The 57360-nt window shown below is 70.5% G+C and carries 53 protein-coding genes and 1 pseudogene (1 of these 54 only partly in view); 36 read left to right on the top strand and 18 right to left on the bottom strand.

The features are described 5' to 3' along the window. From uvrA to T398_RS21595, 4 genes are all read left to right on the top strand, one after another. On the top strand, positions 1-1806 hold the 3' portion of the coding sequence (uvrA, locus tag T398_RS21610; RefSeq protein ID WP_496449498.1) for an excinuclease ABC subunit UvrA. The gene continues 1158 nt to the left of window position 1, outside the view; only the last 1806 of its 2964 coding nucleotides appear in the window; its start codon lies beyond the left edge, outside the window; the stop codon is at positions 1804-1806. Positions 1807-2023: 217 nt separating this feature from the next. Next, on the top strand, positions 2024-2518 hold the full coding sequence (locus tag T398_RS21605; protein WP_496449497.1) for a Rieske (2Fe-2S) protein: 495 nt from the start codon (positions 2024-2026) through the stop codon (positions 2516-2518). 93 nt (positions 2519-2611) lie between these two features. Beyond that, positions 2612-4669 (top strand): excinuclease ABC subunit UvrC, encoded by a 2058-nt coding sequence (gene uvrC / locus T398_RS21600; RefSeq protein ID WP_496449495.1) that lies wholly within the window; start codon positions 2612-2614, stop codon positions 4667-4669. A 39-nt stretch (positions 4670-4708) separates the two neighbouring features. Beyond that, complete coding sequence (locus T398_RS21595) at positions 4709-5509, top strand: alpha/beta fold hydrolase (protein WP_496449494.1); 801 nt, start codon at positions 4709-4711, stop codon at positions 5507-5509. Between the two features lie 122 nt (positions 5510-5631). On the opposite strand, the gene recQ is transcribed toward T398_RS21595, so the two are convergent. The 3 genes from recQ to T398_RS21580 all read right to left on the bottom strand — a co-directional run bounded on the left by recQ (position 5632) and on the right by T398_RS21580 (position 8278). Further along, positions 5632-7473, bottom strand: a complete 1842-nt coding sequence (recQ, locus tag T398_RS21590) for a DNA helicase RecQ (protein ID WP_496449492.1) — start codon at positions 7471-7473, stop codon at positions 5632-5634. Between the two features lie 68 nt (positions 7474-7541). Beyond that, the gene (locus tag T398_RS21585) at positions 7542-7748 is read right to left on the bottom strand and encodes a hypothetical protein (protein WP_496449490.1); all 207 of its coding nucleotides are present in this window, start codon (positions 7746-7748) and stop codon (positions 7542-7544) included. Next, complete coding sequence (locus T398_RS21580; RefSeq protein ID WP_496449488.1) at positions 7745-8278, bottom strand: hypothetical protein; 534 nt, start codon at positions 8276-8278, stop codon at positions 7745-7747. Before T398_RS21580 ends, T398_RS21585 begins: the two co-directional genes overlap by 4 nt. Positions 8279-8429: 151 nt before the next feature. On the opposite strand from T398_RS21580, the gene T398_RS21575 reads away from it, so the two are divergent. From T398_RS21575 to secG, 10 genes are all read left to right on the top strand, one after another. Then, a complete protein-coding gene (locus T398_RS21575; protein WP_496449486.1) occupies positions 8430-9284 on the top strand; it encodes a DUF5753 domain-containing protein in 855 nt (284 codons plus the stop codon). A 24-nt stretch (positions 9285-9308) separates the two neighbouring features. Continuing rightward, positions 9309-9545 (top strand): DUF397 domain-containing protein, encoded by a 237-nt coding sequence (locus tag T398_RS21570; protein ID WP_496449484.1) that lies wholly within the window; start codon positions 9309-9311, stop codon positions 9543-9545. Positions 9546-9602: 57 nt separating this feature from the next. Further along, positions 9603-10502 (top strand): hypothetical protein, encoded by a 900-nt coding sequence (locus T398_RS21565; RefSeq protein WP_496449483.1) that lies wholly within the window; start codon positions 9603-9605, stop codon positions 10500-10502. A 162-nt stretch (positions 10503-10664) separates the two neighbouring features. Next, positions 10665-11573 (top strand): RNase adapter RapZ, encoded by a 909-nt coding sequence (gene rapZ, locus T398_RS21560; protein WP_496449481.1) that lies wholly within the window; start codon positions 10665-10667, stop codon positions 11571-11573. Further along, positions 11570-12562 (top strand): gluconeogenesis factor YvcK family protein, encoded by a 993-nt coding sequence (locus T398_RS21555; RefSeq protein ID WP_496449479.1) that lies wholly within the window; start codon positions 11570-11572, stop codon positions 12560-12562. The genes rapZ and T398_RS21555 overlap by 4 nt, the downstream gene beginning before the upstream one ends. A gap of 54 nt (positions 12563-12616) precedes the next feature. Continuing rightward, positions 12617-13597 carry a DNA-binding protein WhiA gene (gene whiA / locus T398_RS21550; RefSeq protein WP_018223368.1) on the top strand — a complete coding sequence of 327 codons (981 nt, stop codon included), beginning with the start codon at positions 12617-12619 and terminating at the stop codon, positions 13595-13597. Between the two features lie 252 nt (positions 13598-13849). After that, positions 13850-14854, top strand: coding sequence for a type I glyceraldehyde-3-phosphate dehydrogenase (gene gap, locus T398_RS21545; protein ID WP_496449477.1), 1005 nt, complete (start codon positions 13850-13852; stop codon positions 14852-14854). 52 nt (positions 14855-14906) lie between these two features. Next, entirely contained in the window at positions 14907-16106 is a 1200-nt protein-coding gene (locus tag T398_RS21540; protein WP_496449475.1) for a phosphoglycerate kinase, read from the top strand. Next, complete coding sequence (gene tpiA, locus T398_RS21535) at positions 16107-16898, top strand: triose-phosphate isomerase (RefSeq protein ID WP_496449474.1); 792 nt, start codon at positions 16107-16109, stop codon at positions 16896-16898. It begins immediately after the preceding gene. A gap of 96 nt (positions 16899-16994) precedes the next feature. Beyond that, a complete protein-coding gene (gene secG / locus T398_RS21530; RefSeq protein ID WP_018216261.1) occupies positions 16995-17255 on the top strand; it encodes a preprotein translocase subunit SecG in 261 nt (86 codons plus the stop codon). 137 nt (positions 17256-17392) lie between these two features. On the opposite strand, the gene pgl is transcribed toward secG, so the two are convergent. The 6 genes from pgl to tkt are packed head-to-tail and all read right to left on the bottom strand — an operon-like array spanning position 17393 to position 25750. Then, entirely contained in the window at positions 17393-18163 is a 771-nt protein-coding gene (pgl, locus tag T398_RS21525) for a 6-phosphogluconolactonase (RefSeq protein ID WP_496449472.1), read from the bottom strand. Then, a complete protein-coding gene (locus tag T398_RS21520; protein ID WP_496449470.1) occupies positions 18160-19173 on the bottom strand; it encodes a glucose-6-phosphate dehydrogenase assembly protein OpcA in 1014 nt (337 codons plus the stop codon). Before T398_RS21520 ends, pgl begins: the two co-directional genes overlap by 4 nt. Positions 19174-19207: 34 nt before the next feature. Next, on the bottom strand, positions 19208-20725 hold the full coding sequence (gene zwf, locus T398_RS21515; protein ID WP_496449468.1) for a glucose-6-phosphate dehydrogenase: 1518 nt from the start codon (positions 20723-20725) through the stop codon (positions 19208-19210). Positions 20726-20756: 31 nt separating this feature from the next. Next, the gene (locus T398_RS21510) at positions 20757-22421 is read right to left on the bottom strand and encodes a phosphoglucose isomerase-related protein (protein ID WP_496449466.1); all 1665 of its coding nucleotides are present in this window, start codon (positions 22419-22421) and stop codon (positions 20757-20759) included. Then, positions 22418-23596, bottom strand: coding sequence for a transaldolase (gene tal / locus T398_RS21505; RefSeq protein ID WP_496449464.1), 1179 nt, complete (start codon positions 23594-23596; stop codon positions 22418-22420). The genes T398_RS21510 and tal overlap by 4 nt, the downstream gene beginning before the upstream one ends. Before the next feature lie 15 nt (positions 23597-23611). After that, a complete protein-coding gene (tkt, locus tag T398_RS21500; RefSeq protein WP_496449463.1) occupies positions 23612-25750 on the bottom strand; it encodes a transketolase in 2139 nt (712 codons plus the stop codon). Positions 25751-26007: 257 nt separating this feature from the next. On the opposite strand from tkt, the gene T398_RS21495 reads away from it, so the two are divergent. From T398_RS21495 to T398_RS21485, 3 genes are all read left to right on the top strand, one after another. Beyond that, positions 26008-26970, top strand: a complete 963-nt coding sequence (locus tag T398_RS21495; RefSeq protein ID WP_496449461.1) for a heme o synthase — start codon at positions 26008-26010, stop codon at positions 26968-26970. A 252-nt stretch (positions 26971-27222) separates the two neighbouring features. Continuing rightward, on the top strand, positions 27223-27558 hold the full coding sequence (locus T398_RS21490) for a hypothetical protein (RefSeq protein WP_496449460.1): 336 nt from the start codon (positions 27223-27225) through the stop codon (positions 27556-27558). Positions 27559-27568: 10 nt separating this feature from the next. Continuing rightward, complete coding sequence (locus tag T398_RS21485) at positions 27569-28492, top strand: ATP-grasp domain-containing protein (RefSeq protein WP_496449459.1); 924 nt, start codon at positions 27569-27571, stop codon at positions 28490-28492. Between the two features lie 117 nt (positions 28493-28609). On the opposite strand, the gene T398_RS21480 is transcribed toward T398_RS21485, so the two are convergent. After that, positions 28610-29590, bottom strand: a complete 981-nt coding sequence (locus T398_RS21480) for a COX15/CtaA family protein (RefSeq protein ID WP_496449457.1) — start codon at positions 29588-29590, stop codon at positions 28610-28612. Positions 29591-29688: 98 nt separating this feature from the next. Here T398_RS21480 and T398_RS21475 point away from each other — a divergent pair, with 98 nt between their 5' ends. The 14 genes from T398_RS21475 (at position 29689) to T398_RS21410 (ending at position 43158) form a co-directional block, all read left to right on the top strand. Further along, positions 29689-30444, top strand: a complete 756-nt coding sequence (locus T398_RS21475) for a helix-turn-helix transcriptional regulator (RefSeq protein ID WP_496449455.1) — start codon at positions 29689-29691, stop codon at positions 30442-30444. Beyond that, entirely contained in the window at positions 30441-31871 is a 1431-nt protein-coding gene (gene sufB / locus T398_RS21470) for a Fe-S cluster assembly protein SufB (protein WP_496449453.1), read from the top strand. The genes T398_RS21475 and sufB overlap by 4 nt, the downstream gene beginning before the upstream one ends. Before the next feature lie 67 nt (positions 31872-31938). Next, entirely contained in the window at positions 31939-33135 is a 1197-nt protein-coding gene (sufD, locus tag T398_RS21465) for a Fe-S cluster assembly protein SufD (RefSeq protein WP_496449452.1), read from the top strand. Next, on the top strand, positions 33135-33479 hold the full coding sequence (locus T398_RS21460; RefSeq protein ID WP_496449521.1) for a non-heme iron oxygenase ferredoxin subunit: 345 nt from the start codon (positions 33135-33137) through the stop codon (positions 33477-33479). Before sufD ends, T398_RS21460 begins: the two co-directional genes overlap by 1 nt. After that, positions 33479-34252: a Fe-S cluster assembly ATPase SufC gene (gene sufC, locus T398_RS21455; RefSeq protein WP_496449451.1), complete on the top strand. Its 774-nt coding sequence runs from the start codon at positions 33479-33481 to the stop codon at positions 34250-34252. Before T398_RS21460 ends, sufC begins: the two co-directional genes overlap by 1 nt. 25 nt (positions 34253-34277) lie before the next feature. Continuing rightward, positions 34278-35582, top strand: coding sequence for a cysteine desulfurase (locus T398_RS21450; RefSeq protein WP_496449449.1), 1305 nt, complete (start codon positions 34278-34280; stop codon positions 35580-35582). Next, complete coding sequence (sufU, locus tag T398_RS21445) at positions 35582-36058, top strand: Fe-S cluster assembly sulfur transfer protein SufU (protein WP_496449447.1); 477 nt, start codon at positions 35582-35584, stop codon at positions 36056-36058. The genes T398_RS21450 and sufU overlap by 1 nt, the downstream gene beginning before the upstream one ends. Next, positions 36055-36465: a metal-sulfur cluster assembly factor gene (locus tag T398_RS21440; protein ID WP_496449445.1), complete on the top strand. Its 411-nt coding sequence runs from the start codon at positions 36055-36057 to the stop codon at positions 36463-36465. Before sufU ends, T398_RS21440 begins: the two co-directional genes overlap by 4 nt. A 167-nt stretch (positions 36466-36632) precedes the next feature. Next, positions 36633-37331 carry a LysE family transporter gene (locus T398_RS21435; RefSeq protein WP_496449519.1) on the top strand — a complete coding sequence of 233 codons (699 nt, stop codon included), beginning with the start codon at positions 36633-36635 and terminating at the stop codon, positions 37329-37331. 41 nt (positions 37332-37372) lie between these two features. Continuing rightward, positions 37373-38053, top strand: coding sequence for an acVLRF1 family peptidyl-tRNA hydrolase (locus tag T398_RS21430; RefSeq protein WP_496449443.1), 681 nt, complete (start codon positions 37373-37375; stop codon positions 38051-38053). A gap of 214 nt (positions 38054-38267) precedes the next feature. Then, on the top strand, positions 38268-39872 hold the full coding sequence (locus T398_RS21425; RefSeq protein ID WP_496449441.1) for an ABC-F family ATP-binding cassette domain-containing protein: 1605 nt from the start codon (positions 38268-38270) through the stop codon (positions 39870-39872). 153 nt (positions 39873-40025) lie between these two features. Continuing rightward, on the top strand, positions 40026-40253 hold the full coding sequence (locus tag T398_RS21420; RefSeq protein ID WP_007462679.1) for a helix-turn-helix domain-containing protein: 228 nt from the start codon (positions 40026-40028) through the stop codon (positions 40251-40253). A gap of 46 nt (positions 40254-40299) precedes the next feature. Next, the gene (locus T398_RS21415; RefSeq protein ID WP_496449439.1) at positions 40300-41067 is read left to right on the top strand and encodes an enoyl-CoA hydratase/isomerase family protein; all 768 of its coding nucleotides are present in this window, start codon (positions 40300-40302) and stop codon (positions 41065-41067) included. 114 nt (positions 41068-41181) lie between these two features. Then, positions 41182-43158 (top strand): ABC transporter ATP-binding protein, encoded by a 1977-nt coding sequence (locus T398_RS21410; protein ID WP_496449518.1) that lies wholly within the window; start codon positions 41182-41184, stop codon positions 43156-43158. Between the two features lie 42 nt (positions 43159-43200). Here T398_RS21410 and T398_RS21405 read toward each other — a convergent pair whose 3' ends face one another. The 5 genes from T398_RS21405 to T398_RS21385 all read right to left on the bottom strand — a co-directional run bounded on the left by T398_RS21405 (position 43201) and on the right by T398_RS21385 (position 46879). After that, positions 43201-43962, bottom strand: a complete 762-nt coding sequence (locus T398_RS21405; RefSeq protein WP_496449437.1) for an SDR family oxidoreductase — start codon at positions 43960-43962, stop codon at positions 43201-43203. 41 nt (positions 43963-44003) lie between these two features. After that, the gene (locus T398_RS21400; protein ID WP_496449435.1) at positions 44004-44510 is read right to left on the bottom strand and encodes an SCO6045 C-terminal-like domain-containing protein; all 507 of its coding nucleotides are present in this window, start codon (positions 44508-44510) and stop codon (positions 44004-44006) included. Further along, positions 44507-45325 (bottom strand): MbnB/TglH/ChrH family RiPP precursor modification enzyme, encoded by an 819-nt coding sequence (locus T398_RS21395; protein WP_026185818.1) that lies wholly within the window; start codon positions 45323-45325, stop codon positions 44507-44509. The genes T398_RS21400 and T398_RS21395 overlap by 4 nt, the downstream gene beginning before the upstream one ends. After that, the gene (locus tag T398_RS21390) at positions 45322-46215 is read right to left on the bottom strand and encodes a TIGR04222 domain-containing membrane protein (RefSeq protein ID WP_496449434.1); all 894 of its coding nucleotides are present in this window, start codon (positions 46213-46215) and stop codon (positions 45322-45324) included. Before T398_RS21390 ends, T398_RS21395 begins: the two co-directional genes overlap by 4 nt. Before the next feature lie 91 nt (positions 46216-46306). Further along, complete coding sequence (locus T398_RS21385) at positions 46307-46879, bottom strand: TetR/AcrR family transcriptional regulator (RefSeq protein ID WP_496449432.1); 573 nt, start codon at positions 46877-46879, stop codon at positions 46307-46309. Positions 46880-47119: 240 nt separating this feature from the next. Between T398_RS21385 and T398_RS21380 the strand changes: the two genes are divergently transcribed. Both T398_RS21380 and T398_RS21375 read left to right on the top strand, forming a co-directional pair. Then, positions 47120-47764, top strand: a complete 645-nt coding sequence (locus T398_RS21380; protein ID WP_496449430.1) for an HAD family hydrolase — start codon at positions 47120-47122, stop codon at positions 47762-47764. A gap of 153 nt (positions 47765-47917) precedes the next feature. After that, positions 47918-48844: a serine protein kinase RIO gene (locus T398_RS21375; RefSeq protein WP_018823287.1), complete on the top strand. Its 927-nt coding sequence runs from the start codon at positions 47918-47920 to the stop codon at positions 48842-48844. A gap of 20 nt (positions 48845-48864) precedes the next feature. On the opposite strand, the gene T398_RS21370 is transcribed toward T398_RS21375, so the two are convergent. After that, positions 48865-49113 (bottom strand): DUF2630 family protein, encoded by a 249-nt coding sequence (locus T398_RS21370; protein ID WP_496449428.1) that lies wholly within the window; start codon positions 49111-49113, stop codon positions 48865-48867. 161 nt (positions 49114-49274) lie between these two features. Next, complete coding sequence (locus tag T398_RS21365) at positions 49275-52124, bottom strand: aconitate hydratase (protein ID WP_496449426.1); 2850 nt, start codon at positions 52122-52124, stop codon at positions 49275-49277. A gap of 289 nt (positions 52125-52413) precedes the next feature. On the opposite strand from T398_RS21365, the gene T398_RS21360 reads away from it, so the two are divergent. The 3 genes from T398_RS21360 (at position 52414) to pulA (ending at position 56166) form a co-directional block, all read left to right on the top strand. Then, a complete protein-coding gene (locus T398_RS21360; RefSeq protein WP_018744276.1) occupies positions 52414-52572 on the top strand; it encodes a DUF5993 family protein in 159 nt (52 codons plus the stop codon). 11 nt (positions 52573-52583) lie between these two features. Continuing rightward, positions 52584-53195: a disulfide bond formation protein B gene (locus tag T398_RS21355; protein WP_496449423.1), complete on the top strand. Its 612-nt coding sequence runs from the start codon at positions 52584-52586 to the stop codon at positions 53193-53195. 124 nt (positions 53196-53319) lie between these two features. Further along, entirely contained in the window at positions 53320-56166 is a 2847-nt protein-coding gene (gene pulA, locus T398_RS21350; RefSeq protein WP_496449422.1) for a pullulanase-type alpha-1,6-glucosidase, read from the top strand. A gap of 67 nt (positions 56167-56233) precedes the next feature. Here the strand turns inward: pulA and T398_RS21345 are convergent. Then, positions 56234-57360: pseudogene (locus T398_RS21345) on the bottom strand (hypothetical protein); the annotation flags it as partial.

The following is a 57360-nucleotide window of genomic DNA, read 5'->3' as shown; positions in this document are numbered from 1 at the left end:
ATCGAGCGCCGGCACTCGGATACCGAGTCGGAGTGGTCCCGGGAGAAGTACGAGGGCTACATGCGGGACGTGCCCTGTGCCGCCTGCGGCGGCGCCCGGCTCAAGCCGGAGGTGCTGGCGGTCACCGTCGCCGGTCGGAGTATCGCCGAGGTGTGCGGGATGTCCGTCGGGGAGTGCGCCGAGCTGCTCGCCGGTGTCGAGTTGACCGATCGGCAGCGGCTGATCGCCGAGCGGGTCCTCAAGGAGATCAACGCTCGGCTGCGGTTCCTGCTCGACGTCGGGCTGGACTACCTCTCCCTGGACCGCCCGGCCGGCACCCTCTCCGGGGGTGAGGCGCAGCGTATCCGGCTGGCCACCCAGATCGGTTCCGGCCTGGTCGGCGTCCTCTACGTGCTGGACGAGCCGTCGATCGGTCTGCACCAGCGCGACAACCACCGCCTGATCGAGACGCTGTTGCGCCTGCGCGGGCTCGGCAACACGTTGATCGTCGTCGAGCACGACGAGGACACCATCCGGACGGCGGACTGGATCGTCGATATCGGTCCGGGGGCGGGCGAACACGGCGGCCAGATCGTGCACAGCGGGTCGGTCCCGGCACTGCTGGAGAACCCGGAGTCGGTGACCGGGGCGTATCTCGCCGGCCGGAAGGAGATCCCGACGCCGGAGCGGCGCCGGCCGCAGACGCCGGGCCGGGAGCTGACGGTGCGGGGGGCCCGCGAACACAACCTCCGGAATCTGACCGTGACGTTCCCGCTCGGTCAGCTGATCGCCGTCACCGGGGTCAGCGGCTCCGGCAAGTCGACCCTGGTCAACGACATCCTGTACGCGGTGCTGGCCAACCAGATCAACGGGGCGCGGCTGGTGCCGGGCCGGCACACCCGGGTCGCCGGTCTGGAACACGTGGACAAGGTGGTCGGGGTGGACCAGTCGCCGATCGGGCGCACCCCGCGGTCCAACCCGGCCACCTACACCGGCGTCTGGGATCATGTTCGCAAGCTGTTCGCCGAGACGGTCGAGGCCAAGGTCCGGGGGTACGGGCCGGGCCGGTTCTCGTTCAATGTCAAGGGGGGCCGGTGTGAGGCATGCTCCGGCGACGGCACTCTCAAGATCGAGATGAACTTCCTGCCCGACGTCTACGTGCCGTGCGAGGTCTGCAAGGGCGCCCGGTACAACCGGGAGACCCTGGAGGTGCGTTACAAGGGCAAGACCGTCTCGGACGTGCTGGAGATGCCGATCGAGGAGGCGGCGGAGTTCTTCTCCGCCATTCCGGCCATCCACCGGCACCTTCGGACGCTGGTGGACGTGGGGCTCGGCTACGTCCGGCTGGGCCAGCCCGCGCCGACCCTCTCCGGTGGCGAGGCGCAGCGGGTCAAGCTCGCCTCGGAGCTGCAGAAGCGCTCTACCGGGCGGACGGTCTACGTGCTCGACGAGCCGACCACCGGGCTGCACTTCGAGGACATCCGGAAGCTGCTGATGGTGCTGGAGGGACTGGTCGACAAGGGCAACACGGTGATCACCATCGAGCACAACCTGGACGTGATCAAGACCGCTGACTGGATCATCGACATGGGGCCGGAGGGCGGCCACCGCGGCGGCACGGTCCTCGCCGCCGGCACCCCGGAGGAGGTCGCCGAGGTGCCCGAGAGCCACACCGGCCAGTTTGTGCGCCAGGTGCTCAAGCTCGACGGTGCGGCGAAGGGCGCGGCGCAGGCCACCTCCCGGGCGGCCAAGGCCAACGGGGCGAAGCCCCGCGCGGCCGAGGCGAAGACCCGTGCCCCTCGCAAGTCCGCCGTCAGGGCACGGTGACTGGCCGGATTCACCGGTCCGGGTCACCCGAGGGCGACCCGGACCGGTGAATGATCAGCGCGCCAAGGCGACCGGGCCGGTGACCCTCGCCGGCCGGGTAGGGTCGCACGGGTGGCCCCGGGGCGCGGACCGGGTGAACCGACGGGGCGCGTTGGTTTCGGGACCGACTGGGGCACACCACCATGGCGGCGGTTCGTTGGGCCGAGGAGATGGCGACATGAGTGACGAGCAGACGGGGACCGGTGCGGGGGTCGGCACTGGCGACGGCGTGCGGACCCGGCGGGCCGTGCTGGCCGGCGCGGGTGCGGTCGGCGCGGCGATGGCCCTGGCCGCCTGCGGCGACAGCTCCACCGGCGAAGCCGAGGCCAGCGCCGGCCCGGCGTTGAGCGAGAGCGGCGACCCGGGTGGCGGCGATCGGGAGGGAGCCCAGTCGCTGGCCCGGACCAGTGACATCCCGGTCGGGGGCGGTGTCGTCTACGCCGCGCAGGGGGTTGTCATCACCCAACCGTCAGCGGGGGAGTTCAAGGGCTTCGACCCGATCTGCCCGCACCAGAACTGTCCGGTGGGGAACGTGGACGGTGGCACGATCAACTGCACCTGTCACGGGAGTAAGTTCTCGATCGAGGACGGCTCGGTGCTGACCGGCCCGTCCACCAAGTCCCTCGCCCCGCGGGATGTCACGGTCAACGGCGACCAGATCTCGCTCGCCTGACTGGCGGCGGTCGACGTGGCCGGCCCGGTCGGGCCGACCCCGCCGGGGTTGGCGCGGCCGGAGGCTGTCGGAGTCGGCGACTAGGCTCGGAACGTGGCTGATCCCTCGTCCTACCGTCCCGTGTCCGGCACGATCCCGGAGTCACCTGGGGTCTACCGGTTCCGCGACGGGACCGGCCGGGTCATCTATGTTGGCAAGGCGCGCAACCTGCGCAACCGGCTCAACTCCTACTTCGCCGACCCGGTCAATCTGCACCAGCGCACCCGGCAGATGGTCTTCACCGCCGAATCGGTGGACTGGATCTCCGTCGCCACCGAGGTCGAGGCGCTCCAGCAGGAGTTCACCGAGATCAAGCAGTACGATCCGCGGTTCAATGTCCGCTACCGGGACGACAAGTCGTACCCGTACCTGGCGGTCACCGTTGCCGAGGAGTTCCCCCGACTCCAGGTCATGCGGGGGGCGAAGCGCAAGGGGGTGCGCTACTTCGGGCCGTACTCGCACGCCTGGGCGATCCGCGAGACGCTCGACCTGCTGCTCCGGGTCTTTCCGGCGCGCACCTGCTCGTCCGGGGTGTTCAAGCGGGCCGGTCAGGTCGGCCGTCCCTGCCTGCTGGGCTACATCGACAAGTGTTCCGCGCCCTGCGTCGGCAGCGTATCGGCCGATGAGCACCGGGCGATCGTGGACGGCTTCTGCGACTTCATGGGCGGCCGGACCGACCTCATGGTCCGCCGGTTGGAGCGGGAGATGGCCGACGCCAGCGCGGCGCTGGAGTTCGAGCGGGCCGCCCGGCTCCGCGACGACCTGGCCGCCCTGCGCCGGGCGATGGAGAAGCAGACCGTGGTCTTCGGCGACGGCACCGACGCCGACGTGGTCGCCTTCGCCGATGACCCGCTGGAGGCGGCCGTGCAGGTGTTTCACGTGCGGGACGGGCGCATCCGCGGGCAGCGCGGCTGGGTGGTCGAGAAGACCGAGGAGCTGACCATCGGTGATCTCGTCCACCACTTCTGCACCCAGGTGTACGGCGGGGAACACGGCGAGGCCGATGTCCCCCGGGAACTGCTCGTGCCCGAGCTGCCCGCCGACGTCGAGGCGCTCGCCGACTGGCTCTCCGACCACCGCGGCAGCCGGGTGACGCTGCGGGTGCCGCAGCGCGGCGACAAGCGGGCCCTGCTGGAGACGGTCGCGCGTAACGCCACCGACGCCCTGGCCCGGCACAAGCTCAAACGCGCCGGTGATCTGACCACCCGGAGCAAGGCCCTCGACGAGATCGCCGAGACGCTGGGCCTGCAGACGGCGCCGCTGCGCATCGAGTGTTACGACATCTCCCAGATCCAGGGCACCGACGTGGTGGCCAGCATGGTGGTCTTCGAGGACGGGTTGCCGCGTAAGAGCGAGTACCGGCGGTTCATCATCCGGGGCGCCACCGACGACCTCTCGGCGATGTCGGAGGTGCTGCGACGGCGGTTCGCCCGCTACCTGGACGCCCGGGCCGAGACGGGGGAGGCCGGTGTCGAGTCGGCCGGTGAGCCAGTCGCCCCGACCACGCCGGCCTCGACCGGGATGGCTTCGACCACGCCGGCCTCGACCGGGATGGCTTCGACCACGCCGGCCTCGACCGGGCCGGGCGCGCCCGACGAGCCCCGGGTCGGCACCCTGGTCGATCCGACCACCGGCCGGCCGCGCCGGTTCGCCTACCCACCACAGCTGGTGGTGGTGGACGGGGGTGCGCCGCAGGTGGCGGCGGCGGCGCAGGCCCTCGCCGAGTTGGGCGTCGATGATGTGGCGCTGTGCGGGCTGGCGAAGCGGCTGGAGGAGGTGTGGCTGCCCGACGACGACTTCCCGGCCATCCTGCCGCGCACCTCGGAGGGCCTCTACCTGCTGCAGCGGGTGCGGGACGAGGCGCACCGGTTCGCCATCACGTTCCACCGGCAGCGGCGTTCCCGGCGGATGACCGAGTCGGCGCTGGACCGGGTGTCCGGGCTGGGCGAGGTGCGGCGCAAGGCGCTGCTGCGGCACTTCGGCTCGCTGAAGCGGCTCTCCGCCGCCTCGGTGGAGGAGATCACCGAGGTCCCCGGGGTCGGCAAGCGGACCGCCGAGGCGATCCTCGCCGCGCTCGGCGATTCGACGCCGCCAGATGAACCTCGCACGTAGTACGTGTCTATCGGAGTGTTGCTGACGGAAGGGTTGGGCATGCTGAAGGTGACGTCCGCGGACGGCACGGCGATCGCGTACGAACGCCACGGAGAGCACGGCGCGGATTCGCTGATCGTGGTCGGCGGCGCCACCTGCGACCGGGCGAAGACCCGCCAGCTGGCCGAGGGGCTCGGCGCCCACCTACCGGTCGTCAACTACGACCGTCGTGGTCGCGGCGACAGCGGCGACGTCAGCCCGTACGCCGTCGAGCGGGAGGTCGAGGACATCGCCGCCCTCGTCAACGACCTCGGTACCGACGTCATCCTGTACGGGCACTCGTCCGGTGCCGCACTGGTGCTGCACGCCGCGGCCGCCGGGGTGCCGGCCCGGGCGATCGTGCTCCACGAACCGCCCTTCGGCGCGGACACCGCCGAGGACCGTCAGGAGGCCCGCGACTACGCCGAGGCCCTGACCACGCTGCTGTCGGAGGATCGACGCGACGACGCGGTGGCGCTGTTCTTCCAGACCACCGGTGTGCCGGCGGAGGCGGTGGCCGAGCTACGCCACGAGCCGTGGTGGGCCGACGTGGTGGCGCTCGCGCCGACGCTCGCCTACGACTCGGCGGTCATGGGTGACCGCAGCCGCGGTGGCACCCTGCCGGTGGAGGTCGCCGCCTGGGTTTCCGTGCCCGCGCTGGTGCTCAGCGGCGGCGAGAGCCCGGACCCGATGATCGAGGTGGCCCGCGCCGCCGCCGTGGCGCTGCCGCGGGGCACGCACCGGGTGCTGCCCGGCGAGGGACACGTACCGTCGGCGCAGACCCTCGCCCCGGTGCTGACGGAGTTCATCGTCCGGCGCTGAACCGTCGTCGACGCCGGCACGGACCTGCACACACCCGGCTACCAGGCAACCCGGTTCAGGTTGCTCTACGGGTGAATTGGTCAAAGTAGCACATGTGCTACCTGCCAGGCAACTCCGGTTGGTCAAGCCGGGTGCGGGTCGTCGGCGAGTACGGTCAGCACCTGCTCGCCGTACTTCGCCAGCTTCGCCTCGCCGACGCCACCGACCTGGGACAGGTCGGCCAGGTCGGCCGGGGCGTCGGTGGCGATCTGCCGCAGCGTGGCGTCGTGGAAGATCACGTACGCCGGCACGCCCTGCTCCTTGGCGGTGGTGGCCCGCCAGGCGCGCAGCCGCTCGAAGGCATCGGCGGCGGCCGGCGCCAGCTCGGCGACCACGGTGGCCGCGCCGCGGGGCTTCGCCGGTCGGGCCTTCCGGGCCGGTTCGCGGCGGAGCATGACGGTGCGGCGCCGGCCCAGCACCTCCGCGCTGGTGTCGGTGAGGGCGAGGGTGCCGTAGTCTCCCTCGACCGCCAGCAGCCCTTCGGCGAGCAGTTGCCGGACCACCCCCCGCCACTCCGCCTCGCTCAGCTCGGTGCCGATCCCGAAGACTGTCAGGGAGTCGTGCCGGTGCTGCTGGATTTTGTCGGTGGCGCGGCCGAGCAGGATGTCGATGCAGTGCCCGGAGCCGAAGCGTTGGTTACGTTCCCGGTCGAGCCGGTAGACCGTGGAGAGCAGCTTCTGCGCGGCGACCGTGCCGTCCCACGACTCGGGCGGCTGCAGGCAGGTGTCGCAGTTGCCGCAGGCGGTGGCGGTCTCGCCGAAGTAGTCCAGCAGCTGCACCCGGCGGCAGCGGACCGTCTCGCAGAGCGCGAGCATCGCCTCCAGATGGGCGGCGAGGTTACGCCGGTGCGCCAGGTCCCCCTCCGAGGTGTCGATCAGCCGGCGCTGCTGCACCACATCCGTCAGGCCGTAGGCGAGCCAGGCTGTCGCCGGCAGGCCGTCCCGTCCGGCGCGGCCGGTCTCCTGGTAGTAGCCCTCCACCGATTTCGGTAGGTCAAGGTGGGCGACGAACCGTACGTCCGGTTTGTCGATGCCCATCCCGAACGCGATCGTCGCGACCATGACCAGGCCGTCCTCCCGCAGGAAACGCTGCTGGTGCCGGGCGCGGGTGACCGCGTCCAGGCCGGCGTGGTAGGGCAGCGCGGCGATGCCGTTGTCGACCAGGAACTCCGCGGTCTTCTCCACGCTGGCCCGGGAGAGGCAGTAGATGATGCCGGCGTCGGCCGGGTGCTCGTCCCGGAGCAGGGCCAGCAGCTGCCGCTTCGGCTCCCGCTTCGCCGCGATGCGGTACTGGATGTTGGGCCGGTCGAAGCTGGCGACGAAGTGCCGGGCCGAGGTGAGCTGGAGCCGGGTGGCGATCTCGGCCCGGGTGGCGCTGGTCGCGGTGGCGGTCAACGCCACCCGGGGCACCCCCGGCCAGCGTTCGTGCAGCATTGACAGGGCGAGGTAGTCCGGGCGGAAGTCGTGCCCCCACTGCGACACGCAGTGCGCCTCGTCGATCGCGAAGAGGCTGATCCGCCCCTGGTCGAGCAGGTGCTGCACGCCCCGGGTGCCCAGGGCCTCCGGGGCGAGGTAGAGCAGATCCAGTTCCCCGGCGACGAAGGCCCGCTCGACGGCACGGCGGGCGTCGAGGTCCAGCGTCGAGTTGAGGAAGCCGGCCCGGACCCCGACCGCGGTCAGCGCGTCAACCTGGTCCTGCATCAGCGCGATCAACGGTGACACGACCACCGCGACGCCGTCGCGCAGCAGCGCCGGGATCTGGTAGCAGAGCGACTTGCCGCCGCCGGTGGGCATCAGCACCAGGGCGTCCCCGCCGGCCGTCACGTGCTCGATGACCTCCTGCTGGAAGCCCCGGAAGGCGTCGTAGCCGAAGACACGCCGCAGCGTTTCCAACGCGGCGGGCTGCTGGTCGGTGGGGGAGGGCATGGGGCGCAGTCTACGAGTGGCCCCTGACGCGGCGGCCCACGCCCGGCCGTGCGGGGCTGGTTGCTGGCTTACCTCGTCGGCTGGACCCCGAATGGTGGCCGCAGCTGCGTTGTGGCCGGTGGCTCGGGATTGGCGTAGGAGCCCCGCAGTGCGCCGTACCGGTCCCGGCAGACATAGCTGAGCGTGGAGTGGATCCAGACGCCGTCGTTGTCGCGGAGCACCGCCAGGCCGCAGTGTTGGCACGGCGACACCCGGGGGTAGGTCGACGCGGTCACCGGCCGTACCCGTCGTCGCCGTCGCCCCAGCGGAACCCGCCCAGGCCGGCGGCCTGGTGGAAGCCGGCATGTCCGAGGGTATCCGCGCAGACCTCCCGGTCCGGGCCGAGCTGGCCGCAGAACAGCGGCTCGACCTGATTCCAGGCGTCGGCCCGGGACAGCAGGACGGTGTTGGCCGACAGCTCCGGACGCAGCAACGTCAGCCCTTCGACGTAGGTGACCGCCCGGTCCCGGGCCGCCGGCAGATCATCGGCTTGGTAGGTAAGGTGCAGCGTCCACCGGCGGTGCGCGTCAGCGACACAGGCGGGTGGCACCACCGACCCCGAGCGCCGCTCGCGCTCGGTCGCATAGCGGGCGACCAGGGCATCGACGTACGCGGTCGAGGTGGTTGAGTCCGTCAATGCCTGCGTGACGGCGGCGCGGACCCGTTCGGAGACATCCGCCTGGTCGAGAAGCTCGGCGAGGTCCGTACGGTGCCCGGCCGCGATCCGGTCCTGCCGCGTCCACTTCGACGCCTGGTCGTGTGTCATCCGGCAACCTCCTTCGCTGGGTAAGCGGTTGGTTACCCTCAGCCTGAGCTATGCGAGCTAGAAATGCAACGTCGTAAAAATTGACGATAGACCTTGAATTCCTGCAGCGTTATGAAGAGAATCAGGAGCTCTAGGCGAAGGGGGTTTCGGCGTGGTTCAGGTGCCGAGTCCGACGATCAGGGCCCGCCGGCTGCGCCGTGAGTTGCGCCGCCTGCGGGACCGGACAGGTCGTACCGCCGACGGGGTCGCCAAGACGTTGGGGTGGCACCGGAGCAAGGTCATTCGTTTCGAGCTTGGGCATACCCGGGTGATGCCCAAGGACATGCAGGCGTTGCTTGACCTCTACGAAGCCACCGCCGAGGAGCGGGCGTCGCTCACCGCGTTGCTTCGGCAGTCCCGGCAGAAGGGATGGTGGAGCGCCTACGATGACGTGTTGCCTGATGCCTACGTTGGATTCGAGGCCGAGGCTGCCTCGATCTGCACCTTCGAAAGTCTTTACGTGCCGGGGCTGTTGCAGACGGAGGAGTACGTCCGGGCGATTGTCAAAGCCGGACGCTGCCTCGGGAGCCAGGATGAGGTAGATCGCGTCGTGGCGGCGAGGCTGGCGCGCAAGGCGTTGCTGTCGCGGGACGTGCCACCGTCGTTGTGGATCGTGCTGGACGAGGCGGTCCTCCATCGTGTCGTTGGTGGCCCGAAGGTGATGCGTGCACAGCTCCAACGCCTGGTCGAAGCCTGTGAGCTGCCGACGATCGAGATCCAGATCCTGCCGTTTGGCGCTGGAGCGCACGCCGCGATGGGCGGTGCCTTTACGCTGCTGGAATACGCCGATCCGCGGCTTGATCCGACAGTGGTCTATCTGAGTAACGACACCAGCACCCTGCTGTTGGAGGAAGACCGCCAGGTGGCGCGATATAGACTCATGTTCGATCATGTGCGGGCGAAGGCACTCGACCCTGACCGATCGGCGGACTTCCTCGCCCAGGTCGTTGCCGAGGCCCCGGACTGAGTCCGACCCCTTGGAGCGATACCGATGAAGTCCTCGGAGCTTGCAGCAGTCCGATGGAGGAAGAGCAGTCGCAGCGGTGCGAATGACTCGAACTGCGTCGAGGTGGCGGGGCTGGATGACGGGCTGGCGGTCCGGGACTCGAAGGATCCGGTTGGTCCGGTGCTCGTCTTCGGATCGGTCGCCTGGGCGTCCTTCGTCGCCGGGCTTCCAGGACGTCGACGCGTTGGCCGGCCCGGAGGACGGTCCGCCTCCCGGAGCTGACCTGACCGCCGCTGCCCGGCTCGGGGCGACGGTTCGCTGATCCGGTTGAATGGTCGGATGGCGGTACGAATTGACATCGACGCCCTTCGGGGTGAGGCCGGGGCGCTGGCCCGTGACGCGGCGGACACGCTTCGGAAAGCCCGGCAGCCGGTGCGGGTCGACCCTGCCGGCGGGGGTGCCAGCGGGGTGTTCCGGCTGGCCGGGGAGCCGCCGTGCGAGACCTGGGTCGGGGTTACCGCGGCGGGCTTCACCGTCGAGTGCGACTGCGCGGCCGGCGCGGACGAGTTGTGCGCGCACGCGGCGGCGTTGACCGCCGCCGCGGTCGAGGACGGGTTCGACTGGTCGTCGGCGGCCACCCCGCCGTCGGCGGTGCAGATTGATCCCCGGGTGGCCGAACTGGTCGACCTCGCCCGCACCGTACCCGCCGGGCGACTGGCCTGGCTGGTGGGTGAGTGGGCAGCCGGGGACCGGGTGTTGGCGAGCCGGCTGCGGGGCTACGCCGGCCGGCTGGCCGCGCCGAGCGCCGCGGAACTGGCCGATGTGGGCCGGACCATCGACTCGATCGCCGGCGACGCGACCAACGGGTACCACTGGGACCTGTACGACGTGGTCAAGGCCGGCCAGGCGATTGTGGAGGAGCTGCGGGTGCTGGCGCAGCGGCCGGCCGCCGAACCGACCCTGCTGGTGGTCGAGCGGGCAGCTCGTGTCTGGGACGGGCTCGCCGGCTATCTCTACGATGCCTGGGAGACCTATGAGGTGGAGCCGGGGGAGATCGGCGGCGCGATCCGGGCGGTGCACCTGTCGCTCTGCGAGCAACTGGGACCGGATCCGGACGAGCTGGTGGCCCGGCTGACCGACATCGTCGCGGCGGCCGAGGTCGACTCCTGCCTGGATGAGCCCTGGGAATACGTCAATGTGCTCGGCCCGGACCGGGTCAAGGCGCTGCGGCGGCGATAACAGAGTGGCGCGGTGCCGGGAAGGTTTGGTGGCCGGTGGTAAGGCGAGCTGTCCCGGTGTCGGGAATGTGACGCGGGAGATCTGGGTGGTTCGGCGGGTTAGAGTCGCTGTTCGAACCCGTGACCCAGTTCGGGGCGCGGTGTCACAGGTTGGGGGTACCAGGTGATCGAGGGGCAGCCGAGCGTGCCGGACGGGCTCGACCCGTCGGGCACCGACACCACGCTCGTGGTGGTGACCGGGGTCTCCGGCGGTGGGCGCAGCACCGTTGCCCGCGCCCTGGAGAATGTCGGCTACTACGTGGTCGACAACCTGCCCCAGGCGCTGATGCTGGACATGGCCGAGCTGGCGATGAAGGCCGGTGGCGCCGCCCGGCGTACGGCGATGGTGCTGGACGTGCGCTCCCGGGCGTTCTCCACCGACCTGGCGGGTGCGATCCGGGAGCTCAAGGAGCGGGGTTTCGCCCCGCGGGTGGTCTTCGTTGACGCCGACGACGAGGTGTTGATCCGGCGCTTTGAGAGCGTCCGGCGTTCGCACCCGTTGCAGGGGGAGGGGCGGCTCGCCGACGGCATCGCGGTGGAGCGCGGGCTGCTGGAGGGGGCCCGCGACCAGGCCGACGTGTTCGTCGACACCAGCCACCTCAACGTCAACCAGCTGCGTCGGCGGATCGAGGAGCTCTTCGGCGCCGAGGATGCCCGGCGGCTGCGGGTGACCGTGGTCTCCTTCGGTTTCAAGTACGGCGTGCCGCCGGATGCCGACTTCGTCTGCGACGCCCGGTTCCTGCCGAACCCGTACTGGGTGCCGGAGTTGCGCGAGCACACCGGGCAGGTGGAGGCGGTCAGTTCGTACGTGTTGGGCCAGGAGGGCGCCGAGGATTTCGTGGCGACCTTCGCCGACCTGCTAAATGCCACCACCGCTGGTTTCGAGCGGGAGGGTAAGCGGTATCTGACCGCCGCCGTCGGCTGTACCGGTGGCAAGCACCGCAGTGTCGCCATCGCCGAGGAGTTGGCCGCGCGGCTGCGGCAGACCGGCCTCGCCGTCAACGCGCAGCACCGTGACCTGGGGCGCGAGTGACGGCTATCCGGGTGGTCACCTTCGGCGGTGGGCACGGACTCTCCGCTTCGCTGCGGGCACTGCGGCGCTGTGCTCCCGAACTCGATCTTGATCTGACCGCGGTGGTGACGGTCGGCGACGACGGCGGGTCCAGCGGCCGGCTGCGGGCGGAGCGGGGCGGGCTGCCGCCGGGGGACCTGCGGCAGGCGCTCGTCGCGCTGGCCGGAGATCATCCCGCTACGCAGCGCAGCGCCGGGCTCTTCCAACACCGCTTCGCCACGGCGCCGACGCCGACGCTCGGCGACCCGGCGGCCACCGCGAGCGGACTGACCGGGCATGCCGTCGGCAATCTCGTGCTCTGCGGGCTGATGGAGCTGCTCGGCGACCCGGTGGCGGCGCTGGAGCATGCCGGCGCGATGTTGGGCACGGTCGGGCGGGTGCTGCCGATGTCCTGCGAGCCGGTCGGGATCGAGGCGCGGGTCCGAGGTGTTGACCCCGGCCGGCCGGCGGAGGTCAGCATCGTCAGCGGCCAGCATCAGGTGGCCGTCACCACCGGCCGGGTCGAGTCGCTGCGGCTGAACCCGGAGGCGCCGGCGGCCTGCCCCGAGGCGGTGGCCGCCATCGGCGCGGCCGACTGGCTCCTCTTCGGCCCGGGCAGCTGGTATACCAGCGTACTGCCGCACCTGTTGGTGCCGGAACTGGCCGTGGCCATCGCCGCGAGCCCCGCCCGCCGGCTGGTTACCCTGAACCTGGCCGCCGAGAAGGAGACGCTCGGGCTCTCGGTCGCTGATCACCTGGCCGAGCTGCGGTGGTACCTGCCGAAGCTGCGGGTCGACTGCGTACTCGGAGACGTCAAGGCGGTGGGCGATCCCGCGCCGGTCGAGCGTGCGGCAGAATCGCTGGGCGCTCGGCTGATCCTCGCCCCGGTCGCGGTCAACGACGGCACGCCCTGTCATGATTCGGCTGCTCTCGCCGCTGCTCTGGTGCCGGTCCTGGGCGCCGCTCGTTAGACACGTACGTAATCTCCGGCGACACGCCGGAACCGGTCCGTGAGAGGACGCACAATGGCGATGACGGCGGCGGTCAAGGACGAGCTGAGCCGGGTTGACGTGCCCAAGCCCTGCTGCCGGCGGGCGGAGATGGCGGCGCTGCTGCGCTTCGCCGGCGGGTTGCACATCGTCTCCGGTCGGGTGGTCGTGGAGGCCGAGCTGGACACCGGGGCGGTGGCCCGGCGGCTGCGGCGGGAGATCGCCGATGTCTATGGCTACCCCAGCGAGATCCACGTCCTCGCCTCCGGTGGCCTGCGCAAGGGCAGTCACTTCATCGTGCGGGTGGTCAAGGACGGGGAGTTCCTGGCCCGGCAGACCGGCCTGCTCGATGTCCGCGGTCGGCCGGTGCGGGGCCTGCCACCGCATGTGGTGGCCGCCAACGTCTGCTGCGCGGTCTCGGCCTGGCGCGGCGCGTTCATGGCGCACGGTTCGTTGACCGAGCCGGGTCGCTCCAGTGCGATGGAGATCACCTGCCCCGGCCCGGAGTCGGCACTCGCCCTGGTCGGCGCGGCCCGCCGGATCGGCATCGCCGCGAAGAACCGCGAGGTGCGCGGCGTGGACCGGGTGGTCGTCAAGGACGGCGACGCCATCGCCGCCCTACTCACCCGGATCGGCGCCCATGCCAGCGTGCTGGCCTGGGAGGAACGTCGGGTCCGGCGGGAGGTGCGGGCCACCGCGAACCGGTTGGCGAACTTCGACGACGCGAACCTGCGCCGGTCGGCGCGGGCGGCGGTCGCCGCCGCCGCCCGGGTCACCCGTGCCCTGGAGATCCTCGCCGACGACGCGCCGTACCACCTGACCTCGGCCGGGCGGCTGCGGCTGGAGCACCGCCAGGCATCGCTGGAGGAACTGGGCGCGCTCGCCGACCCGCCGTTGACCAAGGATGCGATCGCCGGACGGATCCGGCGGCTGCTCGCGCTCGCCGACAAGCGAGCCCGCGATCTCGGCATCCCGGATACCGAAGCGGCAGTCACGCCGGACATGCTCGTGGTCTGATAGGACGGCGGCGGGAACCACCCGCCGGAGCAGGACCCCCCATGCTCGGATAGGGTCGCTGCGTACGGCAAGGGAGCCGGCACTCGGCATTCCTCGCCGTGCGCACCGCCTCGGGCGGTCGGTCCCTCGGACCGCGGCGGGGCGGCCGAGATGAACCGTCAAACGGCCGGTTGGTTCCACCGGCTGGCGCAGACTCGTCGCCGGCCCGTGGGTCATCACGCCGGCGGACTAGAACGCGAGGAGATGGGACCTGTGACCATCCGGGTTGGCATCAACGGCTTCGGCCGGATCGGCCGTAACTTCTTCCGGGCAGTGCTGGCGTCCGGCGCTGACATCGAGATCGTGGCGGTCAACGACCTGACCGACAACGCGACGCTCGCCCACCTTGTCAAGTACGACAGCATCCTCGGCCGGCTGCCGTACGAGGTGAAGGCCAGCGCGGACGAGATCACCGTGGGCGGCAAGACCATCAAGGTGTACGCCGAGAAGGACCCGGCGAACCTGCCCTGGGGTGAGCTGGGCGTGGACGTGGTCATCGAGTCCACCGGCCTCTTCACCGACGCCACCAAGGCGAAGGCGCACGTCGGCGGCGGTGCCAAGAAGGTGATCATCTCTGCGCCGGCGAAGAACGAGGACGTCACCGTGGTGATGGGCGTCAACCACGCGGAGTACGACCCGGCCAAGCACACCGTCATCTCCAACGCCTCCTGCACCACCAACTGCCTGGCGCCGATGGTGAAGGTCCTGCAGGACACGTTCGGCATCGAGCAGGGTCTGATGACCACCATCCACGCCTACACCCAGGACCAGAACCTCCAGGACGCCCCGCACAAGGATCTGCGTCGCGCCCGTGCCGCCGCGCTGAACATCGTGCCGACCTCCACCGGTGCGGCGAAGGCGATCGGCCTGGTGCTGCCGGAGCTCAAGGGTCGGCTGGACGGCTACGCGCTGCGGGTGCCGATCCCGACCGGATCCGCCACCGACCTGACCGTCACCGTCGGCCGGGAGACCACGGTGGACGAGGTCAACGCCGCGATGAAGGCGGCCGCCAACGGCCCGCTCAACGGTGTCCTGTCCTACAACGAGGACCCGATCGTCTCGGCCGACATCGTCACCGACCCGGCGTCCTGCATCTTCGACGCCCCGCTGACCAAGGTGATCGGCAACCAGGTGAAGATCGTCGGCTGGTACGACAACGAGTGGGGCTACTCGAACCGCCTGGTGGATCTCGTGAAGCTGGTTGGTCAGTCGCTGTGAGTGCGCGTAGGCAGCTCGCGGGGGGCCTGGTGACGAAGGGAAGGTCGGTCCGGTGACTATCCGCACCCTCGACGACCTGCTCGCCGAGGAGGTAACGGGTCGGCGGGTGTTGGTCCGCGCGGACCTGAACGTCCCGCTCGACAAGCAGACTGGTCAGATCACCGACGACGGCCGGATCCGGGCCGTGCTGCCGACCCTGGGCGCGCTCGTCCAGGCCGGCGCGAAGGTGGTCGTCTGCTCCCACCTGGGGCGGCCGAAGGGCAGCCCCGACCCGGCGTTCAGCCTGCGTCCGGTCGCCGGGCGGCTCGGAGAGCTGCTCGGTGCGCCGGTGCACTTCGCCGAGGACACGGTCGGCGACTCGGCCCGGTCCACGGTGGCGGGCCTCGCCGACGGCCAGGTCGCCCTGCTGGAGAATCTTCGGTTCAACCCGGGTGAGACCAGCAAGGACGAGGCGGAGCGGGGCGCCTTCGCCGACCAGCTCGCCGCGCTCGCCGACGCGTACGTGGACGACGCGTTCGGCGCAGTGCACCGTCGACACGCCAGCGTCTACGACGTACCGGCCCGGCTGCCGCACGTGGCGGGCCGGCTGGTGCTGCGCGAGGTGGAGGTGCTCGGCACCCTCGCCGGGGAGCCGGACCGCCCGTACGTGGTGGTGCTCGGTGGGTCGAAGGTCTCCGACAAGCTGGCGGTGATCGAGGCGTTGCTGCCGAAGGTCGACCGGCTGCTGGTCGGCGGCGGCATGTGCTTCACCTTCCTGAAGGCGCAGGGCCACGAGGTGGGCTCCTCGCTGCTGGAGGAGGAGATGGTCGAGACCTGCCGGAGCCTGCTGGACCGCGCCGACGGCAAGATCATGCTGCCGGTTGACGTGGTGGCGGCGGACGCGTTCGCGCCGGACGCCGCGCACGACACGGTGCGGGCGGACGGGATCCCCAGCAAGCGGGTCGGGCTCGACATCGGCCCGGAGACGGTGGCTGGTTTCGCCGCCGCGCTGCGGGACGCTCGGACGATCTTCTGGAACGGCCCGATGGGCGTGTTCGAGATGGCGGCCTTCGCGCACGGCACCCGCGGTGTCGCCGAGGCGATCGCGAAGTCGGACGCGTTCACCGTGGTCGGTGGCGGCGACTCCGCCGCCGCGGTGCGGGCGCTCGGCCTCGACGAGCAGGCGTTCAGCCACATCTCCACCGGTGGCGGCGCCAGTCTTGAGTATCTGGAGGGCAAGGCCCTCCCCGGCATCGCGGCCTTGGAGAGCTGAATGGCCAACCCCACCCGCCGGCCGCTGATGGCCGGCAACTGGAAGATGAACCTCAACCATCTCGAGGCGAACCTGCTGGTGCAGAAGCTCGCCGCGAGCCTCACCGCGAAGCAGCTCACCGACGTCGAGACGGTGGTGCTACCGCCGTTCACCGACCTACGGACGGTGCAGACCGCCGTGGACGGGGACAAGCTGCTGGTGGGTTACGGCGCGCAGGACCTCTCGCCGCACGCGTCGGGAGCGCACACCGGTGACATCGCCGGGCCGATGCTGACGAAGCTGGGCTGCACCTACGTGGCGGTCGGCCACTCCGAGCGGCGGGCGAACCACCACGAGGATGACGCGGTCGTCAACGCGAAGGTGCAGGCGGCGCTCACCCATGGCCTCGCCCCGATCCTCTGCGTGGGGGAGGGGCTGGACGTTCGGGAGCAGGGCGGCCAGGTGGCGCACTGCAACGACCAGCTCGACGCCGCCCTCAAGGGGCTCTCCGCCGAGCAGGTGACCCAGGTTGTCGTCGCGTACGAGCCGGTCTGGGCGATCGGCACCGGCAAGACGGCCACCCCGGAGGACGCCCAGGAGGTCTGCGGGGCGCTCCGTCAGCGCCTTGCCGGGCAGCTTGGTCAGGAGACGGCCGACCAGGTGCGGATCCTGTACGGCGGGTCGGTCAAGTCGTCGAACGTGGCGGCCATCATGGCTCAGCCAGACGTGGATGGCGCCCTTGTCGGCGGCGCCAGCCTGGACGCTGAGGAGTTCGCGAAGATCTGCCGGTTCCCGGAGCACACCACCGGCTGACCGCTTCGCTATCCTTGACTCCGCCCGTCCGCCGGTCGGTGCCACCGTGCCCGTTCTGCTCGGGCGAGGATCGCAACGAGAGGACTGTCCCCCGCCATGCCGATCTGGTTCGCGTACACGTTGATCGTGTTGCTGGTCATTACGAGCGTCATGCTCACCCTGCTGATCCTGCTACACCGGGGTAAGGGCGGTGGGATGTCCAGCATGTTCGGCGGCGGGGTCAGCTCCAGCCTGGCGGGGTCGTCGGTCGCCGAGAAGAACCTGGACCGCTACACCGTTCTGGTGGGCATTGTCTGGTTCGCCTGCATCGTCGGTCTTGGGCTCTGGCTGCGGCTTCAGCAGGCCAGCGTCGGCTGAGCCCAGCACGTCGAGTCACCACCGCGCGCGGTTCGTCTTCGGACGAGCCGCGCGCGGTTTCGTTTCACCCATCCCGCTGTCGGTGTTGCCGCGTGCGCGGCGCCGCAGCGGACGCTACGGCGCCGCTGGGCGGCAGCTCAGCGGACGCTGCGGAAACGGGCGGGTAGGTCGGCGGCGGCGCTGCGATCCAGCAGCCAGAGGGTGCGGTCGATGCCCCGCACACCGGCGGCCGGTAGCTGCACCGGCCCCGCACCAGCCAGCGCCAGGCCGACCGCGCGGGCTTTGTCCGCCCCGCTGGCGACCAGCCACACCTCCTCCGCGGTGTTGATCGTCGGCAGGGTCAGGGTGGTCCGGATCGGCGGCGGCTTCGGGCTACCCCGGACGGCACTGACCGGCCGGCTCTCGTGGTGCACCGGATGCTCCGGGAAGACCGAGGCCACGTGCCCGTCCTCGCCCACCCCCAGCAGGAGCACGTCGAAGTGGGGGAGGACGGCGGTGCCGGGGCGGGCCGCCTGGGCCAGCTCCGCCGCGTACCGAGCCGCGGCCTCCTCCGGGTCACTGCCGGCCGGGTCGTCCGAAGCCGGCATCGGGTGCACCCGGGCCGGGTCTAGCGGCACCGCGTCCAGGAGCGCCGTCCGGGCCTGCGTCGCGTTGCGCTGCGGGTCACCCTCGGGCAGGAACCGCTCGTCGCCCCACCAGACGTCCACCCGGGACCAGTCGACCGCGTCGCGGGCGGGCAGCGCCGCCAAGGCTCGGTAGACGGCGGCGGCGATCCGCCCGCCGGTCAACACCACCGACGCCTGACCGCGCCCGGTCTGCGCATCGAGGATCCGGACCAGTAACCGGGCGGCCACCGCCTGCGCCAACAGTTCGGCGTCGGCGTGGACCGCGATACTCGCCTCGCTCATGCCCGTGCGACCCCCGCGTGCGCGGTGATCCCCGCCTCGGCCTGCCGGGCCTGGGCCGGGTCCTTCCAGACATGTACCCGTTGGGCGGGGCGGCGTTCCAGCCCGGAGAGCCCCGCGGCGGCACCGAGCGCCTCCGCGTACACCTGGTCGGCGTCGAGTCGGCGTAGCTCCTCGGCCAGCTCGTCGCCGAGGGGCCGGCGCACCAGCGGCAGGAGACGGTCGTCCTGGCCGGTGCGGCGGAACACCGCCATGCTGTCGTTGCGGGTCAGTGTCAGCTCGTCGCCGTTGGCGCAGCGCAATTGCACCTCATACATCCGGGCGTGCTGGTCGGTGTGCCGCCACTCGGGATCGATCCCCAGCCGGGCAGCGAGCCAGCCACGCATCAGCGCGGCCGTCGGGTCGGTCGGTGGTGCCACCACGGTCGCCGCGGTGACCCGCGCCTCGGTGGTGTCGAAGGCGCCCGCCACCAGGGTGCGCCACAACGTGACCCGGGTCCAGGCCAGGTCGGTGTCTCCGGGCGCGTAGTCGTGCGCCCGCTGCCGCAGCGCCTCGATCGGGTTGTCGGCCTGCGCGGCGTCGGTGATGCGTCGGTCGGCCACCACGCCCAGGAAGTCGGTGGCGATCTCGGCCGGCGGGTCCGCGTGCCACCAGGTCACCACCGGTACGTCCGGCACCAGCAGCGGCATCACCACCGACTCGGCGTGCAGGGCCAGCCGGCCGTGCATCCGGGCCACCACCGCCTCACCGGGGCCGAGCCGGCCCCCCACGACGATCTCCGCGTCCAGCCGGTTTCGATCCCGATCCACATCGGAACGAACCACGATCAGCAGCCGGCACGGGTGGGCGGCGGAGGCGATCGTCGCCGCCGCCTCCGCCTCGCGGACCCGCTTCTCGTCCACCACCACGATCAGGGTGAGTGCCATGCCACTGGCCACCCCGCCGGCGCTGCGCCGCTCGGCGGCGAGCGCCTTGACCACCTCGTTGCCGGTGGTGTCCCACAGGCCGATCATCGCTGCCTCCCAGTCCGCTCGCGTCGCCCGGTCGTCACGCCCGCCGCCAGGCGCGGCCCGCCTGGGCCAGCATCTCGTCGGTGCGGCGGGGACCCCACTCACCGGATCGGTAGGGCTCCGGTTTCGTGCCCGCCCAGGCATGTTCCAGCGGGTCCACCACCCGCCAGCTCTGCTCGACCTCGGCGGCGTCCGGGAAGAGGGTGCGGTCGCCGATCAGGACGTCCAGCACCAACCGCTCGTACGCCTTCGGGCTGGCCTCGGTGAACGCCTCGCCGTACTGGAAGTCCATCGCGATGTCGCGGACCTCCATCGCGGTCCCGGGCACCTTGGAGCCGAACTTGAGGACCACGCCCTCGTCCGGCTGGACCCGGATGACGAGTTGGTTGTTGCCCAGCGACTTCACATCGGCGTCGTTGAACGGCAGGTGTGGGGCCTTCTTGAACATGACCGCGACCTCGGTCACCTGGCGGGGCATCCGCTTGCCGGCGCGGATGTAGAAGGGCACCCCCGCCCACCGGCGGTTCTGGATGCCGAGCTGCACCGCGACGTAGGTCTCGGTGGTCGAGTCCGCCGGGACCCCCTCCTCGTCCAGGTAGCCGAGGGCACGTTCGCCGCCGACCCAGCCGGGCAGGTACTGGCCGCGTACGGTCCCCTGGCTCACATCTGATGGCAGGGTGATGGCCTTGAGTACCTTGAGTTTCTCGGCGCGGATCTCGTCGGCGGCGAAGCTGGTGGGCTCCTCCATCGCCACCAGTGCGAGCAGCTGCAGGAGATGGTTCTGGAGCACGTCCCGGGCGGCGCCAGCGGTGTCGTAGAATTCGGCTCGGGTGCCGATCCCCACCTCCTCGGCCATGGTGATCTGCACCGAGTCGACGTATCTCGAGTTCCACAACGGCTCGAACAGGTTGTTGGCGAACCGCAGGGCGAGGATGTTCTGGACTGTCTCCTTGCCCAGGTAGTGGTCGATGCGGAAGACGTCCCGACGGGTGAAGACATCGTCCACCAGGTCGTTGAGTTCCTTCGCCGAGGGCAGATCGTGCCCGAACGGCTTCTCGACCACGACTCGGCGCCACCCGCCGGAGCTGGCGTTATCCGACATTCCGGTGCGGGCGAGCTGCTTGAGCACCACCGGGAAGGCCGCCGGGGGGATGGCGAAGTAGAAGGCGGCGTTGCCGGGAATGCCATGCGACTGGCGTAGCCCGTCCAACGTGTCCGCCAACTGGTCAAAGGCGGCGTCCTCGTCGAATGACCCGCCGACGAACTTGATGTTGCCGGCCAGCCGCGCCCACACCTCCTCTCGCCAGGGAGTGCGGGCGTGTGCCTTCGCCGCGGTCTGGGCGAAGGACTCGAAGTCGCCGTCACCCCAGTCCCGGCGGGCGACGCCGAGCACGACGAAGCTCGGGGGCAGCAGCCCTCGGTTCGCAAGGTCGTACACCGCGGGTAGTAACTTTTTGCGGGCCAGGTCCCCGGTAACGCCGAAAATGACCAGAGCGCAGGGTTCCGGGATGCGGGGCAGCCGTCGGTCCTGCAGGTCGCGTAACGGGTTGGTCACGCCGTCTCCTCGCTCCGCCTTGTTTCATCCGTCATCGTCGCCTGGGTAGCGCGGCAGCCGCCTCCAACAGCTGCGTCACCCCCGCCGACCGGTCGGTCAGGTGTAGCCGCAGCACCGGACGCTTCCGGTCAGCCAGGGCCTGCCGGTCGCCCGCGGCCTGCGCCGCCTGCAACTCTCCGAAGCTGTACGGCTTCCCGGGCACCGGCAGATCAACGTCGACCGTACCGGTTAGCTGGAGGAAGCTACCCACCTGTGGGCCGCCCTTGTGATATTGCCCGGTGGAATGCAGGAACCGGGGGCCCCAGCCGAAGGTCACCGGCGGGCTGAGGGCCTCGGCCAACGCGGGGCGGAGCCGGGCCGCGTCGGCATCGGCTCCGCGGTCGAGGTACGCCATGACCGCGAGGTAGCCGTCGTCATCCACGCCGTCGATCAGCCAGCGCACTGCGCCGGCCAGGTCGTTCGGTACACCCGCCGGGGCGTACACCTCGATCGCGCCCTCAGTGAAGGACGGCTGCTCCGTCGGCGCGCCCGAGGCCAGGATCCGGTTGGTGTTCTCCTTGCTCTCGGTGACGTTCGGTTGGTTGAACGTGTCGATGCCGAGCACCATGCCGGCGACCGCGACCGCGTACTCCCAAGCGAGGAACTGGGCCCCCAACGGCCCGTTGACCGCCACGTCCGGCGTGCCGCCGGGCCCTTCCCCGCCGCTGAGTTCCCCGGCGGTCAGCGCCCCGCCGTAGCTGATGGTGAGGATGCCCTCGCCGGTGGCGCCCGGGCTGGTCGGCGACTCGACGACGACCGGCAGGATGCCGCTCCCGGACTTGCCGGTCGACTCGGCGATCAACTGCTCGGCCCAGTCACCGAGCCCGTCGATTCCGCTGCCGTCCGAGACCAGCGCCACCTTGTCCCGACCGGCGGTGGCCGCGGCGCCCAGCGCGGCGCCCAGCGCCAGCGCCGGGTTGTCCCGCTCGCCGGCCAACGACCCGGCGAAAGCCCCGGCCTGGTCCAGCAGCTCGGCCACCTCGACGCCGGCCAGCGCCGTCGGAACGAGGCCGAACGCGGTCAGCGCGGCGAAGCGCCCGCCGACATTCGGATCGGCCAGCACGGTGAACGCGCCCATCTCGGCAGCGGTCGCCGCCAGCGGCGAACCCGGGTCGGTGACGATCACGAAGTGTCGCCCGGCCTCCGCCTCGGACATCCCCGTGTCGAGGAACGCCTGCCAGTACGCGCGTCGCTGGCTGTCGGTCTCCACCGTCGAACCGGACTTGCTGGCCACCACGACGACGGTCCGCTCCAGGCGGTCGGCGAGCGCCGCCCGGAGCTGGCCCGGATCGGTGGTGTCCAGGATGGTCAGCGGCCGGCCGAGCGTCCGGGAGATCACCTCGGGAGCCAGCGACGAGCCGCCCATCCCGCAGAGCACCACGTGATCCAGGTCGGCCAGCTCCGAGGTCAGCTCGGCGAGTTGCGGAAGCAGATCCCGGCTGCGGGTGTGGGTGTCGACCCAACCCAGCCGGATCCGCGCCTCGTCCTGGGCCTCCGGCCCCCAGAGCGTGGGGTCCTTCGCCGCCAGTTTGCCGGGAACACCGGCCGCGGTTACCGCGGTCCGGGTGGAGGCGGCCGCGGCCTGGTCAACCGCGGCTGCCCCGCGTACCGAGAGGCCGGCAGCGGCCTCGACGGGCGGTCCGAGAAGCTCGCTCACGCGTTGCCTCCCGCCTGCTCGGGGGCCCGCGCGTTCTTCGTGGCGGCGTCGCCGGGGTGCTCGACGCCCCGGTTCGCGGCGGCGAGGGAACGGCGGACACCTTCGAGCAGCTCGTTCCAGCTCGCCGCGAACTTCTCCACCCCTTCGCGCTCCAGGGTGTCGATCACGTCGGTTAGGTCAACCCCCGCCGCCGCCAGGCCCGCGAAGACCTCCCGTGCCTCGTCGTAGCCGCCGGTGACGGTGTCGCCGCTGGTCTCGCCGTGCTCGGCATAGGCTTTGATCACCGGTTCCGGCATCGTGTTGACGGTGCCGGGGGCGATCAGCTCCTCGACGTAGAGCACGTCCCGGTAGTCCGGGTTCTTGGTCGAGGTGGAGGCCCAGAGCGGTCGCTGCGGATGCGCCCCGGCGTCGGCGAGGGCCTGCCACCGGTCGGAGGCGAAGACCTGGCTGTAGCGCTCGTAGGCCAGCCGGGCGTTGGCGATCGCGGCCCGACCGCGCAGCGCCCTGGCCTGCTCCGAGCCGATCTTCTCCAGCCGCTGGTCGACCTCGGTGTCGACCCGGGAGACGAAGAACGACGCCACCGAGCCGATCTTGGACAGGTCGTGGCCGTTCGCCTTCGCCTGCTCCAGGCCGGTCAGGAACGCCTCCATGACCGCCGAGTAGCGGTCCAGCCCGAAGATCAGGGTGACGTTCACGCTGATCCCCTCGGCCAGGGCGGCGGTGATCGCCGGCAGCCCGGCCTCGGTGGCCGGGACCTTGATGAACAGGTTCGGCCGGTCCACCAGCCACCAGAGCGCCCGCGCCTCGGCGACGGTCTGCACGGTCTCGTACGCCAGCCGCGGGTCCACCTCCAGCGAGACCCGTCCGTCCACTCCCGCCGACGCCTCGTACGCCGGTCGCATCACGTCACAGGCCCAGCGCACGTCGTACGCGGTGAGGGTGCGGACCGCCTCCTCGACGTTCACTCCGCGCATCGCGAGGTCGTGTAGCTGCCAGTCGTACTCCTTGGCGTCGCCCAGGGCCTTGGCGAAGATCGTCGGGTTGGTGGTCACCCCGACCAGGTGCTTCTCCCGGCGCAGCCGGTCCAGCTCGCCGCAGCTGAGTCGCGTCCGCGAAAGGTCATCGAGCCAGACCGCCACACCCGCGGCGGTGAGCTCACCCAGCCTGTCCGTCATGCCGTCGCGCTCCCCTCAGTTGCCGGTCGGATTACCGGTGATGTCGCCGACCCGGGTCAGTGCGGCGTGCGCCGCACCCACGATCCGGTCCGGGGTGAAACCGAACTCCTCGAAGAGCACGGTGTGCGGGGCGCTCGCCCCGAAGTGCTCCAGGCTGATGGTCTCGCCGCAGTCACCGACGAAGGCCCGCCAGGACATCGCGACACCCGCCTCCACGCTCACCCGTGCCCGCACCCCACGGGGTAGGACCGACTCCCGGTACGCCTCGTCCTGGGCCCGGAACCACTCCTGGCAGGGCATCGAGACGACTCGGGTGGGGGTGCCGTCGGCCTCCAGCCGCTCCCGGGCGGTGAGGCAGAGCTGCACCTCCGAGCCGGTGCCGATGAGGATCACCTGCGGCTTGCCGCCGCCGGCCTCGGCCAGCACGTATCCGCCGCGGGCCACCCCTTCCGCGCCGTTGAGCACGGTTCGATCCAGGGTCGGCAACGGCTGGCGGCTCAGTGCCAACGCGGCCGGTCGGTCGGTGTGCGTCAGGACCTGCCGCCACGCCCAGGCGGTCTCGTTCGCGTCGGCGGGGCGTACCACGTCCAGTCCGGGTACCGCCCGCAGCGCGGTGAGGTGCTCCACCGGCTGGTGGGTCGGACCGTCCTCACCGAGGCCGATCGAGTCGTGCGTCCAGACGTAGGTCACCGGCAGTTTCATCATCGCCGCGAGCCGCACCGACGGGCGCATGTAGTCGCTGAAGACGAGGAAGGTGCCGCCGTACGGGCGGGTGCCACCGTGCAGCGCGATCCCGTTGAGGATGGCGGCCATCGCGTGCTCACGGATGCCGAAGTGCAGCGTGCGGCCGTACTCGTTGCCCGGGAAGTCCTTGGTGGCGTGCTCGGCCGGGATGAAGGACGGCTCGCCCTTCATGGTGGTGTTGTTGCTGTCCGCCAGGTCGGCCGAGCCGCCCCACAGCTCCGGTAGCACCGGTGCGAGCGCGGCGAGGACCTTGCCGGAGGCCGCGCGGGTGGCGAGGCCCTTGGCGTCGGCGGGGAACGTGGGTAGGGCGTCCGTCCAGTCCGCCGGCAGGGTCCGGGTGGCCAGCCGGTCCCAGAGCGCCCGCCGTTCCGGGTTCGCCTGCCCCCAGGCCGAGAAGGTCTCGGTCCACTCGCGTTGGGCGGCGACGCCGCGTTCCAGGGCCTGGCGGGCGTGCTTGAGGACGTCCTCGTCGACCTCGAAGGTGCGCTCCGGGTCGAAGCCGAGGAGTTCCTTGGTGGCCGCGACCTCGTCGGCGCCGAGCGCCGCACCGTGGATCTTGCCGGTGTTCCGCTTGTTCGGTGCCGGCCAACCGATGATGGTGCGCAGCGCGATGAACGATGGCCGGCCGGTCTCCGCCCTGGCCGCCAGGAGCGCCCGGTACAGGGTGGCCACATCCTCGTGGTAGTCGTCGGCGTCGGCGTCGCCGCGCCGCCAGTCGACGGTCTGTACGTGCCACCCGTACGCCTTGTAACGGGCTGTGACGTCCTCGCTCTTGGCGATCCGGGTGTCGTCCTCGATCGAGATCTCGTTGTCGTCGTAGATCACGCAGAGGTTGCCCAGTTGCTGGTGCGCCGCGAGGGCGCTGACCTCGTGGCTGATCCCTTCCTCGATGTCGCCGTCGGAGGCGATGCACCAGATGTCGTGGTCGAAGAGCGAGGTGCCGCGCGCCGGCTCGGGGTCGAACAATCCGCGTTCCCGGCGGGCGGCCATCGCCATTCCGACCGCGTTGCCCAGGCCCTGCCCGAGCGGGCCGGTGGTCGTCTCCACTCCCGGGGTGTGCCCGTACTCGGGGTGGCCGGGGGTGAGGGAGCCCCACTGCCGCAGCCCTTCGAGGTCGGCGAGGCTCATCGGGTAGCCGGAGAAGTAGAGCTGGATGTAGAGGCTGAGGCTGGAGTGCCCGGCGGAGAGGACGAAGCGGTCTCGGCCGGGCCAGGTCGGGTCGGCGGGGTTGTGGCGCATGACCCGGTTGAAGAGTAGGTAGGCCGCGGGCGCCAGGCTCATCGCGGTGCCGGGATGGCCGTTGCCGGATTTCTCGACGGCATCCATGGCCAGCACGCGGACCGTGTCGACCGCCCGACGGTCGAGGTCGGACCAGTTGAGTGTAGGAAGCTCGGGTCGGTTGTCAGCCACGTTCGGTGTGCTCCTCGGCAGATGGGCGGAACCCTCACCGGTGACCCTATCGAGCGGTCCTAAACGTCCGCCCAGGGATCCGCGCATGCTGTTCTCCCGGTTCCGGCCGCTTAATCGCGTACGGGGTGTGACGGCCCGCACCGTTGCTGGGTCAGCAGGGCGGTCATTATGGCGGCGCGTAGGGTGGGGGCGGTGATGGTCCCGGATTGGGGCCCGATCATTCCGACCTCCCCCGCCCATGCCGGAAGGTGGCATCCGTGAGCATGATCACCGAGCGCCCCGTCAGCGACACCGCCGGGCAGTCGGTCAGCACGACGGGGGAGGGGACGGTCGGCTCGCGGCGGGACCTGCGGGCGGTGGTCGCGGCGTACGTGGCGTTGACCAAGCCGCGGATCGTGGAGCTGCTGCTGGTTACCACCGTGCCGGCGATGATGCTCGCGCACGGCGGTCTGCCGTCGCTCTGGCTGATGGCGGTGGTGTTGGTCGGCGGGTCGCTGGCGGCCGGCGCGGCCAGCGTCCTGAACTGTTACATCGACCGGGACATCGATCAGGTGATGCGGCGCACCAAGCGTCGCCCGCTGCCGGCGCACACCGTCGCGCCGCGGAACGCATTGGTCTTCGGCCTGGTGCTGGCAGCGGTCTCGGTCACCCTGCTGGCTGTCTTCACCAACGCGTTGGCCGCCGGGCTGACGCTGGCCGCGATCCTCTATTACGACCTGGTTTACACCGCCTGGCTCAAGCGCACCACCACGGCGAACACCTTCTGGGGCGGGGCCTGTGGGGCGGCGCCGGTGTTGATCGGCTGGGCCGCGGTGACCGGTTCCCTCGCGCCGGCCGCCTGGGCGCTCTTCGGGGTCGTCTTCTTCTGGCAGATGCCGCACTTCTACCCGCTGGCGATGAAGTACAAGGAAGACTATGCCCGGGCGGGCATCCCGATGCTGCCGGTGGTGGCGTCCACCCGGCGGGTCAACGCCGAGATTCTCATCTTCGCCTGGCTGACGGTGCTGGTGTCGCTGGTGGCCTGGCCGCTCGGGGCTGGGATCGGGCCGGTCTACGGGCTGCCGACCCTCGTCGTGGGGGTCATCTTCCTCGTCGAGGCGCACCGGCTGTGCCGTCGGGCGGCGCGGGGGCAGGCGGTCAAGCCGATGCGGCTGTTCCACTGGTCCACCACCTACCTGACCGTCGTCTTCGCGGCGGTTGCGCTGGATGCGGTGATCTGACCGTCCTGCTCCGGTCGGGGCGAAGGCATTGGGTTTTGTCGGGTTCCGTCATTGACCTGCGGGAATCCCTGGTTGGTCGGAAATCCGTCACCCTGGTTCTTGTTTTGGAAATCCCCGGGCCGCTAATGCGAAAATTATGCAGGTAAATCGGGCTAAAAGGGGCATTTCTGGTCACACTTTCGGGGTAACTGGCATCACAAAAGGTTCACCGAACTCGCCCGCATGGGGGGAACTCTGCTTAGGCTTCGCGTCATGGCAGATCGTTCCGATACGACGCTGACGGCCGAGCAGGCCGCCAACGGTCCGGCCCCCAGCGGCCTGGTGGCCGGCATCAAGTCGTTCGCCGCCGGGCATGGTGGGGCGAAGGCGGTCATCGAGTATGTCGGCAAGCGTGGTGCGCGCATCGTCCTCGTCGGCTCCGACGGGGTCTGGGGCGACCAGTTCGCCGACGACACCGTCGTCGCGCGGCAGGCGTGCGCCACGGCGGGCGTCACCGTCGAGAACGCCTGGGAGCGTGAACTGATGGACCAGATGCGTCCGAGTAACGATCTCTGGCGCTCGATGGCCCGGCGCACGATGGCGCGCTAGGCTCCCGGCTATGGTGATCACTTCGCCCGACTCGGCCCGGCGGCAGCCCCGAGTCGCCATCGTGACCTGTGCGGCCTTTCCTGACCTTGAGAGTGACGACCGCCTCGTCCGCGCGCCGCTCGCGGCTCGTGGCGTCACCGCCGAGGCGGTGATCTGGGATGATCCCGCCGTTGACTGGGCGGGCTATGACCTCGTGGTCCTCCGCTCGCCGTGGGACTACACCGCCCGCCGGGACGACTTCGTCGCCTGGGCGCAGACGGTGCCGGCGCTGGCCAACCCGGCGGACATCGTCCGCTGGAACACCGACAAGCGCTACCTCGAGCAGCTCTCCGCCGCGGGAGTGGCCGTCGTCCCCACCTCCTGGATCGAACCGGGGCAGCAGTGGTCGCTCCCCGCGGAGCGTGGGCAGTTCGTCATCAAGCCCTCGGTCAGCGCGGACAGCTGGGACACCGGCCGATACAACCTGGCCGACCCCGAGCACCGGGAACTCGCCCAGGCGCATGTGCGGCGCATCGGCGCGGCCGGACGAGTGACCATGGTGCAGCCGTACCTCTCCGCCGTTGACACCGACGGGGAGACCGCGTTGCTCTTCCTCGCTGGCCCCGACGGCCTGCGTTTCAGTCACGCGATCCGTAAGGGCGCGATGCTGACCGGCCCGGACCTGGGGCCGGCGGAGCCCCGTAAGACCGAGCGGGTCACCCCGCGCGCCGCGACCCCGGAGCAGGTGGCGGTGGCGGAGAAGATCCTCGCCGAGGTTCCGGGCGGACCGGAGCGGCTGCTCTACGCCCGGGTCGACCTGATCCCGGGCGAGGGCGACATGCCGCTCCTGGTCGAGCTGGAACTGACCGAGCCGTCACTCTTCCTCGGGTACGCCGACGGCGCCCCGGATCGCCTCGCGGATGCCATCCTGACCCACCTGCAGAACCAATCCTGAAGCATTCTCGCCCAACGTCGTCGGACGCGGGTTCGCGTCCGACGACGTTGGCGTTTGGCGACCACGTTGGCGTTTGGCGACCATGCCAAGGCGGTCCGAATGGCCGGGGTCGACGGCTCAGGCGGGAATGGGGACCGAGGGCTCGGTCGTGGTGTCGCCGGCGGTGGTGGCGCTCGGGGTGGGGTCGGGTTCCGGCCGGCGCTCCCGGGTTGACCGAAGCACCGCGAGGGTGGCCAGCAGCACCAGGCAGGAGCCGAGCATGTGGGCGCCGACGAGCAGCGCCGGCAGGTTGGTGAAGTACTGCACGTAGCCGATCACGCCCTGCCCGGCCTCCACCCCGACCAACACCAGCGCGGCCCGGGCGGGGCCGGCGGCGCCGACCGCCCGGAACGCGAAGACCAGGGCCACCGAGAGGCCGATCAGCAGGAACACGCCGTCGGCGTGGACCTGGGAGAGCTGTTCGGGGTCGAGGCCGTTGCGGGCCGCCCCACCGTCACCGGCGTGTGGGCCGCTGCCGGTGACCCAGGTGCCGACCACGAGGACAGCCACACAGACCACGGTGGTGATCACAGCGAGGGCGCGCAGCGGCCCGGGCACCACCGGCACGGTCGGGCCGTCCGGTTCCGCGATCCGCCGCCAGAGGGCGTACGCGAGGGCGATCACGACCATCGAGGCGAGGAAGTGCAGCCCGACCACCCACGGGTTGAGCTTGGTGAGGACGGTGATCCCACCGATCACGACCTGCGCCGGGATGCCGAGCAGGACCGCGACCGCGAGCGGCAGCAGGCCGCGTCGCCGCGGTCGGTGCAGCAGGAGGGCCACCACCACGGCGATGGCGACGATGCCGACCGCGAAGGTGAGTAGCCGGTTGCCATACTCGATCGCCCCGTGCAGGCCCATCTCCGGCGTTGCGGTGTACGACGTGTCGGTACATCGGGGCCAGGTGGGGCAGCCCAGGCCGGAGGCGGTCAGCCGGACGGCCCCGCCGGTGACGACGATCAGCACGTTCGCGAGAATGTTGGCGAACGCCAGCCGGCGAAGCATGGTGGTGGAGACCGGGAACCGGGCGGCGACAGTCACGGCGCAAATCCTACGCATCGTAGTGGTGCCCCCTCGGGCGGCTTCGCCACAACGGTGTTTTGGATCACCGGACCCCGAGTTTGCAGGCTTCCGGCGAATTACGTAACGTTGGCGTTGTGAAAAAGGTGGCGGGGCTCTCGGGGCACCAGCCGGCGCCGGTCGGGCTCGCCGGTGGGTCGGCCGTCGCCGACCCGTCAACCCGCGACCGGGTTACCCAGCTGCTGCTGGAGCGGGGTGCCACCACCGCCGCGCAGCTCGGGCGCGAGCTCGGGCTCAGCCCCGCCGCGATTCGACGGCACCTGGACGCGATGCTCGCCGAGGGAGATGTCCTCGCCCGCGATCCGGCGGTCCGAGGTCACCGCGGGCGTGGCCGTCCGGCCAGGGTCTTCCTGCTGACCGAGGCGGCCCGCGGTCGCTGCGGCACCCACCACTACGACAACATGGCCACCGCCGCGCTGCGCTGGATCGCCCGGGGCGGGGGATCGGCGGCGGTGGCGGCCTTCGCCGCCGAGCAGGTCTCCGCCCTGGAGACCCGCTGCCTGGCGGCCATGGAAGACGCCGGCGACGACCCGCTCGCCCGCGCGGAGGCACTCGCCGCCGCCCTGACCGCGGAGGGCTACGCTGCCAACGCCTCCACCATCGCCTCGGGGGGACAGCTGTGCCAACATCACTGCCCGGTCGCGCATGTGGCGGCCGAGTTCCCCCAGCTGTGCGAGGCCGAGACCGCGGTGATCTCCCGTCTGGTCGGCACCCACGTGCAGCGCCTGGCGACCATCGCGCACGGCGATGGGGTGTGCACGACGCACATTCCGGCCCAACCGGGGCATGTTCAGTCCAGTAAGACCGTCACCACTGTGAGGACAGATAGATGACCGAGCAGACCGTTCAGCCCCTGACCCAGGAGGAGCAGCTCGCCGCCCTCGGTCGCTACGAGTACGGCTGGGCCGACCCCGACGCGGCCGGCGCCGTCGCACAGCGTGGCCTCAACGAGGCGGTCGTGCGGGACATCTCGGCCAAGAAGGCGGAGCCGGCCTGGATGCTCGACCTGCGGCGCAAGGGGCTGCGGTTGTTCGATCGCAAGCCCATGCCGGCCTGGGGCGCCGACCTCACCGGGATCGACTTCGACAACATCAAGTACTTCGTGCGCTCCACCGAGAAGCAGGCGACCAGCTGGGAGGAGCTGCCGGAGGACATCAAGAACACCTACGACAAGCTGGGCATCCCCGAGGCGGAGAAGCAGCGGCTGGTCGCGGGGGTGGCGGCGCAGTACGAGTCCGAGGTCGTCTACCACAAGATCCGGGATGACCTGGAGGAGCAGGGCGTCGTCTTCCTCGACACGGACACCGCGCTCAAGGAGCACGAGGACCTCTTCAAGGAGTACTTCGGCACGGTGATCCCGGTCGGCGACAACAAGTTCGCCGCCCTGAACACCGCGGTCTGGTCCGGTGGTTCCTTCATCTACGTGCCGAAGGGCGTGCACGTGGAGATCCCGCTCCAGGCCTACTTCCGGATCAACACGGAGAACATGGGCCAGTTCGAGCGGACCCTGATCATTGTTGACGAGGGTGCGTACGTGCACTACGTCGAGGGCTGCACCGCCCCCATCTACTCCTCGGACTCGCTGCACAGCGCCGTCGTGGAGATCATCGTCAAGAAGAACGCCCGCTGCCGCTACACCACCATCCAGAACTGGTCGAACAACGTCTACAACCTGGTCACCAAGCGCGCGGTGTGCCACGAGGGCGCGACCATGGAGTGGATCGACGGCAACATCGGTTCCAAGGTCACGATGAAGTACCCGGCGGTCTTCATGACCGGTGAGCACGCCAAGGGCGAGGTGCTCTCGGTGGCCATGGCCGGCGAAGGCCAGCACCAGGACGCCGGTGCCAAGATGGTGCACGCCGCACCGCGCACCAGCAGCACCATCGTCTCGAAGTCGATCGCCCGCGCCGGCGGCCGCACCTCGTACCGCGGCCTGGTGCAGGTGTTGGAGGGTTCGCACAGCAGCAAGAGCACCGTGAAGTGCGACGCGTTGCTGGTCGACACCATCTCCCGCTCGGACACCTACCCGTACGTCGACATCCGCGAGGACGACGTGTCGATGGGGCACGAGGCGACCGTCTCGAAGGTCAGCGAGGACCAGCTCTTCTACCTGATGAGCCGAGGGCTGAGCGAGGACGAGGCGATGGCGATGATCGTCCGTGGCTTCATCGAGCCGATCGCCAAGGAGCTCCCGATGGAGTACGCGCTGGAGCTCAACCGCCTGATCGAGCTGCAGATGGAGGGCGCGGTCGGCTGAGGCCGTGGCGGATCCGACCCGTCCCCTGTTACTGACACCGTCGTCGCAGAACAGAACCAAGGAAGAGATGACTACCCAGGCTTCCGCGCCGCCCAGCACCAAGTCGCAGGCGCAGCGCTCATACGATGTCACCGACTTCTCGGCCCTCACCGGCCTGGAGGAGGAGTGGCGCTTCACCCCACTCAACCGACTGCGGGGCCTGACCGGCGAGGTGCCGGCCAGCGCGGGCGCGGTCCGGCACGAGTACGGCGACCTGCCCGCGGCCGTCACCGTCGAGTCGGTCGCGAAGGACGACCCGCGGATCGGCAGCGTACTCGTCCCGGTGGACCGGATCAGTGCGCTGGCGTACCGCGGTGCGGCGCAGGCGCAGCTGGTGCGGGTCGCCGATGAGGCCGTGCTGGCCGAGCCGGTGACCCTGCGGGTGGTCGGCGAGGGCGCCGACGAGCTCGCCTTCGGGCACACCTTCGTCGAGGTGGGCCGGTTCGCCGAGGCGACGCTGGTGCTTGAGCACGTCGGTTCGGCGACGCTCGCCGACAACGTCGAGGTCTCGGTCGCCGACGGCGCGAAGTTGACCCTGGTCACCGTCGCCGACTGGGCCGACGACGCGGTGCAGGCGCAGCACCTGAAGGTGCGGCTGGGGCGGGCCGCCCGGGTACTGCACGTCCAGGTCAGCCTCGGCGGCGACCTGGTCCGGCAGTACACCACCGTGGAGTACACCGAGCGGGGCGGCGAGGCCGAGCTGTACGGTGTCTACTTCGCCGACGAGGGGCAGCACCTGGAGCACCGGCAACTGGTGGACCATTCGGTCCCGGACTGCCGCAGCTACGTGGGTTACCGTGGCGCCCTACAGGGCGAGAGCGCCCGTACCGTCTGGGTCGGCGACGTGCTGATCCGGGCCGAGGCGACCGGCACCGACACCTACGAGATCAACCGGAACCTGCTGCTCACCGAGGGCGCGCGGGCGGACTCCGTACCCAATCTGGAGATCGAGACCGGGGAGATCGCCGGTGCCGGCCACGCGAGCGCGACCGGCCGGTTCGACGATGAGCAGCTGTTCTACCTGATGGCCCGGGGCATCCCGGAGGCCGAGGCGCGGCGGCTCGTGGTCCGTGGTTTCTTCGCCGAGCTGCTGAACAAGATCCCGGTCGAGTCCCTGCGGGAGCGTCTCGGCGCGGCGATCGAGGCCCGGCTGGCCGGTGGGGGGAGCGAGTTCGCCGACCCCACGCACGCGAGCGGGGACATCGCCGCGAAGGCCGGTGCGTGATGATCCGCATCTGCTCCGCCGAGGACGTGCCGAAGGGCAGCGTGGTCAGTGCGGACGTGGACGGTGTGAAGGTCGCGATCGTGCACGGCGGGGACGGCGCCTTCTACGCCGTCTACGACGAGTGCTCGCACGCCGCGGTGGCCCTCTCCGAGGGGGAGGTCGAGGGCTGCACCCTGGAGTGCTGGCTGCACGGTTCCCGGTTCGATCTGCGCACCGGTGAGCCGACCGGGCTACCCGCCACCGAACCCGTTCCCGTCTACCCCGTCGAGATCCGCGACGGCGACATCTACATCCCAGTGGGCGCCGACGGCCGCCCGATGCCAAGCAATGGAGTGACCCGATAATGAGCACCCTTGAGATCCGTGACCTGCAGGTGTCGGTCAAGCTGCCCGAGGGTGAGCTCAAGCCGATCCTGCACGGTGTCGACCTGACCGTCCGGTCGGGGGAGACGCACGCCATCATGGGCCCGAACGGCTCCGGCAAGTCCACCCTGGCCTACTCGGTCGCCGGGCACCCGAAGTACGAGATCACCGGCGGTTCGGTGACCCTCGACGGCGTGGACGTCCTGGCGATGTCCGTGGACGAGCGGGCCCGCGCCGGCCTCTTCCTGGCCATGCAGTACCCGGTCGAGGTGCCCGGGGTGTCGGTGGCGAACTTCCTGCGCACCGCCAAGACCGCGATCGACGGTACGGCGCCGAAGCTGCGCACCTGGGCGGGTGAGCTGCGGGGCTCCATGGAGCGCCTGCAGATGGACCCGGCGTTCGCCCAGCGTAACGTCAACGAGGGCTTCTCCGGCGGCGAGAAGAAGCGGCACGAGATCGTGCAGCTGGAGCTGCTCAAGCCGAAGGTGGCGATCCTCGACGAGACCGACTCCGGCCTCGACGTGGACGCGCTCCGCGTGGTCAGCCAGGGCGTCAACCGGGTCCGCGAGACCGGCGACACCGGCCTGCTGCTGATCACCCACTACACCCGGATCCTGCGGTACATCAAGCCGGACCACGTGCACGTCTTCGTCGCCGGCCGGATCGTCGAGGAGGGCGGCCCGGAGCTGGCCGACAAGCTCGAGGACGAGGGTTACGAGCGGTACGTCGCCGGGGCCGGCTCGGCGCGGGCCTGACGACCTCAAGGAAAGGCCGGTCACGATGACCACCATCGCGATACCACCGGGGATGCCGCAGTACGGCGACGTGCCAAGCTACGACGTGGCGGCGGTGCGCGCTGACTTCCCGATCCTGGACCGGAAGGTCAACGGGCACCCGCTGGTCTACCTGGACAGCGCGAACACGTCACACAAGCCGCGGCAGGTGCTCGACGTGCTGCGGGAGCACTACGAGTGGCGGAACGCGAACGTGTCGCGCTCGGTGCACACGCTGGGCACCGAGGCGACCGAGGCGTACGAGGGCGCGCGAGCCAAGGTCGCCGCCTTCATCAACGCCCCGAGCCCGGACGAGGTGGTGTTCACCAAGAACTCCACCGAGGCGATCAACATCGTGGCGTACGCCTTCTCGAACGCGTCGCTGCGTCCCGACGCCGACCCGCGGTTCCGGTTGGGCCCGGGAGACGAGGTGGTGATCTCCGAGATGGAGCACCACTCGAACATCGTGCCCTGGCAGTTGCTCTGCGAGCGCACCGGCGCCACCCTGCGCTGGTTCCCGGTCACCGACCACGGTCGGCTGGACGAGTCGGGTTTGACGGACCTGGTCAACGAGCGGACGAAGATCGTCTCGCTGGTGCACATGTCCAACATTCTCGGCACCGTCAACGCCACGTCCCGGATCACGCAGCGGGTCCGGGAGGTCGGCGCGCTGCTGCTGCTCGACTGCTCGCAGTCGGTGCCGCACATGCCGATGGACGTGGTCGCCTACGACCCGGACTTCATCGTCTTCACCGGGCACAAGATGTGTGCCCCGAGCGGCATCGGGGTGCTCTGGGGCCGCACCGAGCTGCTCGCGGCGATGCCGCCGGTGCTCGGCGGTGGATCAATGATCGAAACGGTGGCGATGTCGGGGTCGACCTTCGCCCCGCCGCCGACCCGGTTCGAGGCGGGCACCCCGCCGATCGCCGAGGCGGTCGCGCTGGGCGCGGCGGTGGATTACCTCTCCGGGGTCGGCATGCGGGCCATCCAGTGGCACGAGAAGCAACTCACCGCGTACGCCCTGGACGCCTTGGCGACGGTGCCCGAGCTGCGGATTTTCGGGCCGAACGTTCCGGTGGGCCGGGGCGGGACGATCTCGTTCGCGCTGGGTGACATTCACCCGCACGACGTCGGGCAGGTGCTCGACTCGCTGGGCGTGCAGGTGCGAGTCGGTCACCACTGTGCCCGCCCGGTCTGCACCCGGTTCGGGGTGCCGGCCATGACCCGGGCCTCGTTCTACCTCTACACCACCACGGAGGAGATCGACGCCCTGGTGGCGGGGCTGGAACAGGTGCGGAAGGTGTTCGCCTGATGCAGGTTGACCAGCTCTACCAGGAGATCATCCTGGACCACTACAAGCACCCGCACGGCCGAGGGCTGCGGGACGCGGACGACCCGGCGGCTTCCGTCGCCGAGGCGCACCACGTCAACCCGACCTGCGGGGACGAGGTCACCGTCCGGGTCGCCACCGACGGTGCGGTGCTGCACGACGTCTCGTACGACGGGTACGGCTGCTCTATCAGCCAGGCCTCGGCGAGTGTGCTGCACGAGCTACTCGCCGGTCGTCCGGTCGCCGAGGTGTTCGCGGTGCACGCGGCGTTTGTGGAGTTGATGTCCGGCCGGGGCGAGGTCACGCCGGACGAGGAGGTACTCGGGGACGGGGTGGCGTTCGCGGGCGTCGCCCGCTACCCCGCCCGGGTGAAGTGCGCGCTGTTGCCGTGGATGGCGTTCAAGGACGCCGCGGCACGCGCCGGTGTGGACACGAGTCCGACGGAGGTTCAGGGATGAGCGAGGACACTGCCACCGAGGCCACGCCGGCCGCCGGCGACGGCGCGACCGGTGCGGCGGGCGTGCCGGCCGCGAAGGCCGGCAAGGCCGCCGTCGCCGACGTCGAGGAGGCGATGAAGGATGTCGTCGACCCCGAGCTGGGCATCAACGTGGTCGACCTGGGCCTGCTGTACGGCGTCCACGTTGACGACGACAATGTCGCCACGCTGGACATGACGCTCACCTCGGCGGCCTGCCCGCTGACCGACGTCATCGAGGACCAGGCGCGGTCGGCCCTGACCACCGGTCCGGGGGGCGGCTTGGTCAACGAGATGCGGATTAACTGGGTGTGGCTTCCGCCGTGGGGCCCGGACAAGATCACCGACGAGGGGCGCGAGCAGCTTCGGGCGCTGGGCTTCAACGTCTGACGCCACGGCGTCCATCGGATAAAACCGGTAGCCGCGGGCGCGGGGACGGCGCAGGATGACGGCATGATCGAGCCGTACCTGTTGCCGTTTCTGGTCCGCGTAGCCGAGGCCGGGTGCCGACAGCGAACTCAGCTGCCCGGCGCCGGCTCGGCCTGTTGCCCGCGACCATGACCGGGGTGTTTCTGGCTGGGCTGGTCGCGGGATTCGGGGTGGCCATCCCCGTCGGCGCCATCGCGGTACTCGTCATGGGGCTGGCCGCGCGGACCTCGTTCCGGGTGGGAGCCGCCGCGGCCCTCGGGGTTGCCACGGCCGACGGACTGTACGCTGCCGTCGCCGCCCTCGGCGGGGCGGCCCTGGTCACGGTGCTCACCCCGGTCGCCGGTCCGCTGCGGGTGGTCGCCGCGGTGATCCTGCTCGCCTTGGCGACCCACACCGCGGTGCGGGCCCTGCGCTCCGTCCGGTCGGGTTCGGTCGCTGGCCCCGGCTCCGGCCCCGACACCGACACCACATCCGGATCTGGCGGACCGGACGCCGGCAGCCGACCGTTCGCGGGCCGCTGGGGCCTGGAGACGCCGCCACGGGCGTTCACCGGGGTGCTGGCGTTGACCCTGTTGAACCCCGCCACCGTCGTCTATTTCGCGGCGCTCGTGCTCGGCCGTCAGGACGCCGCCGCCCCGGCTCTGCCGGCCGCCGGGGCGTTCGTGCTGGGGGCGTTCGTCGCCTCGGCGAGCTGGCAGCTACTGGTCGCCGGGGGCGGCACCATGGTCGGCCGGGTCCTCGCCGGTCCCCGTGGCCGGCTCGGCACGGCTCTGGTATCCAGCGCCATCATCGCTGCGCTCGCCGTCGTCATGCTCGTGGCGGCCTGACCGGACGACGGGTAGCCGGACCGCCGGGGTAGGTTCGGGGTGTGCGTAGTAGGCCCGCAGCGGGAGGCGGCCGGTGGGTTGAGGTGGACCCAGGCCGGGTCGCGCGCTGGGTTGCCGGCTTCGCCGACCGGCATGGTCCGTCGGTCTCCACCCCGCAGGATTACGGGCTGCTGTTGACCGCCCGGGACGGTGCGACCGCCGAGGCGCACGCCCCGCCCGGCGTACCCGGCGCGGCCGACCTGGACGGTTTCCTGGCGGCCGTGTCCCGGCCCCGGCGGATCGGGCTACTCCTCGTCCGTAAGGGTGCGGTGGCCCTCGGCGTCGCCGAGGGAGCGGAGCTGGTCGTGTCGAAGGTCGAAACGCACTACGTGCAGGGCCGGACGGCTGCCGGCGGTTGGTCGCAGCAGCGGTTCGCCCGGCGGCGGGAGAATCAGGCGAAGGCGGCGGTGGCGGACGCGGTCGAGTTGGCCGTGCGCCTGCTGCTGCCGGCGGCTCCGACGCTTACCGCCCTGGTCTGTGGTGGGGACCGGCGGACGGTTGACGCGGTGCTCGCGGATCGTCGGTTGGCTCCGCTGGTCGGGCTGCGGGCCGAGCGCCTCCTTACGGTGCCGGAGCCCCGCCGCGCCGTGCTGCTCGACGCCATTCCCGCCGCCCGAGCCGTCCACATCCTCGTTCGTGATCCCGAGGTGGGGGCCGCGGGCAATGCCGGATCCGCCACCTGACCGGTTGACCGGACCCGGCCCACGGCGGGCGGTCGGCCGGGTCCGGTCAGTGATCTTGGCGGGTAATCCGCAGGACCGGGTGAGGGTTGTCCCGGTACAATTGGCGCGTGCTGCTCTGCGAAGGCTGAACCGCCCCGCACCGACGGTCCTCCGGCCCGCCGGTGCTTTCGCGTGCCCTGAGTCAGCCCTCCACCCCGAGAGCGAGTCTTCCGACATGATCACTGCCACCGGCCTGGAGCTCCGCGCCGGCTCCCGAATCCTGCTCTCCGACACCACGCTGCGGGTGCAGCCCGGGGACCGGATCGGCCTGGTCGGCCGCAACGGCGCCGGCAAGACCACGACGCTGAAGGTGCTGGCCGGAGAGGGGCAGCCGTACGCCGGTCAGCTCGACCGTCGCAGCAACATCGGCTACCTGCCGCAGGACCCACGCACCGGCGATCTCGACGTGACCGGACGGGACCGGGTCCTCTCCGCGCGCGGGCTCGACCAGCTGATGGCCGGGATGGCCGAGCTGGAGGCGAAGCTCGCTGAGGCGCCGGAGGACAAGTTGGTCCGCCGCTACGGCGCGCTGGAGGACCAGTTCGCCTCACTCGGCGGATACGCGGCGGAGGCGGAGGCGGCCCGCATCTGCGCCAACCTCGGGCTCCCCGACCGCGCGCTGGCCCAGACCATCGGCACTCTCTCCGGTGGCCAGCGCCGCCGGATCGAACTGGCGCGGATCCTGTTCCGCGACGCGGGCGAGAACGGTGGCGGCATTCTGCTGCTGGACGAGCCGACCAACCACCTGGACGCTGACTCGATCACCTGGCTGCGCGGGTTCCTCGCCAACCACAAGGGCGGCCTGATCGTGATCTCCCACGACGCCGCTCTGCTGGAGGCGGTGGTCAACAAGGTCTGGTTCCTCGACGCCACCCGTTCGGTGGTTGACGTCTACAACCTGGGGTGGAAGGCGTACCTGGAGGCGCGGGAGACCGACGAGCGGCGTCGCCGCCGGGAGCGGGCCAACGCGGAGAAGAAGGCCGGTGCGCTGATGGCGCAGGCGGACAAGATGCGGGCCAAGGCCACCAAGACCGTCGCCGCCCAGAACATGGCCCGGCGGGCCCAGCGGCTGCTCTCCGGTTTGGATGAGGTGCGAGTTTCCGACAAGGTGGCGAAGGTGCGCTTCCCCACGCCTGCGGCGTGCGGCCGTACCCCGCTGACCGCGAGTGAACTGTCGAAGTCGTACGGGTCGTTGGAGATCTTTACCGATGTGGATGTCGCGGTCGATCGCGGCTCCCGGGTGGCGATCCTCGGCCTCAACGGCGCCGGCAAGACCACCCTGCTGCGGATCCTCGGTGGCCTGCTGGAACCGGACACCGGCGAGGTGCGGCCCGGACACGGCCTCCGGCTGGGCTACTACGCCCAGGAGCACGAGACCCTGGACGTCCAGCGGACGATCCTGGAACACATGCGCAGCGCCGCGCCGGAGCAGAGTGACACCGATCTGCGCCGGATCCTCGGTGCGTTCCTCTTCTCCGGGGAGGACGTGGAGAAACCCGCCGGGGTGCTCTCCGGCGGGGAGAAGACTCGGCTGGCCCTGGCTACGCTGGTCTGCTCCGGTGCGAACGTGTTGCTGCTGGACGAGCCGACGAACAACCTCGACCCGGTCAGCCGGGAGCAGGTGCTGGACGCCATCGCCCGCTACCCCGGTGCGATTGTGCTGGTCACCCACGATCCGGGCGCGGTGACCGCGCTCAAGCCGGATCGGGCCATCCTGTTGCCCGACGGGGACGAGGACGCCTGGAGCGACGACCTCCTGGAGCTGGTCGAGCTGGCCTGACCGATCGTGGGCCCCGGTTCGGTCCTATCGGGAAGCCGACATTACATAGCGTGTCGGTTGGCGAATAGTTGATATCTGGCGCATGATCGTTCGAGGCGGTCTAATAGGTGGGACCGTATCCGAACCGCACAGTCTGGGACGTGAGGACACAGCATGGCAGCCACTGGCACAGCCACCAGCACTGAGAAGGGTCGCCGGATCGTCGGGGCCGAGCGTCAGACGCTCGCCAAGGACCTGGTCAAGCGGTACACCTCGGGGGAGAGCATCCGTGCGCTCGCGGCCTCGACCGGCCGTTCCTACGGATTCATCCACCGGGTGCTCACCGAGTCCGGGGTGCAGCTGCGGCAGCGCGGCGGCGCCCGGCGTCGCAAGAAGGCGTGAGCCATCGAGCGGCGTCACCCATCAGCACCGTTCCCCGGGCCGTCCGGTGACTGCCGAGGCGACCGGGGTCCGGCTGGAGTGTGACGGGGCGGTGGCCACGGTCACGCTGGCTCGGCCCGACGTGCTCAACGCGCAGACCCCGGCGATGTGGCAGGCGCTGCGCGACTTCTCCCGGAAGCTTCCCGGTGACGTGCGCGTCGTGGTCGTCCGCGGTGCGGGCCGGGCCTTCTCCGCTGGCCTTGACCTCTCTGTGGCGGGTGCCTCTGGGCCGGGTTCCTTCGCCGAGCTGTCCACCCTGCCCGAGCAGGAGTGCGCGGACCGGATCGCCGAGCTTCAGGACGCCTTCACCTGGCTGCACCGCCCTGATCTGGTGTCGATCGCGGCGGTGCAGGGGCACGCGATCGGCGCCGGCTTTCAGCTGGCGCTCGCCTGTGACCTGCGGGTTCTCGCCGAGGATGTCCGGTTCTCCATGGCCGAGGTGACGCTCGGCCTGGTCCCCGACCTGGCCGGCACCAAGCGTCTGGTCGAGCTCGTGGGCTACTCGCGCGCCCTGGAGCTCTGTGCCACCGGGCGGCGGTTGGACGCCGCCGAGGCGGACCGGATCGGGCTGGCAACCCTGGTTGTGCCGACCGGGGAACTGGCCGGCGCGGTCAGCGACCTCACGGCGGGGCTGCTCGCCAATGACCGGGACGCGGTCGTGGAGATCAAGGCGTTGCTCGCCGGCGCGTCCGGCCGCACCCCCGCCGAGCAGGAACGGGCCGAACGGGAGGCGCAGACCCGGCGGCTGCGGGAACTCGCCGGCCGGGGAGAGTAGTAAGGGCCGTACGGGAAGATTCGGGTTACGAATCGGGTTGTCACAGGCGTCGGGAGAATCGACCCCTGAGGTTGTGGTCGGCCCGACGACCCGGAGGTGAGCGTGTCCAATCCGATGTCCGGCGGCGGCATGGGCGGCTGGAGCATGCTCCGGTCGATGCGGAGCCACGACGAGATCTCGGCGCACCGGCTCCAGCGCGGGGTGGCGCGTCGGATCGTCGGCTTCGCCCAACCGTACCGGCGGGACATCGTCGTCTTCCTGGCCACCGTCGTGCTGGCCGCGATGATCGGGGTCGCCACCCCGGTGCTCGCCGGCAAGGTGATCGATGCCATCACGCGGGGCGGCACCGAGGCATCCACCCTGGTCGTTCGGCTGGCGTTGGTGATCGCCGCGCTCGCGGTGGCAGATGCGCTGCTCTCGCTCGCCCAGCGGTGGTACTCGGCCCGCATCGGTGAGGGCATCATTTTCGACCTGCGGACCCGGGTTTATGACCACGTCCAGCGGATGCCGTTGCAGTTCTTCACCCGGACCCAGACCGGCGCGCTGGTCAGTCGACTCAACAACGACGTGCTCGGGGCCCAGCGGGCGTTCACCTCGACCCTGTCCGGGGTGGTCAGCAACGTCATCCAGCTGGTACTCACCGCGGCGGTGATGTTCACCCTTTCGTGGCAGATCACCGCACTGTCGCTGGTGCTGCTGCCGGTGTTCATCATTCCAGCCCGCCGGGTCGGGCGGCGCCTCGCCGAGATCACCCGCGAGTCCTACAACCTCGACGCGAAGATGAACGCGACGATGACCGAGCGCTTCGGCGCCTCCGGAGCACTGCTGGTCAAGCTCTTCGGCCAGCCCGACAACGAGGCCCGCCGGTTCGCCGCGCGGGCCGAGCGGGTCCGCGACATCGGCATCCAGTCCGCGATGTACTCGCGGACCTTCTTCGTGGCGATGCTGCTGGTCGCCTCGCTTGCGCAGGCGCTCACCTACGGGCTGGGCGGGTGGCTGGCAGTCACCGGCAGCGTCAGTGCCGGCACCGTCGTCACGCTCGCGCTACTGCTCACCCGGCTCTACGGCCCACTCACCGCGCTGTCCAACGTACGGGTTGACGTGATGAGCGCGTTGGTCTCGTTCGACCGGGTCTACGAGGTGCTCGACCTACAACCCGCCATCACCGAGCAGGCCGCTGCCGTCACCGTGCCGCGGGGCGACGGTCGGGTCGAGTTCCGGTCGGTGCGTTTCCGGTATCCGAGCGCCGCCGAGATCTCGCTGGCCTCGCTGGAGGAGGTCGCCGCCCTCGACCGGACGGCCACCGAGCCGGTGCTCCGGGGCGTGTCGTTCACCGTCCATCCGGGGCAGATGGTCGCCTTGGTCGGGCCCTCCGGCGCGGGCAAGTCAACCCTGTCCATGTTGATCTCTCGGCTCTACGACGTTACCGAGGGCCAGGTACTCGTCGGCGGGGTTGATGTCCGGGAGGCCAGCCTGGACTCCCTGCGCGACGAGATCGGTGTGGTCACCCAGGACTCACACCTGTTCCACGAGACCATCGCCGAGAACCTGCGGTACGCCAAGCCGGCGGCCACCGACGACGAACTCTGGGCTGCCCTCGCCGGTGCGCAGGTGGCGGACCTCGTGCGGGCGTTGCCCGACGGCCTGGACACGGTGGTGGGTGAGCGCGGCTATCGCTTCTCCGGCGGGGAGAAGCAACGCATCGCGATCGCCCGGGTGCTACTCAAAGCACCCTCGATCGTGATCCTCGACGAGGCCACCGCGCATCTGGACTCGGAAAGCGAGGCGGCGGTGCAGCAGGCGCTCTCGGTGGCGTTGACGGGGCGGACCGCGCTGGTCATCGCGCACCGGCTCTCCACGGTGCGAGCGGCCGACCAGATTCTCGTACTCGATCAGGGGCGGATCGTCGAGCGGGGGCGACATGAGGAGCTGGTCGTCCTGGGCGGGCTCTACGCCGAGCTGTACCGGACGCAGTTCGCGGTCGCCGACTCGCCGACGCCGTACCAGGACGCGACCGGGCCGGAACCGGTGACGCTGCCGATGCGCTCCTACGTCACCGAGGAGGCGCTGCCGCCGGCCGCCGCCAACTAGCCAGAGCTGGCCCCGACCGATGTCTGCTGTGGGACTGGATGACTACAGCCCGCGCAGCGCGCCGCCGTCCACCGGTAGCGTGATTCCGGTCAGGTAGCTGGCGGCGGGGGAGAGCACGAACGCCGCCACCCGGCCGAACTCCGCCGGCTCGCCCAGCCGGCGGAGCGGGATCTCCGCCTCCGCCGTGGCGCGGGCCTGTTCGGGATCCCCGGCGGCGGCGAGGAGCTGCGCGTTCCGGTCGGTCAGCATCCGCCCCGGCAGCAGCCCCACCACCCGGACGCCCTGGGGGCCGTACTCGTCGGCCAGGTCCTTGGCGACCCCGGCCAGGCCGGGCCGGAGGCCGTTGGAGATGCCCAGGCCGGCTAGCGGCGCCCGCACCGTGATGGACAGCACCAGCCCGATCGCCCCGCCGTCGGGCAGCGCGGCGGCGACGGTTCGGGCCATCCGGACGGTGCCGAGGAAGATCGTTTCGAAGGAGCTGCGCCACTGCTCGTCGCTCACGGTGGCCGCGCTACCCGGCGGTGGGCCGCCGACCGAGACCAGCGCGCCATCCAGCCGCCCGAACGCCTCCCGGGCGGTCGCCGTCAGCCGTTCGGGCAGCTCCGGGTCGGCCAGGTCAGCGGTCACGCCGACGGCGCACGCGGGGCCACCGAGGCGGTGGGCGGCGGCGGTCACCGCCGCAGCGTCCCGGGCGGCGAGGACGACGCGCGCCCCGTCGGCGACGAGCGCCTCGGCGGTCGCATAGCCGAGGCCCCGGGAAGCGCCGGTGAGCACGTACACGCGGTCGTTCAAGCCGAGCTCCATGCCCTGATCCTGCCGTATTCGGCGCCGGCGGGTGGGGCGAGCTAGGTTCGGCGGCGGGCGGGGCGCAGGAGGCGCACCCGCCCGGCGAACTGAATCGCTACGGCGCCGCCGACCCGCCCCCAGGACAGCAGCCGGCGTGGCCGGGGCGGGCGCCCCGGCTCCGGGTCGTGGTACCCGGCCTGCCAGCAGGCCAGCTCGTCCGCCCCCAACGGCGGCAGCTCGCCGGCGCCGTGTAGGTAGTGGGCCAGCTCCCAACCGTCGCGCAGGGCACCGGTGGGCGGTCGCCCGGCAGCCCACTGCTGGAACACCTCCAGCCACCGTGGATGCAGGCCGGTGGCGAGCAGTGGCCAGCACCGGGCCACCTCGCCGGCCCGCTTACGCAGCAGGGCGGTCCGCGTGGCGGCCAGCGCTTCCGGAGCGAAACCTGGTGGCGGCGGGGCGCCGGCCACCAGAGCGGCGACGAGGGCGGCCTGCCGGGCGGCCAGCGTGGTCTCCGTCGGGCCGGTGGGCTGCGTCGCCGGTACGTTCGCCGGGCTGGTGGGGTTCATGTGATCACCGGCAGACCACCGACGGCGGCGAGCGCGTCCAACTCGGCGCGGAGGGCAGCGGCCGGGGGGTAGTTTCCGTCCCGCTCCAGCAGCAGGGCCGGCGGTCTGTGACGAGCGCACAGCTCACCCACCAGGTCGAGTACCGGCCGGGACACTGGGCTGGTGTGGGTGTCGTGGTAGTAACCGTCCTGTTCGGCCCCGCCGGCCACGTGCGCGTACGCGACCCGTTCCAGCGGCAGCCGGTCCAGCAGGTCGAGCGGGTCGGCGCCGCGGTTGCGGGCGTTGGCGTAGACGTTGGCGATGTCGAGCAGCAGGTGGGCGCCGGTGCGGTCCAGGATCTCGGTGAGGAACGCCGCCTCGTCCAGTTCGTCGTCGGGCCAGTCGAAGAGCGCGGCGATCGGCTCCAGCGCGATCGGCACCGGCAGTTCGGCCTGGGCGCGGGCGACGTTGGCGCAGACCGCCGTCACCGCCTCCCTGCTGCGCGGTAGGGGCAGCAGGTGACCAGCCTCCAACCCGCCGGCCCGGACGAAGGCGATGTGCTCGCTCACCAGCGCCGCGTCGGTCAGCTCAGCCACCGCGACCAGGTGAGCTACCCGGGCCGAATCGACCGGTTCGGCGCTGCCGAGGGAGAGCCGCACCCCGTGCGGCACGACGGCCACGCCGCGTTCCCGCAGCGCGGTGAGCTCAGCCGGCAGCGGACCGGCGGCCGGCACCGATTCGGCGATCACCTCGACGAAAGGTAGCCCGGGGAGTCCGGCGACGAAGCCAGCGATCTCGGGCCGCCATCCGATGCCCACTCCGACCGGACCGGTCATCCGCCGCATCCACCGCCACCGCCACAGCCGCCGCCACCGCCATCACCGCTACCTGCTCCGGCGGTCCCGCCCCCGCCGGCTGCCGTCCCACCAGCCAGAAACTGTTGCTGGATCTGCGCCTGCTCGGCGAAGCCGGGATCCATGGCCCACAGGGCGGCCGTGCCGAAGAGGGCGACGCCCATCGCCGCCCCGGCGGCGCCATAGGTGGCATAGGCCGGATTGTGGTGGGGTGCCAGGTGCGTGTGCCGGTGGCGTAGCCGGCGTAGAACTCGGTCGGCGGTGCGGGTGCGCCATGGACGCCGGAAGAGCAGAACTATCACGGCCAGCAGCGCGACCTGGGTCAGGATCAGCCAGCCGATGGGACGTTCGTTCGCCAGACCGGCCCCGAGCCGCAGCATGCCGACTGCGAACAGGCCGGTGGGTAGCAGTGCCGTGTCGCGCAGGGCAGCCCGCTGCTCGGCGGAGAGCGCCAAGCCGTGTCGCGCCAGGTCGGCGCGGAGCTGGTGGACGGCGTGTCGCACCCCTCGGTCTCGGCTGAGTTCCTGGGCGCGTAGGCCCCGGCTGGCGGCGAGGTGGATGGCCTGGTCCAACGAAGTGCTGCCGATGGACAGCGAGTCGCTGGCGGTCAACCGTCGGTCCGGGCCCACGTGGATCGCACCAGCGCTGCGGAGCCCCGCGAGAGCTGTCCAGACCGCCAGCTGCGTACCACCGTGGAGGTAGGCGACCTGCTGGGGGCCGAGCAGGTTCGCGTCGTACGCCGAACCGTTCAGGACCTCGTTTCGACGTCGGAGTGCGATGGCGACGAGAACGGCGGCGGTCACCAGGTACAGCCCGAGGAAGACCGGGCCGGGAATGCCCCAGGTGTTGCTGGGGGCGGCGAGGAGGACCATCGGACACTCCTGTCGTGGGGGATGAAGCCCATTGTGGGTCACCGTTGCCAACCGAGGGGAGGGCCGCCAAAGCCGGTCTGGGCGGGGATGGTCAACGCCGGCGGACGGCCTCCTCGACCAGGTTCAGTACCGGCCCGAGGTCGTCGGCGGGGCGGCCCATCGCCAGGTGTAGGACCAGACCGTCGTACGCCAGCTTCAGGAACTGGGCGAGCACATCGAGCGGGACGTCGTCGCGTAGGACGCCCGCCTCGCGCTGGCGGAGTAGGCGGTCCCGGGTGGCTTCGGCGATCGCCGCGGACCGTTCGGTCCACCGCCGGGCGAACGCGGGATCGGTGCGGAGCCGGCGCGATACCTCCAGTTGGCTGCCCAGCCAGCCCGTCGTGTCGGGGGAGGCGGCCCGGGCCAGCAGATCGCGCATGACCTGCACCAGGCCATTGCGGGCGACAGTTTCGACCATCGCCGCCGCATCGTCCTCGGCCACGGCGAGGAAGAGGGAGTCCTTGTCGCGGAAGTGGTGGAAGATCGCTCCGCGGGACAGCCCGGTCGCCTCCTCCAGGCGGCGCACGGTGGCGCCCTCGTACCCGTGGCGGGCGAAGCAGACCCGGGCGGCGGTGAGGATCTCCTGCCGGCGCGCGTCGAGTTGGTCCTGACTTACTCTGGGCACGGGTCGATCGTGTCAAACCACTCGGCGTCCTGCAAACCGTACGTACGGCTTGCGGTGTGGCCGGTCGGCTCGGTCCGCGCGGCGGAGGAGACCGATCGGCTGGCTCGTGTGCCGGCAACCCCGAGTCCGCCTCCGGCGGCCAAACCTCCTACCAGCGCTTAATCCGTTTGCCACGAATTTCTGGACATTTGGCTGCTTGGTGCTGTCGAGCGGACACCTCCGTCCCTGTAGGGTGCCGGAGTGCCGCTGCTCCTTCTTGACCTGGATAACACCCTGCTCGATCGAGAGAATGTGTTCCGATCCTGGGGCGAGCGCTTCCTGGTCAAGATCGGTGCGCCGCCAGGTGACCTCCATTGGCTGCTCTCCGTCGACGCGGACGGGTTGACCGATCGATGGGATATGGCCGATGCGATCCGTAACCGCTACTCGCTGGCGGTCCGCTCGGTCGACCTGGTGGAGGAGCTGCACGAGGGGGCGCTCGCCGAGACCCGACTTGATCCACTGGTGGCGTGCGCGCTGCGGATCGTCGGCGATGCCGGGTGGATGCCGGTGGTGGTCTGCAACGGGGCGGTACGGCAGCAGGAGGAGAAGATCCGGCGGACCGGGCTGGACCGCTACCTGGCCGACTGGGTGATCTCCGAGGCGGCCGGGGTCAGCAAACCGAACCCGCGAATCTTCGCACTGGCCGCGCAGCGGGTCCGGATGCCGCTGCGCGGGGCCTGGGTGGTCGGTGACGGCCCGGAGGCGGATATCGGCGGTGCCGCGGCCGTGGGGCTGCCCAGCGTCTGGCTGCACCGGGGACGCACCTGGACCGACGGACGGTTCGCCCCCACCTTCACGGTCGATGGTCTGATCGCCGCCCTCGCCGCGGTGCTCGCGGCGTAATACCGGTTGCCGTGCCGTGATCCGACGGCGAGCATGGGACCGCACGGCGCACCCGGGCGAGTGGCCCGGTCGAGGAGAGGAGGTCGGTCATGGCCGTCTACACAGGTCACTTTTCGCTGTCTCCATTGACCTCGACCGAGGGAACTCACCGCAGTGCGCGATCACGACTCTCCGGTGCCGGAACGCCGGACCCGCGGCAGACGCCGCTTCGACGATGACGAACCACGCTTCATTAAGCGCGGGTGGAGAGCCGGGCCGCAGCCCGCTGACTCCGACCCGCTGCCGGACGCCCAGCCCTGGTCGTCCTGGGACGACGCGATCCGGGGCCCCCAGCCGTACCCCGCCTGGCTGGTAACGGAGCTGGCCGCCAAGGACACCGAACTGGGCGTACTCAAGACCGGCAAGGAGGCAGACGTCCACCTCGTCCGCCGCGCCGTGCCCGACACCGATCGGTCCTGCCTGCTCGCGGCGAAGCGATACCGAGCTGCCGACCATCGGCTCTTCCACCGGGACGCGGGATATCTGGAGGGGCGGCGCGTGCGACGCTCCCGGGAGATGCGGGCGATGACCCGGCGAAGCGCGTTCGGCCGGCAGATGATCGCGGGGCAGTGGGCGGCGGCGGAGTTCGCCGTGCTCGGCCGCCTCTGGGAGATCGGTGCCCGGTACGGCACGATCGCCGTGCCCTACCCGGTCCAGCTCCGCGGCACCGAGCTGATGCTGGAGTTTCTTGGTGACGGCGACGAGGGGCGGGCCGCCCCGCGGCTGGCGCAGCTGCGGCCGGCGGAGGCCGACCTGCGTGACCTGTGGGGACAACTCGTCGAGGCGCTGGTGGTACTCGCTCGGGCTGGCCACGCCCACGGTGACCTGTCGCCCTACAACCTGCTGGTGCACGAGGGGCGGCTGGTGCTTATCGACCTGCCGCAGGTCGTGGATCTGGTCACCAATCCGCAGGGGCCGGAGTACCTGGCCCGAGACGTCCGGGTCGTCGCCACCTGGTTCGTCGCCCGTGGCCTGCCGGCGGAGCAGGCAGAACCGCTCGCCCTCACCGAACACCTGCTCCGGGAGGCGGGCCTGCGTTGACGCACTCCTCCAGCCGGGGCCTACTGGAGGTAGCGCGCCACCTCCGGTGCCGGACGTACGCCCTGGGCGTCCGGGTCCCCGTGGGTGGAGCGGGCGGCCCGCCGCCGGCGCAGCAGGTCCCAGCACTGGTCCAGCGACGCCGACAGATCCCGGAGCCGGTCGCGGCTCTCGTCGTCGGTGCCCTCCTCATCGGCCTGGGCCGCGGCGCGGAGCTGGTGTTCCTCGTCAACCAGCGCGGAGATGCGGTTCAGGATGGTCTTGTCGTCCATGACCACGAGCCTGGCACAGCATGGCGAGATCACATCCGGGATCGGGCTGCTGGCTCGGGGCAACGCCCCGTCAGCCGCTTCGGGTAGGTAACCCGGCCCGACCCGCCAGGTGGAAACGGGACGGGGCCCCCACCGGCGTGGGGGCCCCGTCCGTTACCGCTTCAGCCGATCATCCGGCGCAGCACGTACTGCAGGATGCCGCCGTGCCGGAAGTAGTCCGCCTCTCCTGGCGTGTCGATGCGGACCACCGCGTCGAACTCGACCCCGGTGTCGGTGGTCACCTGGACGGTCCGCGGGGTGTCGCCCTCGTTGAGGGCGGTGACTCCGGTGACGGCGAAGGACTCGGTGCCGCACAGGCCCAGCGACTCGGCGGTCTCGCCGGCCGGGAACTGCAGCGGCAGGACGCCCATGCCGATCAGGTTGGAGCGGTGGATCCGCTCGTACGACTCGGCGATGACCGCCTTGACGCCCAGCAGCATCGTGCCCTTGGCGGCCCAGTCCCGGGACGAGCCCGAACCGTACTCCTTGCCGGCCAGGACGATCAGCGGGATCCCCGCCTCCTGGTAGGCCACCGCGGCGTCGTAGATGGTGCTCTGCGCGCCGGTCAGGTGGTTGACCGTGAAGCCGCCCTCCGGCAGCGCGGCCCCGGCAGCGGAGTCGGCACCGGGCACCCGAAGCTGGTTACGCAGCCGGATGTTGGCGAAGGTGCCCCGAATCATCACCTCGTGGTTGCCCCGGCGGGAGCCGTACGAGTTGAACTCGTGTCGCGGCACGCCGTGCTCGGCGAGGTACCGACCCGCGGGAGAGTCGGCCTTGATCGCACCGGCGGGCGAGATGTGGTCGGTGGTTACCGAGTCGCCGAGCTTGGCCAGGACCCGCGCCGCCCCGATGTCGCGGACCGGCGCCGGCTCGCGCTGCATGCCCTCGAAGTACGGGGGCTTGCGGACGTAGGTCGACTCGCCCTCCCAGGAGAAGGTGTCGCCGGTCGGCGTCGGCAGCGACTGCCACCGCTCGTCACCGGCGAAGACGTCCGCGTACGCCGAGCTGAAGCCGCCGGCGCCGATCGCGGCGGCGATGATCTCCTGGATCTCGGTGCTGCTCGGCCAGATGTCGCGCAGGAACACCGGGGTCCCCTGGGCGTCCTCGCCGATCGGCTCGTTGGCCAGGTCGATGTCCATCGTGCCGGCGAGCGCGTACGCGACCACCAGCGGCGGGGACGCCAGGTAGTTCATCTTGACGTCCGGGTTGATCCGGCCCTCGAAGTTGCGGTTGCCGGAGAGCACCGACACGACCGAGAGGTCCTTCTCGTTCACCGCCGCGGAGATCTCCTCCGGCAGCGGGCCGGAGTTGCCGATGCAGGTGGTGCAGCCGTAACCGACCAGGTGGAAGCCGAGCTTCTCCAGGTACGGGGTGAGGCCGGCCCGCTCGTAGTAGTCCATGACGACCTTCGAGCCCGGGGCGAGGGTGGTCTTCACCCACGGCTTGCGGGCCAGGCCCCGCTCCACGGCGTTGCGAGCCAGCAGCGCGGCGCCGATCATCACCTGCGGGTTGGAGGTGTTGGTGCAGGAGGTGATGGCAGCGATCACCACCGCACCGTGGTCCAGCTCGAACTCGGTGCCGTCGGCGCCGGTGACCCGGATCGGGTCGGTGGCCCGGCCGCCGGAGCCCACCGCCGCGGTGACCAGGTCACGCGGGGCGTCAGCGGGGTCGGTGACCTCGTTGGCGGGAGCATCACTGGCCGGGAAGGACTCGGCGCTGGCCTCGTCGGCGGGGCCGCTGATGCCCTGCTCCGGCTCGCCGCCGGCCACGTCCACGGCGACGTAGTCGGTGAGGGCGGCCCGGAACAAGGTCTTGGCGTTGCCCAGCGGCACCCGGTCCTGGGGCCGCTTCGGGCCGGCGAGCGACGGCTCGATGCTGCCCAGGTCCAGCTCCAGCCGCTCCGAGTAGTTCGGCTCCGCGGCCGGGTCGTGCCAGAGGCCCTGTTCCTTCGCGTACGCCTCGACGAGCGCGACCTGCTGCGGGTCGCGCCCGGTCAGCTCCAGGTAGCGCACGGTTTCGGCGTCGATCGGGAAGATCGCGACGGTGGAGCCGTACTCCGGCGACATGTTGCCGATGGTGGCCCGGTTGGCCAGTGGCACCGCGCTGACGCCGGGGCCGTAGAACTCGACGAACTTGCCGACCACACCGTGCTTGCGCAGCATCTCGGTGATGGTCAGGACCAGGTCGGTAGCGGTGGTGCCGGCCGGCATCTCCCCGGAGAGCTTGAATCCGACGACCCGCGGGATGAGCATGCTGACCGGCTGGCCGAGCATCGCCGCCTCGGCCTCGATGCCGCCGACGCCCCAGCCGAGGACGCCGAGGCCGTTGACCATCGTGGTGTGCGAGTCGGTGCCGACCACCGTGTCCGGGTAGGCCTGGCCGTTGCGCTCCATCACCGTGCGGGCGAGGTATTCGATGTTGACCTGGTGCACGATGCCGGTGCCCGGGGGGACGACCTTGAACTCGTTGAAGGCGCTCTGACCCCAGCGCAGGAACTGGTAGCGCTCCTTGTTGCGCTCGTATTCCAGCTCCACGTTGCGTTGGAAGGCGTCCTCGCGGCCGAACAGATCGGCGATGACGGAGTGGTCGATGACCAACTCGGCCGGGGCGAGTGGGTTGACCCGGGTCGGGTCGCCGCCCAGGTCCCGCACGGCCTCGCGCATGGTGGCCAGGTCAACCACGCAGGGTACGCCGGTGAAGTCCTGCATCAGCACCCGCGCCGGGGTGAACTGGATCTCCACGCTCGGGTCGGCGGCCGGCTCCCAGGCGCCGAGCTGTCGGATGTGGTCGGCGGTGATGTTCGCGCCGTCTTCGGTCCGGAGCAGGTTCTCCAGGAGAATTTTCAGGCTGTAGGGGAGTCGGTCGTGCCCCTCCACCTTGTTGATCTGGAAAATCTCGTAGCTCGCGTCGCCGACGCGTAGCTGGGTCTTTGCACCGAAGGTGTCGAGGCTCGCCACGTCGTACTCCTTCACACCAGTGGCCGTGAGCAGTCCTGAGCAGTCTGTCGCACCGACGGGTGCGGTGCGGTGCTTAGGGGGCCCTTACCTGCATTAGCTGCGGGTACAAACCGTACGTCCGTCTTGCTATTCATGCAACCCGGGCCCGGGTGCGGGTGCGGGGCGAGGCCAGCGGGTGCGCCGCCCGTGCCGGGTGGGTGCGGCGGTGGTGGGGCGTAGCCGGTTCGGGTTGATGCTCGGTCGACGGTCGAGTTGGTTCTTGAATCCAGCTCGAAAATCCTGATTTGACCACTATCTTGAATAAATGGCAACAATTCTCTTCGCGGTGCTCCTCGTCGCCGGCTGGCTCATCGTGCGGGGCAGTGGGCGTGGGACCGTCCTCGCCGCGTGGACGGTTTCGCTCTGCGCCATCCTGCTGCTCTTCAACTATCACGTGGGCGCGAAGCTGCCATTGAACTTTTGATTGAGGGTGTTATGACCGGTCGTCTGGGATTCTGGCTCGCGCACCTCTTCGTACTCGCCTACTGCGGAGTGCTGCTCGGCGGGTTCGTGGTGCAGTTCGGGACCGGCGATCTCCCGTGCCCGCTCTGCATCCTGCAACGGATGGCGATGATGTTGGTGGCCTTCGGGCCGCTCTACATCATCGCGCGGACCCGCCGTGGCGATGTGCGGCTCGCCGACTACGCCATGGGGTACGGGATGAGTATCGTCGCCGCCGTCGTCGGTGCCGCCATCGCGGTCCGTCAGATCCTGCTGCACATCGTGCCGCCCGACCCCGGCTACGGGTCGCCCGTTTTTGGGCTACACCTGTATACCTGGGCATTTATTACGTTCTGCGTGGTGTTGCTGTTCTGTGGGGTGAGTCTGATCTTCGCCCGCGCGCTGGTACCGCGGGGCGTGCGGTTCGGTTGGCCGTCAAAGGTGGTCTGCGGGCTGTTTCTGGTGATCGTGGCGGCGAACCTGGTGGTGGTGTTCCTCCAGGCGGGCTTCCACTGGTTCCTGCCGCCCGACCCCGACCGTTACGAGATCTTCCATGGTCTGGCGTTGCGTGGCGCGGGGGCGATATCAGGCGGCGCTACGGGGTGAGGGCGGCGCCCGGTTCACCCTTGTGCACGTTGCCTGCAGGATTTCGACCATTCTTGCAAGGGATTGCAGAAAGTTTCGACGGCGGCTAGCGTGCGGCTCATCAGCGACCAGAGGAAGGCCGTCGATGAAGCCCCCGCCGATCCCGCGCAAGGCGCTGCTCACTCTCGCCTCGCTGGCGACCCTCACCCTCGCCGGCACCAACACCCTCGTTCACCTCGAACCGCCCGGCGATGCCGATACGCCGGCAGTGGCCGGTGCCGAGCCGTGGGCCGCCGACCACCTCGCCACCACACTGCTCGCCGCCGGTAGACACCAACAACCGGAAGCCGGGGCCACCACCGGCCTCGACCTCACCGCGCAGAAGGCGCACTGGATCGACCGCGGCACCCTCGCCTGGCCGACCGAAATCCCGGACAGTACGACGTATGCCCTGGCGACCGCCGCGGCCGGCGGGGTGACCCTGGTTGACGGCGAACTCGCCGGGACATACCGGACGATCCCGCTGCAGGCCCGGCGGCACGGGCTGACCGCGGAACAGCGCGAGCGGTTCCCGCACCTGGGGGCGTACCAGGCCCTCACCGTGAACCGAAAGTACCTGGCCGGGGTGCCGGCGGCGCTGCGCGGACAACTCGTGGTGACCGAGCGGGACGCCGCGGGCATCCTCCGCGCCGCCACCGGCGTCCAGATCCCCGGTGTGCTCGACGATGTCTACACCTCGGCGACCCGGGCGCGACTCGGCCCCACCTTCGCCGGTGCGGCGCCGACGCTCGCGGTCTGGGCCCCCACCGCCCGTACGGTGGCACTGCAGTTGTTCGACACACCGACGTCGCGACCGCGGCAAGTCCCCATGGGACGGGACGACCGCACCGGCGTGTGGTCGGTGCGGGGAACCCCCTCCTGGACCGGGAAGTACTACCGCTACCAGGTCGAGGTGTGGCAGCCGGCCGAGCAGCAGATGGTCACCGCGGCGGTGACCGACCCGTACTCGCTGGCGCTCGCCCCCGACTCCACCCACAGCCAGATCGTCGATCTCGCCGATCCTCGGCTCGCGCCACCGGGCTGGACGCACCTGCGTAAGCCGGCGGCGGTACCGGCGACCCAGGCGCAGATCTCCGAGCTGTCGGTACGGGACTTCTCGATCGTGGACAGCACGGTGCGGGCCGAGCGACGCGGCACGTTCCGTGCCTTCACCGACCCGGCCACCGCCGGGATGCGACACCTGAAGGCGCTCGGCGACGCCGGGACGACCCACCTACACCTGCTCCCGGCATTCGACTTCGCCACGATCCCCGAACGCCGCGCCGACCAGCAGCAACCCCCCTGCGACCTGGCGGCGCTCCCGCCGGACTCGGACAAACAGCAGCGATGCGTCGCCGCGGTCGCCGACACCGACGGATACAACTGGGGGTACGACCCGCTGCACTACACCGTGCCAGAGGGCGGCTACGCCGTTGACCCGGCCGGGGCGGCGCGGACCACCGGGTTCCGGCGGATGGTCGCCGGGGTGAACGGCGCGGGGCTGCGGGTGGTGCTCGACGTCGTCTACAACCACACCTCGGCGGCGGGCACCGACCCGAACTCGGTGCTGGACCAGGTGGTTCCCGGCTACTACCACCGGCTGCTGGCAGATGGCTCGGTCGCCACCTCAACCTGCTGCGCCAACACCGCCCCCGAGCACGCCATGATGGGCAAGCTCGTGGTCGACTCAGTGGTTACCTGGGCGAAGGAGTACAAGGTAGATGGCTTCCGGTTCGACCTGATGGGGCATCATCCGAAGGCGAACATGCTGGCCGTCCGCGCCGCCCTCGACGAGCTGACCCTCGCCCGCGACGGAGTGAACGGCCGGGGCATCCTGCTCTACGGCGAGGGCTGGAACTTCGGCGAGGTAGCCGATGACGCGCGGTTCGTTCAGGCGACCCAGGCCAACCTGGCCGGCACCGGGATCGGCGCCTTCAACGACCGACTCCGGGACGCGGTGCGCGGAGGCGGCCCCTTCGACGCCAACCCGCGTCGACAGGGCTTCGCCTCCGGGCTGTACACCGACCCCAACCACGACCCGGTGAACGGGCCAGCGGCGCAGCAACGCGCCCACCTGCTGCACCAGCACGACCTGATCAAAGTTGGGCTCACCGGCAACCTGCGTGACTACCGATTCACCAACACCGCCGGTGAGCAGGTCACCGGGGCGCAGGTGGACTACAATGGGTCGCCAGCCGGCTACACGGCCGCACCGGGGGAATCGGTCACCTACGTGGACGCGCACGACAACGAGATCCTTTACGACGCGTTGGCCTACAAGCTGCCGGAAGACACCACGGCGGTAGACCGAGCCCGGATGCAGGTACTCGCGCTCGGCACCGCTCTGCTGGGGCAGGGCACCGGCTTCGTCACCGCCGGCAGCGAGCGGTTGCGGTCGAAGTCGCTGGACCGCAACTCGTACAACTCTGGGGACTGGTTTAACCAGATCCGATGGGACTGCGCCCAGGGCAACGGGTTTGGCATCGGACTCCCGTCCGAGCAGGACAACAAGGACAAGTGGCCGTACGCTCGCCCCCTGCTTGCCGACCCGGGGTTGGTGCCGGACTGCGCGACGATCGACCTGGCCGGGACCCGGTACACCGAGTTGCTTCGGATCCGCTCATCGTCGCCGGTGTTCGGGTTGCGGACGGCAGAGCAGGTGCAGCAACGGGTGGCGTTCCCGTGGTCGGGCCCCGCAGAGCAGCCGGGTGTGCTGACGATGACGCTGGACAGCCGTGGGCTAGGTGGTCCGTGGAAGTCGGTGACGGTGGTCTTCAACGCCACCCCTCAGGCGGCTACCCAACAGCTCACCGACCTGCGCGGAGCGGACATAGCGCTGCACCCGGTGCTGCGTACCTCCGCTGATGAAGTCCTGCGAACGTCCTCGTTCACGTCCGACAGTGGCACGTTCACGGTTCCGGCCCGCAGCGTGGCGGTCTTCGTGCAGCGGTGACCCGACGCACAAATTGGTCCGGTCCCCTCCGCTGACGCGGAGGGGACCGGACTGACTAGCTGGTCGATCAGCCGAAGCAGTTCTCGATGTGCTCGGGGCTGCCCTGGCAGTTGGTCGGGTCATTGCCCTTGATCGCGGACTTGTTGTCGACCGTGACCTTCCCCAGTGCGCTGAATACACCACCCGGCTTGAAGGTCGAGCGGTTCTCCGTCACCTTGGAAGCAGTCAGATCGACGTCGCCCAGGACGTTGAAGATCCCGCCGCCGGAGAAGCCGGCGAGGTTTTCGGAGATTGAGCTGTCCCGGAAGGTGACCGCGCTGAGGAGGTTGAACACACCGCCTCCGAAGACGCCGGCCTTGTTGTCCATGATGTTGCTCTTGTCGACGTTGGCAATCACGCCAAGCGCCAGCGCGAGGCCACCACCGTCACCGACGGTGCCGTTGTTGGCGACCTGCGCCTCCTGCAGGTAGAGGTTGCCTCGCTCGGCCGCGGCGATTCCGCCCCCGGCGAGCAGCGCCAGGTTCCGGGAAACCATCGTCTGCTTGACGGTCATGTCGCCGCCGAGGTCGAACAGACCGCCGCCGAAGCCAAGGGCATCGTTACCGGTGACCTCGGCCTTCTCGACCGAGACCATCCCGGCCTTGATGTCCTTGCGGTCCAGGAACGCTGCGCCGTTGGCGATACCACCACCGCCGATGACAGCGCCGTTTTCCATCACCCGGGACGAGGAGACCCGCAGGACGCCGCCGTTGAAGATGCCGCCGCCGTAGTGGAAGGCGTCATTCTTGATCAGTGTCGTGTGGTAGAGGCTGGTCTTGCCGAAGTTGGCGATCCCACCTCCGACGCCACCGGCGAGGTTGTGCTCCAGGTAGGACTTCTCAAAATCAGCGGTGCCGCCTGCCTGCACCAGGACGCCAGCGCCGTCCGTGGTGTTGCGGTGCGGAAAGTGCTTGTGCTCCGCGCCTTCGGCGGCCGGTGCCATCTCGGCAGGAGCCGTCCACCCGGCGGCTGGTGCGCCGACGGTGGCGTCCCCACTGACGGCGCCGCTCTGGTTCCAGCTGGCGGCGCCGTTTTCGTTGGTGGCGTCGTCGCTGGTGGTGGTGGCCTCGTCGGTGGCGACGGTGTCGTCGGTGGCGACGGTGTCGTCGGTGGCGACGGTGTCGTCGGTGGCGACGGTGTCGTCGGTGGCGACGG

This window comes from Salinispora goodfellowii (genome assembly GCF_059570675.1).
The sequence above is the reverse complement of the archived record's forward strand: the minus strand, read 5'-3'. Positions and strand labels throughout refer to the sequence as shown.

Excerpts from the sequence above, each read along its gene's own strand:
- T398_RS21605 (WP_496449497.1), top strand. The coding sequence starts at position 2,024 with ATGAGTGACGAGCAGACGGGGACCGGTGCGGGGGTCGGCACTGGCGAC.
- T398_RS21595 (WP_496449494.1), top strand. The coding sequence starts at position 4,709 with ATGCTGAAGGTGACGTCCGCGGACGGCACGGCGATCGCGTACGAACGC.
- recQ (WP_496449492.1), bottom strand. The coding sequence starts at position 7,473 with ATGCCCTCCCCCACCGACCAGCAGCCCGCCGCGTTGGAAACGCTGCGG.
- T398_RS21580 (WP_496449488.1), bottom strand. The coding sequence starts at position 8,278 with ATGACACACGACCAGGCGTCGAAGTGGACGCGGCAGGACCGGATCGCG.
- T398_RS21570 (WP_496449484.1), top strand. The coding sequence starts at position 9,309 with ATGAAGTCCTCGGAGCTTGCAGCAGTCCGATGGAGGAAGAGCAGTCGC.
- T398_RS21565 (WP_496449483.1), top strand. The coding sequence starts at position 9,603 with ATGGCGGTACGAATTGACATCGACGCCCTTCGGGGTGAGGCCGGGGCG.
- whiA (WP_018223368.1), top strand. The coding sequence starts at position 12,617 with ATGGCGATGACGGCGGCGGTCAAGGACGAGCTGAGCCGGGTTGACGTG.
- tpiA (WP_496449474.1), top strand. The coding sequence starts at position 16,107 with ATGGCCAACCCCACCCGCCGGCCGCTGATGGCCGGCAACTGGAAGATG.
- secG (WP_018216261.1), top strand. The coding sequence starts at position 16,995 with ATGCCGATCTGGTTCGCGTACACGTTGATCGTGTTGCTGGTCATTACG.
- pgl (WP_496449472.1), bottom strand. The coding sequence starts at position 18,163 with ATGAGCGAGGCGAGTATCGCGGTCCACGCCGACGCCGAACTGTTGGCG.
- T398_RS21520 (WP_496449470.1), bottom strand. The coding sequence starts at position 19,173 with ATGATCGGCCTGTGGGACACCACCGGCAACGAGGTGGTCAAGGCGCTC.
- tal (WP_496449464.1), bottom strand. The coding sequence starts at position 23,596 with ATGACGGACAGGCTGGGTGAGCTCACCGCCGCGGGTGTGGCGGTCTGG.
- T398_RS21490 (WP_496449460.1), top strand. The coding sequence starts at position 27,223 with ATGGCAGATCGTTCCGATACGACGCTGACGGCCGAGCAGGCCGCCAAC.
- T398_RS21485 (WP_496449459.1), top strand. The coding sequence starts at position 27,569 with ATGGTGATCACTTCGCCCGACTCGGCCCGGCGGCAGCCCCGAGTCGCC.
- T398_RS21480 (WP_496449457.1), bottom strand. The coding sequence starts at position 29,590 with ATGCGTAGGATTTGCGCCGTGACTGTCGCCGCCCGGTTCCCGGTCTCC.
- sufB (WP_496449453.1), top strand. The coding sequence starts at position 30,441 with ATGACCGAGCAGACCGTTCAGCCCCTGACCCAGGAGGAGCAGCTCGCC.
- sufD (WP_496449452.1), top strand. The coding sequence starts at position 31,939 with ATGACTACCCAGGCTTCCGCGCCGCCCAGCACCAAGTCGCAGGCGCAG.
- T398_RS21460 (WP_496449521.1), top strand. The coding sequence starts at position 33,135 with ATGATCCGCATCTGCTCCGCCGAGGACGTGCCGAAGGGCAGCGTGGTC.
- sufC (WP_496449451.1), top strand. The coding sequence starts at position 33,479 with ATGAGCACCCTTGAGATCCGTGACCTGCAGGTGTCGGTCAAGCTGCCC.
- T398_RS21450 (WP_496449449.1), top strand. The coding sequence starts at position 34,278 with ATGACCACCATCGCGATACCACCGGGGATGCCGCAGTACGGCGACGTG.
- sufU (WP_496449447.1), top strand. The coding sequence starts at position 35,582 with ATGCAGGTTGACCAGCTCTACCAGGAGATCATCCTGGACCACTACAAG.
- T398_RS21440 (WP_496449445.1), top strand. The coding sequence starts at position 36,055 with ATGAGCGAGGACACTGCCACCGAGGCCACGCCGGCCGCCGGCGACGGC.
- T398_RS21435 (WP_496449519.1), top strand. The coding sequence starts at position 36,633 with ATGACCGGGGTGTTTCTGGCTGGGCTGGTCGCGGGATTCGGGGTGGCC.
- T398_RS21425 (WP_496449441.1), top strand. The coding sequence starts at position 38,268 with ATGATCACTGCCACCGGCCTGGAGCTCCGCGCCGGCTCCCGAATCCTG.
- T398_RS21420 (WP_007462679.1), top strand. The coding sequence starts at position 40,026 with ATGGCAGCCACTGGCACAGCCACCAGCACTGAGAAGGGTCGCCGGATC.
- T398_RS21410 (WP_496449518.1), top strand. The coding sequence starts at position 41,182 with ATGTCCGGCGGCGGCATGGGCGGCTGGAGCATGCTCCGGTCGATGCGG.
- T398_RS21405 (WP_496449437.1), bottom strand. The coding sequence starts at position 43,962 with ATGGAGCTCGGCTTGAACGACCGCGTGTACGTGCTCACCGGCGCTTCC.
- T398_RS21400 (WP_496449435.1), bottom strand. The coding sequence starts at position 44,510 with ATGAACCCCACCAGCCCGGCGAACGTACCGGCGACGCAGCCCACCGGC.
- T398_RS21395 (WP_026185818.1), bottom strand. The coding sequence starts at position 45,325 with ATGACCGGTCCGGTCGGAGTGGGCATCGGATGGCGGCCCGAGATCGCT.
- T398_RS21390 (WP_496449434.1), bottom strand. The coding sequence starts at position 46,215 with ATGGTCCTCCTCGCCGCCCCCAGCAACACCTGGGGCATTCCCGGCCCG.
- T398_RS21370 (WP_496449428.1), bottom strand. The coding sequence starts at position 49,113 with ATGGACGACAAGACCATCCTGAACCGCATCTCCGCGCTGGTTGACGAG.
- T398_RS21360 (WP_018744276.1), top strand. The coding sequence starts at position 52,414 with ATGGCAACAATTCTCTTCGCGGTGCTCCTCGTCGCCGGCTGGCTCATC.
- T398_RS21355 (WP_496449423.1), top strand. The coding sequence starts at position 52,584 with ATGACCGGTCGTCTGGGATTCTGGCTCGCGCACCTCTTCGTACTCGCC.
- pulA (WP_496449422.1), top strand. The coding sequence starts at position 53,320 with ATGAAGCCCCCGCCGATCCCGCGCAAGGCGCTGCTCACTCTCGCCTCG.